The sequence below is a fragment of the Bradyrhizobium embrapense genome, assembly GCF_001189235.2.
Taxonomy (GTDB): Bacteria; Pseudomonadota; Alphaproteobacteria; order Rhizobiales; family Xanthobacteraceae; genus Bradyrhizobium; species Bradyrhizobium embrapense.
Map to the genome: position 1 here is coordinate 681,333 of NZ_LFIP02000003.1, position 54,403 is coordinate 735,735.

Here is a 54,403-nt window from a genome sequence, read left to right on the forward strand (position 1 = left end):
GCCAGAGGATGGCGGCGGTTCCGGCCAGCGGCTCGGGAGCGATGTCGACGATGATCACGCGATGGCCCTGATCGGCGAGCAGAGTTGCGGTCGCAGCGCCAATGCCGCGGCTGCCGCCGGTGACGAGGATGGTGCCGTCGACGCTCATGATTTCCTTCCCTTGTCGCTCGTGGTGAACAGGCCGCGCGTGACCAGCTTCTGATAGGCCGTGATGACGTAATCAGGCACGGCGGTGACGCCTTGTTCGGAGTAGGAATAGTGGCGGCTGAGATAGCCGCGCGCGCCCATCAAGACCTGGACGATGGCCTCGAATTCCTCGTCGCTGAAGGTGTTGGTCGCTCCTGCGGCCCGCGCGCGCTGCAGGATGCGGACATAAGCGCTGGAAATGTTGTCGAAATGCTTCTGGTAGCCGATCGGCGCGAAGAATTCGGCCTCGTTGAGGATGCGGAGAAACTCGGGAACCTCGCGGATGAAATCAAAGAACGCGCTGAAGCGCTCGACCTCCTGCCGGGCCTCGTTCGCAGTGCCCGTGCGCGAATGGATGAAGCGAACCATGTCGAGGCCGATCTTCGGCAGCAACTGGTCGAGCAGCTCCTGACGGTTCTCGAAATGATTGTAGAAGGTGCCTTGGGCGACGCCGGCAGCTTCCGTTATCCGCGCAACCGAGGCTTCGGCGTAGCCGTATTTGCCGACGACCTTGGTGGCGGCGTCGAAGATCTTCTGCTTGGTCCAGGCGTTGCGCTCGACCCGGTTCAGTTTTGTCACTTTGGCTGAAGTCGCTTGCGTCATGCGGTGGCCTCGAGTTCGGCGCGCAGCACGCGCTTGAGCATCTTGCCGGATGGATTGCGCGGCAGGTTGTCGCGGTCCGGAGACCGCCGGGCATGAAATGCGATGAAGCTGAAAAGATTGATCATTTGCCGCTCGTCGAGCTGATTCCCGCGTCGTATTCTCCCGCGGTGAATTCTGACTCGTAATTCATCTTTGGCTTGACGTCACCCCCCTTGCTCTGAAAGCATTGTGGTCACGGAGACGAAACGATCTCCGGCAGGGATTTGGGAAAGCCAACCCGACAGGGAGGGGAACATGACGAGGACCCGGAAACCGGGCATCAGCCGGCGCTCGACGCTTGCGCTGATCGGCGTCGGTGCGGCGACCTTTGCCGCGCCGTGGGTGGCGCGCGCACAGGCCAAGACGATCAAGATCGGCATGCCGACCATCCTGTCGGGCCGCGTCGCGCAGCTTGGCACGTCCTCGCGCAACGCGGTGCTGCTGGAAGTGGAGAAGATCAATGCCGCCGGCGGCCTTGCCGGGCGGCAGATCGAGATGGTGATCCGCGACTCAAAGGGACAGCCGCAGGAAGCTGCGCGCATCGCACGCGAGCTCGTCAACACCGACGGCTGCGAGATGCTGCTCGACGGCGAGGCGTCGTCGGGATCGTTTGCGGTTCACGAGGTGGCGCGCGATCTCGGCGTGCTCTGCATCCATACCTGCTCGGAAGCGTCGTCGCTGACGGCCGATCCCAAGCAGCACATCCCGAACGCCTTCCGTTGCGTGCGACAGGGTATCCATGACTCGATCGTGGGGGCGGGCTACGCAGCCGGGATCGCCAAGGCAAAGGGCTTAAAGAAGTGGGCGACCTGCTCGCCCGACTATGCCTATGGCCGCGACACCACCGGCGAGTTCGTGCTGTATCTGAAGAAGTTCGCACCCGATGTCGAGATCATCAGCGAATCATGGCCGAAGCTGTTTCAGCCCGACTACACCGAGGTGGTGACCAAGATCCTGCAGGCCAAGCCGCAGGCGCTCTATTCCTGTCTGTGGGGTGGCGATCTCACCTCCTATATCGACCAGGCCAACATCTACGCGATGTTCGCCCAGATGGAGGTGTTCGCGGTCAACATGGCCGACTACACCGCACTCACGGTGGTGAAGAACCTGCCCAAGGGCATCCACTCCGGCGACCGTTACATCAAGACATTCCCGCCGACGCCGGAGAACGCGGCCTGGGGCGATGCCTACAAGGCGAAGTACAACGAGTATCCGACCAACTGGTCCTGGCAGAACGCGACGGCCGTCATGTTCCTCAGCGAGGCCGTCAAGAAGGCGAACTCGACCGACGGCAAGAAGGTTGCGGAGGTGCTCACCGGACTCACGATCAAGTGTCCGTTCGGCGCCGATGGCACCGTCACCATGCGCGCCGACGACCATACGCTGGTCGGCTACGCGATCGGCTGGGGAACCACGATCCCGCAGGAGCCTTACGTGCCTGACGTGAAGGCTGGGGACTGGAAAGCCATCTTCGAGCTCGAGGCCGAGTGGAAGAAGAGCAAGGGCTACACCTGATCGCATGCAAAGGCGGAGGCAGCAGCCCGCTGTTTCCGCCTGTCGTCTGATGCTTGTCGCGCGCCGGCGTTGCGGCCCGCCGTAATGGATGATTTCTCGTGGACCTCGACGCGCTCGCCAGTTGCCTTACCAGTCCTGCATGCCTGGTGACGCAGACCACCAGCGGCCTAATCATCGGCATGCTACTGTTTCTCGTCGCCGTCGGGCTGACGCTGATCTTCGGCGTGCTCAAGGTGGTGAACTTCAGCCACGGCGCTTTTTACATGTTTGGCGCCTATTTCGCGATGACGGCCTATCAACTCACCGGCAGCTTTGCGCTGGCGATCCTGAGCGGTGCCGTCGGCACTGCGCTGCTCGGCCTGGTCTTCGAGCGCGCGTTCATGAGCCGGGTCTATGGCCGCGACGTGCTGATGCAGCTTCTGGTGTGCTACGCCTTCGTGCTGATCTTCGATGACGTCGTCCGCATGATCTGGGGTCCTGAGTTCAAGTCGATGGGTATGCCGGCCGCATTCCAGGTGCCACCGCTGTTCATCGCTGGCGGCGTGGTGCCGCCATACTATCTGCTGCTGATCGGCGTAGCGCTCGCTGCTGCCGCTGTTCTCGGGCTAGGGCTGGCGCGCTCCCGGATCGGCAAAGTGATCCGTGCGGCCGCGCATAATCCCGGGATGGTGTCGGCGCTCGGCATCAACACCGGGCTGATCTACGGCGGCGTGTTCGCGCTGGGTGGCATGCTGGCGGGACTGGCGGGCGCGCTCGCCGCGCCGGTGCGCTCGCTGACGCCTGGCATGGGTTTCTCGGTGCTGATCGAATCCTTCATCGTCACCGTGATCGGCGGCATGGGTTCGATCCTGGGAGCGCTGATCGGCGCGCTGCTGATCGGTTTGATCCGCTCGTTCGGTTCGCTCGGCTTCCCGCTGTTCACCGAAGGGCTGATGTATCTCTTCATGGTGATCGTGTTGGTGTCGCGTCCGACTGGCCTGTTCGGCAAGGAGGTCGCATGACCGAGTTGCAGGCAGGTCAGGGCGCGCAGCCGCTGGAAGTGCCCCGGATCGACGCTAGGCCGCAGCGCTATCGTGATCTTTTGGTCGCGCTCGCGGCGTTTGCCGTGCTCGCGCTGCTCCCGATGGTGTTCGGCAGCAAGCAGCTGCTCGACTTCGTGATCCGTTGTGCAGCTTACGGTCTGTTCGCGACGTCGCTCAACCTTCTGGTCGGTTACACCGGCCTGATCTCGTTCGGGCACGGCATGTTCTTCGGCCTCGGCGCCTATGGCTTCGGCCTCATGATGCAGAAGACCGGTGTGCCGATTCCGGTTGCCTTTGTCGCCACGCTGGCGATGACCTGCGTCGTCGCCGTCGTCATCGGCGCGATCTGCGTGCGGCTGAAGGAGATCTATTTCGCCTTCGTCACGCTGGCGTTCCAGATGCTGATTCACTCGACCATCCTGTCGTGGCAATCGCTGACCGGCGGCGACCAGGGCCTGCGCGGCGGCATTCCGCGGCCGCCGTTTCTCGGCATCGACCTGTCAAACCATCTGCATCTCTACATCACGAGCTGCGCGTTGCTGGTGGTCGGGCTGCTGCTGATGCGCCAGATCGCGCAGTCGCCGTTCGGCTACACGCTGCGCATGATCCGCGACAACGCGACGCGGGCGAGCTTCATCGGCATCGATGTCTGGCGCGCCAAGCTCGTGATCTTCGTGCTGGCGGCGCTGTTCGCCGCCACAGGCGGCATCATCATGGCGCTGTTCGTCTCCGGGGCCTATCCCGAATTCGCCTACTGGACGATCTCAGGCGAGGGCATCTTCATCAACATGCTTGGCGGCGTGACCACCTTCCTCGGTCCGATGGTCGGCACCGTGCTGCTGCTGATCCTCAATGACACCGTCACGCGCATCACCGAGTACCACGGCATCGTGCTCGGCATCGTGATCCTGTTCTTTGCCGTCGGCCTGCGGAAGGGCCTGATGGACTTTGTCGTCGAATGGTTCGCGCAGCGTCGCGGCGAGGGGCGCGGTTAGCCATGCTGGAGATACGCGCCCTCTCGAAATCGTTTGGCGGCGTCAAGGCGACCGATAACGTCTCGCTCGACTTCGCCGATGGCTCGCTCACCGCGGTGATCGGCCCCAACGGCGCCGGCAAGAGCACCTTCTTCAACCTGATCACCGGCGCGCTGCGGCCGGACGCCGGGCAGGTCCTGCTCAATGGCATCGACATGGCGGGCAAGACGCCGCCCGAGATCGTGCGCCACGGTATCGGCCGCGCCTTCCAGGTCGCGAGCATCTTCCCGTCGCTGACGGTCGAGGAGACGATGCTGGCGGCAGTCTGTGCCGATCAGCACCGCGCCGGTGTGATGCATCGCCGCTTTCCACTGGCCGAAACGCGCGACCGCGCGGAGCATGCGATGGAGCTGCTCGGCCTTGCCGGCAAACGCAACAGGACCGCGGCGACGCTGTCGCATGGCGACCAGAAACTGCTCGACATCGCGCTCGCGCTGGTGCTCGATCCCAAGGTGCTGCTGCTCGACGAGCCGACCGCCGGCATGGGAACTGAAGAGCGCTGGAGGATGATCGACAAGGTGCGCGAACTCTGGGAGAAGCAGAAGATCACGGTCGTGTTCATCGAGCACGACATGGATATCGTGTTCAAGATCGCGCCTGAGATCGTCGTGCTGTGCTACGGCCGGATTCTGGCGACCGGGACGCCGGACGCGATCCGCAGGAATGAAGCCGTCATCGAGGCCTATCTCGGCAGCGACCATCACGCGGGAGCGGTGGCATGAGCGCGCAGCCGGTGGTGCTGGTCGAGGGCCTCGACGTCTACTATGGCACCAGCCAGATACTGTTCGGCGTCGACCTCTCGGTGCGGAAGGGCGAGACCATGGCGCTGCTCGGCCGCAACGGGGCCGGCAAGTCGACCACGATGAAGGCGATCATGGGGCTGGCGCCGGCACGCCGCGGCAAGGTGACCTTGCGCGGTCAGATCGTGTCAGGCATGAGGCCCCACCACATCGCGCGGGCCGGGCTCGGCTTCGTGCCGGAGGACCGCCAGATCTTCCCCGAGCATACGGTCGAGGACAATCTCGTCATCGGCCAGAAGAAGGGGCCGGACGGTGAGGACGAGTGGTCAATCCGCCGCGTCTACGACGTGTTTCCGCTGCTGGAGCCGCTGCGGCAGCGGATCGCGGGTAGGCTGTCCGGCGGCGAGCAGCAGATGCTGGCGATCGCCCGCACGCTGATGGGCAATCCGGTGCTGCTGCTGCTCGACGAGCCGAGCGAGGGACTGGCGCCGATCATCGTCCAGCGCATCGGCGAGCTGTTGCGGCAGCTCCGCGGCACCGGTGCCACAGTGTTGATCGCCGAGCAGAACATGCATTTTTGCCTTGGCCTTGCGAGCCACGCGACGGTTATCGACAAGGGACAGATCGTCTACACATCCTCCATCGAAGAGCTGAAGGCCAACGACAACATCCGGCAGCGTTACCTGGCGCTGTAGGGCCCTTCGAGTGTCATGGGAGGACAAATGGCGGGCAAGTTGACGCCGACGCACGAAGCGCCGTATCGCGGATTGAAAGTGCTGGATTTCGGGCAGGGGATCGCCTCGCCTTATTGCGCGATGCTGCTCGGGGTCTATGGCGCCGACGTCATCAAGGTCGAGCCGCCCGAGGGCGACTGGTCGCGCTACCTCGGCACGACCTATGGCAATCACACGACTCTGTCGGCGGTCTACAACCGCGGCAAGCGCAGCCTGTGCCTCGATATGAAGCACAAGGATGGGATCGCGATCGCGCAGCTTCTGGCGCGCGATGCCGACGTGCTGATCGAGGGGTTTCGCCCCGGCGTCGCAGAGCGGCTCGGGCTCGGCTATGAGAGCCTGTCGCGCGACAATCCGGGTCTGATCTATCTGTCGGTCAGCGGATTCGGGCAGAGCGGGCCGTACTCGAAGCGGCCGGGTTCGGATTCGGTGGCGCAGGCGTTCTCGGGATTGGTCTCGGTCAATGTCGGCGCTGACGGTGTGCCGCACCGGGTCGGCACCACGATCTCCGACGTCGTCACCGGCGTCTATGCGTTCCAGGCGATTGCGACCACCCTGTTCGCGCGTGCGACGGTCGGCACCGGCCGCTGGATCGACGTCAATCTCTGCCAGTCGACGTCGGCGCTGCTTGGGCACAAGGTCGCGGAGTTCATCCTCGAGGGCGGTGCGCCGCGCGCGCTCAATGTGCCGGCCGGCACCTACCAGACGCAGGACGGCTGGATGATGGTCACGCTGGTGAACGAGCCGCAATACAAGCGGCTGTGCGGTGCGATCGGCCGCGAGGATCTCGCCACCGATCCGCGCTTCGCCGACTTCGCCCGGCGCGCGGACGCTGCCGATGCGCTGATCCCGCAGCTGCGCGAGGTGTTCCTGGCGCAGCCGACGGATACCTGGCTGACGCGGCTGCACGGCGCCGATATCATCGCGGAGCGGATACTCAATCCCGGCGAATGGCTGCGCAACCCTCACGTCGAGGCTGTCAGGGCGTCGGTCCGCCAGGATACGCCCGGCGTCGGCGCGGTGTATTCGCCGCGTACCCCGGGGACCGCGAGCCTGTCCGAGGACCACCTCTGTCCGGCGCCGGACGTCGGGCAGGACAGCCGCGCGGTGCTGACGGAGGCTGGATTTGGTTCCGCCGAGATCGACGGCTTGCTCCTGTCGGGTGCGGTGCGGCAGGCCAAAGCGATGACAGGAGGCAAGACATCATGAGCACGGAACTTATTCGTTATTCGGTCAGCGGCCAGATCGCGGAGATCGTGCTGGATCGCGGGCCGGTCAATGCGCTCAGCATCCCCCTGATCGACGCGCTGCTGGCCGCGCTCGCGAAAGCGCGCGATGATGACGCGGTACGCGCCGTCATCATCAGCAGCGCGCACAAGGTGTTTTGTGCCGGCCTCGACCTCGACATCGTCAGGGGCAAGCCCGCGATCGAGACCAAGGCATTCCTCGAGCGGTTGTATTTCGCGCTGAACGATACGCAGTACCGCATGGGCAAGCCGACGATTGCGGCGGTCGATGGCGCGGTGCGGGCCGGCGGCATGACGATCGCGATCTCCTGCGACATGATCGTCGCGGGCGACGGCTCGACCTTCGGCTATCCCGAGATCGATGTCGGCCTGATCCCGGCGATCCACTTCGTACAGCTGCCGCGGCTGGTGGGAAAGCACCAGGCGTTCGGCCCGCTGTTCCTCGGCGAGCCGTTCGACGCCGCAACCGCCTATCGCATGGGGCTGCTCAGCGAAGTGGTGCCGAAGGGTACCGCGCTGGAGCGGGCCCGCGAGATCGCGCGGAAGCTCGCGGCGAAATCACCCATCGTGATGAAGATCGGCCGCGACGCCTTCATGCGCGCCGTCGATGCCGATTTCCGTCGTTCAGTGGAGAACACGGCGGAAAGCTTCGTGGTGGTCGCGTCGACGGAAGACTGCCAGGAAGGGCTGAATGCGTTCGTTGAAAAGCGAACGCCCAACTACAAGGGACGGTAAATGGCTGGATTGTATTTCGAAGAGTTCGAAGTCGGGCAGGAATTCCATCACGAGTTCAGCCGAACCGTGACGGAGATGGACAACACCATGTTCAGCCTCCTGACCATGAATCCGCAGCCGTTGCACATCGACGCGCATTTCTCGGAGAAGACCGAATTCGGCCAGCGGCTGTTCAACAGCCTCTATACGCTCGGTATCATGATCGGCATGAGCGTGTACGACACGACGCTGGGCACCACGGTCGGCAATCTCGGCATGACCGACGTCAAGTTTCCGAAGCCGGTGTTCCACGGCGACACGCTGAAGGCGCACACCAAAATTATCGGCAAGCGCGCCAGCAAGTCGCGGCCGACCCAGGGCATCGTCGAGTTCGAGCACACTATGACCAACCAGCGCGGCGAGGTGGTGGCAAGCTGCCGCCGCACTGGCCTGATGCACTGCAAGCCGAAGGCGTAAACGATGCGATCGTTCCTGTTCGTTCCCGGCGACAGCACCCGGAAGTATGAGAGCGCGAAGAAGACCGCGGCCGACGCCCTGATCCTCGATCTCGAGGATTCCATCGCGCCGGAGCAGAAGGTCGTCGCGCGCGACATCACGCGCGAAATGCTCGATGCGCGCAATCCGAGCCAGAAGATGTACATCCGCGTCAATGCGTTCGACACCGACCTGACATTGGGTGATCTGGCTGCCGTGATGCCCGGGAGGCCCGATGGCATCGTGCTGCCGAAATGCGCGGGTGCCGCCGATGTCAACAAGCTCGCGCTCTATCTCGATGCATTCGAGGCCGCCTCAGGTATCGCGCAGGGCACCACACGGATCGTTACGGTGGCGACCGAGACGGCGCGGGCGGTGCTGAAAATCCTCGACTTCGAGAATATGAGCCCGCGGCTGTGGGGCATGATGTGGGGCGCGGAGGACCTTGCGGCCTCGCTCGGCGCAACCCGCAACCGCACCGACGGCCGCTATCACTCGCCGTTCATTCTTGCCCGCGATCTGTGCCTGATCGGCGCGGCCGCCGCCGGCGTGGTTGCGATCGACACCATCGCCACCGACATCAACGATCTCGATGCGCTGAAGGCCGAGGCGATTGCCGCGCGACAGGACGGCTTCCTTGCCAAGGCCGTGATCCATCCCAAGCATGTCGATGTCGTCAACGCGGCCTTCATGCCGACCGACGAGGAGATCGCATGGTCGGAGCGGGTGATTGCTGCGTTCGCCAACAATCCGTCAGGGGTCGCCAGAATGGACGGCAAGATGCTGGACAAGCCGCATCTGCGCGCCGCCGAGAAGATCCTGGCGTCGCGCAGAAAATAGTCAGCCGGGTTCGATCAGCGCGCCCTCCTCGAGGAGGGCCGCAATCTCCGCCTCCGCAAGCCCTGCCTCGCGCAGGATCTCCCGGCCATGCTCGCCGAGGTTCGGCGGATAGGTTCGGATCGATGGCGGCGTCCGGCTCCAGGTCGCCGCTGGGCCGGCCACCCGCAGCGTGCCTTCGGTCGGATGCTCCACTGGCTGGATCAGCCCGACGGCTGCCAGATGCGGATCGTCGATCAGGCTGTCGAGATCGTGCAGCGGCGCATGCGGGATGTCGGCCTCCTCGAAGAAGCGCATCCATTCGGCGGTGCTGCGGGTCTTCATCATCTGCGAGAACCAGTCGTAGACGAAGTCGTAGTTTTGGGTTCGCGCAGAGATGCTGTTCAGCCGCGGGTCGCGGTCGGCTTTATCAGCAAGGCCGATTTTGGCGAAGAACGCGTTCCACTGCTTATCGGAATAGACCAGCGCGCAGATGTAGCCGTCGCTGGTCCGGTACGGGCGGCGGTCGGGCGAGAGCAGCCGGGAATAGCCCGGCGGCCCGATCGGCGGCTCGAAGCTGCGGCCGGCCATGTGATCGCAGAGCACGAACTGCGCCATGGTCTCGAACATCGGGACTTCGATCGCCTGGCCTTCGCCGGTCCGCTCGCGATGGAACAGCGCGGCCAGGATGGCGTGCACGGCATTGAGACCGACGATGCGGTCGGCCATGGTCGCCGGAGAATAGCGCGGCTCGCCGGTGATCCCTCCGGTCAGCGCGGGCAGGGCGGTCAGCCCCTGGATCAAATCGTCATAGGCGGGTCGGCCTGCATAGGGTCCGGTCTCGCCGAAGCCGTGCAGGCTGGCATAGACGAGCCGCGGATTCTTGGCGAGGAGATCGTCGGCGCCGAGCTTCAGCCGCGCCATCGCCGCAGGACGAACGTTGTGAACGAACACGTCGGCGTCCGCGGCAAGTTGCAGCAGCGCGGCGCGGCCGCCGGCCTTCTTCAGGTCGAGTACGATCGAGCGCTTGTTGCGATTGCCCTGCAGGTACATTGCGCCCATCGCGGGATGGCGCATCGGGGCAGCGTGGCGCATCACGTCGCCATCGGGGCTCTCGACCTTGATCACGTCGGCGCCGTAGTCGCCAAGGATCATGGTCGCGTAGGGTCCCATCATCACACTGGTGACGTCGATGATCTTGACGCCGGCGAGCGGGCCCGCCGGCGCGGATGGTTTTTCTCTCGTCGGTGCCTGGCTCAATGGGTGACGGCCAGTGCTTCGATGAAGGCCTTGAAGACGTCGCTGCCCGGCTTGCCGCGCTTGTCGACGTCCTTCACCCAATCCTGCGCCACCGACTTGAAGGCGGTGTCGAACACCTTCTTGTCGTCGGCGCTGAAGTTGATGACCTTCATGCCCTGCGACTTGATCTTTTCGGCTGCGGCCTTCTCGCCGTCCTCGAACCGCTTGCAGGCCTCGCGCGTGGTCTGTTCGCCGGCCTCGACCAGCGCCTTGCGCACGTTCTCGGGCAGCGACTTGAACTTCAACTCGCCTATCGAATAGGTGAAGATCGCGGTGCCGAAGTTCAGCCCCTCGGTGCCGGACTTCAGGATCTTGCCGAAGTCGTAGGACGCCGAGCTCTGGTAGGAGAAGATCAGGCCATCCAGCGTGCCGCGGGTCAGCGATTCATAGATCTCGGGCGCGGCCATCCGAACCGGCACGCCGCCGATCGAACGCATCATCAGATCCATTGCACCGCCGGTGGTGCGTATCTTCAGGCCTTCGAGGTCCTTTGCCGTCTTCACATCACGGCTGGTGGCAAGCTGGACCTGGTAGGCCGGCAGTGCGAGCGTCACCAGCGGGCGAAGCTGGTTCGGCGTGAACTCCCTGGTCTCCAGGATGCCGCCATTGTGCGAGATCTTGTAGAAGGCGAGCGATCCCTGGCATTCGTTGTCGAAGATGCCGGGCAGTTCGGCGACAGCCGTCAGCGGAAACTTGTCCGACGAATAGGACGGCACGATGTAGGAGACGTCCGCAACGCCGAGCGCGGTGAGCTGGGCCATGTCCTTGGCCTTGCCGAGCTGCTCCGCCGGGAAGTGCTGGAACGTGACCTGGCCGTTGGTCAGCTTGGTGACGAGCTCCGAAAACGGCTTGCCGACGAGCTCGTGGATCACGTGGCCCGACGGCAGGCTGTCGGCAAGGCGCAGAGTGATCTTCTCCTGGGCAAAGGCCGAGGATGCGGAAGCCGCCAGCAGGACTGTGGCGACGCCGGCGCCGGCGAGGAAGCGGGAATGCAAATTCATCATGATCTCCCAGAGATGGCCGTCTCGACCGGCGGCTTCTTCAATGTTGCATATGGTTCGGCAGCCAGAGGATGATCTCCGGAAATGCCACGAAAATGGCGATTGCGATCAGATGCGCGATGAAATGCGGGAACGTGCCGTGGAACACCTCGCCGACGGGGCGGTGAGCATAACGCGCGACGATGAAGCAATTCAGCCCAATTGGCGGTGTGATCATGCCGACCTCGGCGGTGACGATCTTGATGACGCCGAACCAGATCGGGTCGAAGCCGAGCGACTTGATCAGCGGCAGCACGATCGGAACTGTCAGCACCAGGATCGCGATCTGGTCCATGAATGAGCCGAGCACGATATAGCCGCACAGGATCAGCGTGATGATGATCCAGCGCGAGACGTCGAGCCCGCCGACCCAGCTGACGATGTTCTGCGTAACCTGGGTGAGGGTGAAGAAGTAGCCGAAGATGTGTGCGCACATGATGATCAGCACGATCATGCAGGTGCCCTGGGCGGCATGCCGTAACGTCGTGTAGAGCGAGGTCAGGTTGATCTTGCGCTTCCAGCAGGCGAGGCAGAAGGCCCCGAACGCACCGAAGGCCGAGGCTTCCGTCGGCGTCGCGATGCCGAGATAGATCGTGCCCGTGACGATCGAGAACAGGACCACCATCGGGCTGACCTGCCAGAGCAGGCTGAACCGCTCCGACCATGTCACCGCCGAAATCGTCGGAGCGCGCGTGGGATCGAGCAGCACCAGGATATAGATCGTCGACATGATGATGATAGTGACGAAGATCGCCGGGATGATGCCGCTGATCAGGAGCTTTCCAATGTTCACCTCGGCAAGCAGGCCGAAGATGACGAGCGCCACCGAAGTCGGCAGCAGCATTGCAAGCGTGCCCGAGATCGCGACGACGCCGGCCGCCATTTTTGGCTCATAGCCCTGTCGGATCATCGCGGGCAGGCTGGTCGACGACAGCGTCGCGGCGGAGGCCGTGCTGGTGCCGCAGATCGAGCCGAAGCCGGCGCCGGCCAACGCAGTTGCCATGCCGAGACCGCCGGGGATGCGTCCGACCCAAGCTGCTGCGGTCTTGAACAGGTCGTCGGCGACGCCCGACAGCAGCACCAGGTCTGCCATCAACAGGAACATCGGGATCGTGATCAGCTCGTAGGAGGTGACCGCCGACAGCGGCGTCGTTTGCAGCACGCCGAGCAGGATCGGCAGGCCGCCGGTCAGATAGAGGCCGAGCCCGCCGGAGAATGCCATGGCGAATGCGACCGGCGTTCCAATCGCCAGCAGGAAGAACAGCAGCGCAAGGATGAAGGTCGGAATCATTCGAAACCTCCGGTAGCCTTCTCCGAATGGCCGGAGATGGCCGGCAGCGGCAGCAGGTTTTCGCCGGTCAGGAGGCTTGCGGTATTGGCAATGAGATGAACGGCAAGGCGCAGCGCGAGAATTCCCGCCCCGACTGGCACGAAGATCGAGGACGCCCAGGTCGGCCATGGGATCGCGCCGGCCATCACGTCGCCCGAGACATAATTGTCGAGCGCGCGCTGATAACCGAGCCAGGCGATCGGAACGAAGATCGCAAGGCCGACGAGATTGGAGATGATGACGCAGAGGCGCTGGACGATAGCCGAGAAGCGCGGCAGCAGAATATCGACGCTGATATGGCCGTTGACCGCATAGGTGCCGGAGAGCGAGAGAAAGAACACGCCGGCCATCACGTAGAGCGAGATCAGGTCATAAGCCCAGGAGAATGGCTGGTTGAACACGTAGCGCATCACGACATCGGAGAAAACGATGATCATGATCGCAAACATCATCGCCGCGGCGATGGCCGAGGTCACCTTTTCGATGGCGGTCAGGGTCTTCAGGCTGGTCTTGATCAATTTGGGCTCCGTCCGTGTCACTGGGCCGGCACGGCCGCAACGGCGGCGCTGAATTCCTTCAGGGCGTCGCTGCCGTGCTTGCCGCGCGCATCGAGCCCGTCGGCCCATGCCTTACCCACGCCCTTCGTCAGGTCCTTGAGCTTTGCGACGACGTCGGGCTGCAGGGTGTCGAAGTGGACGCCTGCGGCTTCCATCGACTTCATGGTCTCGCTATCCTGTTTCTGCACCTCCTTGCAGGCGGACGGCAGGATCTCCTCGGCAGTGTCGATCATCGCCTTCTGGATCTCGGGAGACAGTTTCTTCCAGGCAGTCTCGCTGATCGAGTAGGCGACCACGAAGCTCGCGAAGCCAAAGCCGTCGGTAGAATGTTTCACGAGCTTGTCGGCGCCATAGGCGACGACGCTCTCGAGCGGAAACAGCAGACCATCCATCGTGCCGCGTGACAGCGACTCATACGCATCGGGGGCGGCCATGCGCGCCGGTACCGCGCCGATCGCACGCAAGGTGAGATCCTGCGCGCCGCCGGTCGAGCGCAGCTTCAGTCCGTTGATATCCGCGACGTCCTTCACCGGCTGTTTAACGGTCAGGATGCGATAGGGCGGCAGGCTCACCGCGAGGAGCAGGCGGATGCCGTTCGAGGTATAATCCTGCTGCGCGATCACGCCGCTTCGTGCGGTCTTCCAATAAGCGAGCGTGCCCTGGCAGGAATGCTCGAACGCGCCGGGAAGCATCGCGACTTCGGACACCGGCATCTTGTCGGACACATAGGCGGGTGCGACATAGCCGATGTCGGCGACGCCGGTTTGCGTCAGCTTGAGCATATCGGCGGCCTTGCCGAGCTGCTGGGCCGGATAATGCTCGAACGTCACGGCGTTGTTGGTGCGCTTCTGCACCTCGGTCATCCAGGGCTCGAGCACGAGACGGACGAGGTAGTGCCCCTTCGGAAAGGAGTCGGCGACCCGCAGCTTGATCGGCTCCGCTGCGGCTAGATTGATCGATGCGATGAGGAAGCCGTAACCGGCCAGCGCCTGCCGAAGCCCGCCCATTTTTCCTGCCCTGAGTAGCTTTGTTGTTTTGAGCAGCTGCGCACAAACGAATTTGCGCGTCAAGCAGGGCTCGGCTGAGCATGCCTGATCAGACAACCGGAGAGCGCGTGCTACCATGTACCGAAGCGATTGCGAGGGTAGATGGGATCGCGCGAGAGGATTCGAGCCGTCGACGCCGACGGCCTGTTGCAAGCCAACGCTGAGAAGCACCCGGATCTCGATGTCAATTTGTCCACCGCGCGGGAAATTCCTCCGGCGCTGTCGACGACCTGACGGCGACACCGTCGGCATGGTCGCCGCGATCACCATCGAGCGGAACCGATCCCGCTCAGACCGCGGGAAACTCCAGCGCGAAAGCCGCGCCCTGGCTGGACGGCAGGAGACGGATCGTACCGCCATGGCTGACCATCACGGCTTGTGCGATAGCGAGCCCCATGCCGGTGCCGCCGCTGTCGCGGCGGGTGGTGAAGAAGGCATCGAAGATCCTGTCGCTGTTGGCGTCGGAGATCGGGTCGCCGTTGTTGCTCACCGTCACCCTGACGGTCGATGCTTTTGCGGTCGTTTCGAGCTGCACCGACCTGGCTTTGTGACGAAACGCGTTGTCGACGAGATGTGCGAGTACGATCAGCGCCTTCTCGCCGGACATCGCGACGGAGCGGTCGAGGTCGCCTCTGGCCACGATGGTCCGCTCGGCAAAGCGGTTCTTCAGGTTCGCGATGACGCCGGAGAGTGGGGTCTGCTCGTTCCGCGGAGCGCTTTCCGCTCGCGCCAGCTCACGCAACCGCTGGCTCATCGCATCGAGCCGCTCGACATCGCCAAGGATGTTCGAGATGAAGCTCTGTTGCTCGGATCGAGTCAGCGCATCCGACTTGCTTTGGAGCGAGTCCTGCAGCAACTCGGCGGCACCCCTGATCGATGTCAGCGGCGATTTCAATTCGTGCGTCAGGTGGGCCGAGAAGGTGGCGATATAATCGGTGCGGCGCGACAGCTGCTCGGCCATGTCGAGGAAGCTGTCGGAGAGCTGGGCGAGCTCGCGGGTGCCATAGTGTTGCAGCGGCTGAAATGCATCGCGGTCGCCGCGGCCGATCCGCGCGGCACGATCGACGAGCTCCCGCATCGGACGTGTGACCGTGCGCGAGAACATCAGCCCGATCGCAATCGTCGCCAGCAGCACGGCCAACGTTGCGAGCAAGAACTTGCCGCGCTCCTGATAGAGATGATCGAAGATGTTGCTCGGCGTCCGCGATGTGTAGATTACGCCGGCGACGTGATCGTTGACGATCACGGGCATGGCGGAGAAGACATGGACGCCGACGCCGCGGCTGATCGAGTAGATCGGAGGCGGAGGCTTGTCGGGCATGCGGATGCGCAGCGCGGCACTGTACTGCCCGCCCAGCGCGGCAGCCACCTCCTCGATATGGGCAAGCGATTGCCCGACCTCCTGGCGCCCGGCGATCACCACGCCTTGCGGATCGAGAATCCGAAAACCCGCCAGCGTGACCTTCTGAGTCTCCAGGATGATCGGCATGAGCGCGGTCCCTATCTCGACATAGGCCGGATCCGCCGGCTTTGCCGCCGGCAGCGCATCGGGGCGCCGCCGCAACAGGTCATTGCCGGCAAGATCGAGCGCGGGACGGATCGGTGTCACTTGATCGTTGGGGTCGGGCAGGGCCTCTTGAGGGACCGCAGCGCCGAGCGGGATGCCATCGCCGAGCCGTGCATGCACGTTCCGCGCATAGATGGCGGCCAGCACGCGGCTCTGCGCGATCAGCTCGGCCTGGGTCTGGTGAATCAGCTGGTTGTCGTAGAGCCGGAAGAAGAACAACCCCATCAACGGCAGCACCGCGACGAGGGCGAGCACGGTAAAGATCACGAAGCTGAGCGACGGTCGCCACTTCTGGTCGGCGCGGAACGACGTCATGCCTGCTTCTCGCAGCGCCCGAGCTTGAAGCCGACGCCGTGCACGGTCTCGATGACATTGTCGCAGTTCGCGGCGGCAAGCTTGGCGCGGATATTGCGGATATGGCTGTCGATCGTGCGGTCGGAAACTTGGATGTTGAGCTGGTAGGCCGCGCTCATGATCTGCTCGCGCTTGAACACCGCGACCGGCCGCGTCAGGAAGGTACGCAGAATACCGAATTCGATCGCGGTGAGATGAAGCGCTGTGCCTGCGAATGACGCAACGTGCTGCTCGGGATCGATCGAGAGCTGTCCCCGCGAGAGCACCTTCGGTATCGTGCCGGCCGCGCGCGGCGCGAGCCGCCGCAAGATGACGTTGATCCGCGCGACCAGTTCGCGCGGACTGAACGGCTTGGTCACGTAGTCGTCGCCGCCAATCTCGAGGCCGAGGATGCGGTCGATCTCCTCGTCACGGGCGGAGAGGAACAGGATCGGCACGTCGGACGATTTGCGGATCTCGCGGCAGACGTCGAGGCCGTCGAATTCCGGCATACCGATGTCGAGCACGATCAGGTCCGGCCGTTCGCCGGCAAACCGGGCTAGTGCGTCCTTGCCGTCGCGTGCCTCGGTCACGCTCATGCCGGCTTTCCTGAGAGCGACGCGGATGACCTCGCGGATATGCGGGTCATCGTCGACGACGAGAATACGGTGGGTCAACGGGATCTCCGAATGCAGCGTTCTAGCCACGCCTTTGCTCTCGTTTGATGCAAATGTTCTACAGGGCAACCGCGGCGGGAGACAAGGACGGATCGGCTTCAAGACGGTCGGGAAAGGCCGGAGCGAGGCGGTCCGTCTCGAGCGGATGATATCCGACCCGCAGCTCGGCCATCTTGAGTCGCGCATGTGCATTCTGCGGGAACGCGATCAGCAGGACTTCAGGATTCCCATGCAGATTGCGTGCAGACGCGACGTATCCGCTCGCGCCGGTGAATCTCGTCTGATACGGACGACGCCGATCGGCCCATTCAGTCACGCGTGGTCTCATGCAAGTCAGCAAATGCATCGGCATTATCCTGCTCTGGATCGCCGGATTCGTATTCGTCCTGGTGGGCGTCAACAGCAACGATCCGTATCTCGTCCCATTGCGCGGGACGGGCAACCTTCTCCTCGTGGTCGCAAGCATCGCCGTCGTATTCGTGCTGGTCCATGGCGCGGCCTGGCACGGGCGGACGCGGGCAGGAAAGCTCCTGGTTACCCTGTGGTGCCTGCCGCCGCTGGCGATGCTCGCCGCGCATGGTGCGTTCGAGGTGCGGAAGCACCGCGTTCTGCAGACAGATCCGGTTCTCGCGCGGTCGCTCGGGCAGCACTTTGTTGTCGGCTATCGATCGTTCGACGAGGTCGTGCCGCTTGTGGAGAATGGGTTCGTTGCGGGCATCTATGTCACCCGGCGGAACATCGCCGGCAGGACGGCCGACGTGTTGAGGGCGGAAATCGCCACACTGCAGGCCAGGCGGTGGAGCGCGAGGTTGCCGCCGCTGATGGTCGCGACAGATCAGGAGGGAGGCATTGTTTCGCATCTGGCTCCGCCGCTCACGAGACTGCCCGCACTGGCCTCCCTGGCCGAGCTCGCGCCGGACGAGCAAAGGGCAAAGGCCGAAGAGTTCGGGCGCATCCATGGACGCGAACTGGCGTCATTTGGCATCAATATGAATTTCGCGCCGGTGCTCGACTTGCGTCCCGTGGCCAAGCACAACCGGCTCGATTTCAATACGCTGATCAATCAGCGGGCGATCTCCGATGATCCGGCCAAGGTGAGCGCGATTGCGGGCGCCTACATCCACGGCCTCGAGTCCGCAGGCGTCTCTGCCACCGTGAAGCACTTTCCGGGATTGGGCCGCGTGCGTGCCGACACGCATCATTTCAACGCCGATCTCAATGCGCCGGTTGGCGAGCTCGAGGCGACCGACTGGCGTCCGTTCCGCGATATGCTGTCCTCGACCGGCACGCGCCTGATGGTCGGGCACGTGGCGGTGAATGCGCTCGATCCAAGACGACCTGCGTCCCATTCAAAAGCCGTCGTGGACGGGCTGATCCGGAAGAGATGGAACTACCAGGGCATCGTCATGACGGATGATCTGGTGATGGGCGCGATCTACCAGCATGATGTCTGCACCGCGGTCGTGGAGGCGCTGAACGCGGGTGTCGATCTGTTGCTGGTCGCCTATGATGGGTTGCAGTTCTACCGCCTGTTCGCTTGCGCTGCGGATGCAGCTGCGCGAGGGGGCCTCGACGCCGCCATGCTGCACGACAGCGAGACGCGGCTGAGGCGCGCGGCGCTGGTCGACTAGACCGCCGAATTCAGGAATGAGCTCCGACGGCCGATTTGTTGTCCTGCTGCTTCGACCACGAGACGTAGTAGGCAACGGCAATCATCGCCGCGATGCCGAGGATGCTGACCGCGACCTGCCTGACCACCGAGTTCGGGCCTGTGATCAGGACCAGGTGCGCGGCAAAGGAGAGGAACACGCCTGCACAGAATACGGCGAGCCATTCCTCGCCGCACTTGATGATCGGTTGCAGAGCGTAGGATCGCAGATGCTCCCAATTGCATGGCACGAGCAACGTGAACAGAAATGTCAGGGCCAGGAAATGCAGGATGCGGTGCGGCGCGATGTCCTCCCGGTCGGCTGGCAAGAGCATGTCGCTTAATCCGCTCGGCATCATCTGGGCAAGTGCCGGAATGTCGCTGCCGGAGACGATCACAAGAGCGAACACCAGATACAACAGGGCGGCAGCACGCAGCGCCGGAACGGCCTGCAGCGCGCGAATCTCAGGCGCGAACTGCTTGCCGACGAGCGCAAGCCAGCCACCCATCACGAACAGCAATTGCCAGCAGAGCGGGTTCAGGTACCAGCGTCCATCCGGGTATGACGTCAGGTTCCAATCGAGCATGCGAGCGGTCGCATAAAGGGCGGTGGAGCCCGCGAGCGTCGCGTTCGGTGCATAGAACAGCCCGCACACGACAACGGGCTGGAACGCCATCAGAACGATAATGAGTTGCAGGACATCGAGATTGAGCGGCTTCGCCTGTAGGAACAGACCGTAGATCAGCGTTCGGATCCCGTGATCGATGAATCCGGTAATGTTGAACTCGCTGATGATCTCGGGTGCCGCAGTCCGGGCCGCAACATAGCTGATCAACTCGACATAGATGACGAAAAGAACGATGTAGGCGGCGTAAAGCTGCCACACGCGCCTGAAGATGCGGGTGGCCGCCACCAGCATCCCGCGCTCCACGGCCATCCTTGTGTAGATCAGCGTCGTCGCATAGCCGCCGACGAACACGAACAGATCAGTCGCGCCGCTAAAGCCGAAATTGCGCATGGTCAGTGCGCTGACGACGTTATGCGGAACGTGATCCAGAAACAGAAACCAGTTAGCGATGCCAAGCAGCAGCGCGATCCTGAGATCGCCATCGGCTCTCGCGATCTCGGCATTTGTTGTCGAAGTCATCTGAAACTGAAATCTGCCGGCCCGAGAAAACGATTCGCAATCTAGAGGGAACCCACGCCCGGTCCGAATAGACTCTGCGTGAACCCTATCTAGTCCGTTTCGGGTTCCGGCCAAGTGGTCGGCTCAAGAAAGATCACGTTTTCGCAATCACCACGTGAGCGCCATCAGACCGGCTCGTGTTTGCGCAGGTCGCGGGCGTGATCCAGCGTATTGGCTTGCAGGTCTGCGCCGGCCAGGGGGACTTCCGGCAGGGCGGCCTCGGCAAGGATCTCGTTCGTGACATCCTCGACCGAGCACGCAGCAATCTCGTGGATGAAACTGATATTGGTGTACTCCCCTGACGCCACCCGCGAGACGACCTCGCGCCGTGTCATTTCGGGGTCGACGATCGCCTCGCGGCCACGGCGGCCATAGTCGATCATCACGACAAAATACTGCATTGCCTGGTGGCTCGATGCGTTGACTTTCGTTGACCATTGTTTCCGATAATCGGAATTATGTCAAGCGAAATTGCCGAAAATCGGAACCCGGGCATGGGCCTCCAACCGATTCGGGCCCCAATGCACCCGAATCGGTCAGGCAGGGCTCTGAAGCCGCGCTGCTATTTCTCGGACGACCGTCCGCCTTGTGACCGGGCGGATTTGCGGCCCTTCGCGGCCGTCTTGCCGCGCAACCTTTCGATCTGGCCGCGGGGTAAGGTGACGCAAATCTCGCCGATCCATTCCAGCTTGACGCCGTTGATTGGCTTGGCATTGAAGCTCTTGAGATTGACCGTGCCGGACGAGGTGCCCCGCTCGATCGTCTTCAGATAGCGCTCGCCGCTCTTCAGCCGGACCGCAGCTTCCTCTCCGTAGAAGCTCGAGAGCGGGTAGCGCTGCTCGCGATACACCACGATGACATCGCCGTTCTCGTATTTCGGCAGCATCGAATCGCCAGAGACCTCGAAAGCGACGGTTTCCTCCGTCATCGGGAAGGGGAGCTCGATCTCGCCGAGCCCCTCCGGCGGGACCTGCTCAAGCTCGGGCTGGATCGATGCACCAGCGCCGACCCGGCCCACGATCGGCACCGAATTCAGCTCCAAGTATTCCATGATCGGGGCGATCTCCGATGCCTTGATCAAGCGGATTCCCGACAGGATTTCGGACACCGCCCCGGCGCGAACGCCCATTGCACGGGCAAGCCCGCCTTTGCTCTTTCCCGTCTTTTCCAGTGCCCGTTCGATAAGTGCCGCGTCCAGCATGTTGCATCCTCTCCAAAGCTGGATGCACTTTACCGTTACGATTATCAGAATTCAAGCTTGACTTTTTCTTCGGAATATCGGAAGCTATGCGAGGCGCCGGCGGAATGACAAAAATGGGAATTTGGAATGGATATGATGAACTGGCTGCCGGAGCATTCGGCGGCCTTGCAGGACCTGCGCGCCCGCGGCTTGTCCTACTCGGAAATCGCCGACACCATCAACGCAACCTTCAGCACGGCTTATACGCGCAACGCAGCCCTCAGCCGAGCACAGCGCATGGGGTTGGCTGGCCTCGATCGGCCAGAGCCATCCCTGTCAGGGCGCCTCGACCCACCCAAGCCGGCCTTGCCGGAGCCAGCGAGGATCGAAAGCCCGTGTGAACGGCGGGCCGAGCCGAAGTGCGATCTGCTTCGCTGGCCGAAAAGCTTCACCGAAACGGTGGAGATGCCTCAACTTCGTTGCGCGGCGGTCGCGCCGCGGCACCTTTCACTGTTCGACCTCAAGCGCGGAGACTGCCGCTATCCCTATGGCGGGGATGTCGATGGCGAAGCCATGACGTTCTGTGGTCACCCGCGCCAGCCGGGCTCGAGCTATTGCACCCCGCATTTTCACCTGAGCCGCGATTCCGAGGCATCGGCCCGGCCGGTCCTGAACGATGCCTGGCTTCAAACCGTCGGGGCCATCTGAGGCCGCTCACTTCCCGACCGATCGATGTCGGTCCGCACACAACCGCGATCGCGCGGAAGACGCCGCGCGCTTTCATGACACATTTCGGAGGTGACCAATGCCGCGCGCAAAACGCCGGAAGCCGTACGATCCCGCTGGAACACATGATCGGCGCTCCCAGGATCTGCCCTTTAACGCCGAAGTGGCGACCGTTGAGGTCGACAATCCTCTCGCGCTTGAGCTGGGCGAGAAGATCGTCGCGTTTCGCTCGATCCGCAACGACCCGCTCGGCCGGTTGCATGCACACCGGCAGATCGACGACACACAGTACCGGAGCGGTCGAGCCTTCCAGAACGATTGGGAGAAGGCCGAGCGCGGCCCTCGAGCGGTGGATACGACGCGTGAATATGTTGACGGAGGCCAGCAACGTGAGCCGATCACGGAGGGGCAGCGCCAGGCGACTTTGCGCCTGAGTCGCGCCGAGCATGAGCTCGGTGCCGACGGTTCGGCGCTGGTGCACGACGTCCTGATCCTCGGCATGACCATGGAGCAGGTTGGACAGCGGCGCGGTTTGTGTACGCAGCGTTGGCAGGACTATTTTGCGCGGCGTCTCAAGGAGTGCCTGGATCGGCTGGCGCTGATGTACGGGTTCGCAACGCCGAACAAGGTTCCGGCGAAGGACTGGCAACGCTGAAGTGATGTGCTCGCGTGCCGGTTGCCGCAGAGGCATCCGGCACGACAGTGCTGCATCACATTGCAGCCCTGTGCTTTGCCCCACACTCGGCTCGTCCGTGTGTCGTCAAAGACCGTCGACAGCAACGCGGAATCTCATGTAACTTCGCCCGCGTCGATGACCTGCCTGCATTCGAGTGCAATGTGATGGTGTGGGGAATGGTCTGGTACACCTATAAGGGAGCTGGCAGCGGCGACGCCCGCCTACGTCTTATTCCAGCATCGCGATCATCACGAATAACGTGGGTCGATGCCGGCGCGGGGTCCTATCAATTCACCCAAGGAGAACCGAGCGATGAGTCACACTGGAAACTGCTTTTGCGGCGCCGTCGAGCTCAAGGTCACTGGAGAGCCTGAGGCGATGGGTTACTGCCATTGCCGTTCATGCCGCTCCTGGTCCGGCGGCCCGGTGAATGCGTTCAGCCTATGGAAGCCCGAGGCGGTCGAGGTCACCAAGGGCGCCGATCATGTCGGGACGTACGAGAAGACCGCGATGAGCCAGCGGAAATACTGCACCAAGTGCGGCGGTCATCTGATGACGAACCACCCGACGCTTGGGCTCGTCGACGTTTTCACTGCAACGATCCCAACGCTGAAGTTCAGCCCCGGCGTTCACGTCAACTACTCCGAAGCGGTGCTGCCGATACGTGATGGCCTGCCGAAGCTAAAGGACTTTCCGGCCGAGTTCGGTGGCTCCGGCGAAGTGATCGCCGAATAGCGCGACGATTCTCGCGCGGGTGGCGACGGAGCGTCGCTACCCGCCGATGTTTATCCTTCCGCTGGCCGAACGCACCGACAGATCCGGTATCGGCGGGTATCCGTGATGTTCGAATCGTTGGCCCGGGTCGGCGCTGCTCCTTGCTGGTGACAGCCATGTCAGGCGAAGGTCCCGCCCTGCAAAATCCGGGTTTGGTTTTGGTGACGCCCTTCCGCTAAAAGGCAGGCAACGCCGGTCCTGGCTAGGGTCGTCGTATTTCACCTGACAAAAATAACAGAGGAAGCGTCAGATCATGACCAAACCAGAATTGCCGGGGCGCACGCCGCGCGGGGAGGGAGTTCCGACTGCGCTCGATGGCCTGCTGGTGGTCGACTTCACCCGCGTCGTCGCCGGCCCGGCCTGCACGCAAACGCTGGCCGACTTCGGGGCCGAGGTCATCAAGATCGAGAATCCGGACGGTGGGGACGACACGCGCGCCTACGAGCACGCTGAAATCGGCGGGGAGAGCGCCGCATATCTGAGCCTCAATCGTAACAAGCGTGGCATTGCGCTCGATTTCAACAATCCTGCGGCGCTCGAGGTCGCGCGCGCGTTGATCGCCAAGGCAGATGTCGTGGTGGAGAATTTCTCCGGCGGCGTGATGAAGAAATTTGGCCTCGACTATGCGTCGGTGGCGCCGACTAATCCGCGGCTGATCTATTGCTCGATCTCGGCCTATGGCCGCAAAGGCGATTTCGCGCTGCGCCCGGGCTTCGACCCGATTACGCAGGCCGAAAGCGGCTTCATGTCGCTGAACGGCTTTCCGGACGGCGAACCGGTGCGCACCGGGCCGCCGATCGTGGATATGGCGACCGGCATGTCGGCCTGCAACGCCATCCTGCTCGCCTTGATTGCGCGCGATCGGCTTGGTCGCGGGCAGCAGGTCGAGGTCGCGTTGATCGACACCGCGGTGTCGATGACGGGCTTCTACGGCATGGCCTATCTCATCAACGGCAATAACCCCGGCCGTTTCGGCAACTCACCGAACGGTTCGCCGACCGTCGGCGTCTACCGGGCGTCCGATGGGCCGCTCTATATGGCCTGCGCCAACGACCGTCTCTATCGCCGGCTCGTCACCGACGTACTCGAGCGCCCGGATCTCGTCACGGACCCCGAGTTTGCTCACCGCAAGGCGCGGACCGCCAACAAGGAGAAGCTGCGCGGCATCATCGCCAGCGTGTTTGCAAGCGACACACTCGAGCACTGGATGGCAAAGATGAAGAAGGCCAATATTCCGGTTGGCTATCTGCGTACCGTCGAGGAGGGCTTTAACGCACCCGAGGTGCGCGATCGTCATCGTCTGAGCAAGATCGCACATCCGACCGCCGGCTCGGTTCCGAACATCGAGTCGCCGGTCAATATGAGCCTGACACCGGCGGTCGATCCGGTTGCGGCTCCACTGCTCGGTCAGCACACCCGGGATGTACTGAGCAAGACGCTTGGCTACGACGACCGGCGCATCGCCACGCTGGCCGAGGCAGGCGCGTTCGGCAAGCCAGGCAACACCGGCTGGCCGTTCAGCCTGAACCAAGGATCAGATGCGCGCTAGCCGCCCCTGAGGCGAGAAGGAAGCCTCTCGCCCCACTCGTGCCGATGGCCCTAGACCCGGAACTGGCCTGTTCGGACCTCAGTTCGGCTTGCTGCGCAAGTTGTTCCTTGGCATAGTTTCAACTTCCTCGGGCTCCGCCCGATCAATCTCGAGACGGGCCATTCGGAGTATCAAGGTTGCCGTGGTCAGGCCAAGGCGTTCGGCCTCTTGCGCTGCGGTGTCGACCTTCTGGGCCAAGCCTTCACGTTTACCTGGGTATGCCATTCGTAATCCTCACTTAAGGTGCGAGATGAAAAATCCCACATACGTTGCAGAGCTGCAGAACAAGCTCGGAGCTCCATCGAGCGAAACACTGGAAAGCCTGCGACTGTTGAAGGCCTTCCTTCGACTTGCGCCCGACCAGCGTTTCGAGGTCCTCGAGCTGGTCGAACGTTTGGCGGTTGAGCCGCCGCGCGATCCCTCACTGTCCTGAGGTGCTCGCAATCTCTCCTGTGCGTCAGTGGTTCAATGGTTTCGCAGGCGGCTGGATCGCAATCACATAGATTGCACCGCCTTCCAGCGCCTCGGATTGATGCCGGGTGCCGGCAGGCAGCAGGATGGTGTCGCCGGCGCCGACCACCTGCTCGCCGCCATCCCAAATGAAGTTCAACCGGCCACTGATGATCATCAGGATTTCATCGACCGGATGAGTATGGAAGTGATGCACCTTGCCGGCTGCATCATGCTGCAGCTCGACGGATCCCTGGGCCGGGAGCAGGTTCAGGATCTCCGGATCGATGGCAAATGCGGTCTTCGTGCCCGCGATGATCTGGGTCATGCTGCCTGCTCCTTGTTCGTGATAGGTGGCGTCTTGTTCTGCGCGAGCTTGGCGAAGGGGCAGCCTCCGCTCGCATTGTTGTCGTCGTGCAGGAAGTACTGCAGATACTCGCGGCCATCGGTCGCGCCGTAGCGGCCAAGAAGCGGAGAGGGGCTGGCGCTGTCGTAGGGGATCAGGCGCTTGCGTACCTCGGCGAACGCCGCGGTCGCGGCCTTTTCCGTCCCGAGGATCTTGTCGAACACCCAGCGCGGCTGGAACGTGAGCATGAAGGCACTGGATCGACGGCTCTGGCGCATCACATGGGCCGGTGTCGTGCACACGACGAAGATCGGCTCGCCCGCAAACGAGAACTCCCACATCGGATGGTCGATCTGTTCCGGAATCTCTGATGGCCACGGGTACTTGTCCAGGCGCGCGAGCTGATCGAGCGTCAGCCACATCTTGCGGTAATAGGCGTCGAGGGTCTGCACGGGGCGGGGCCGTGTGAACACGATCAAGGAGGTGTTAGGACCGAACGAGCGCGCCTCCGAAACATATCGTGCGAGCTGCTCGCCGAGCACCGCGACGTCATACGGATCGAGGAACAGATAGCGGAGCTGATCCTGTCGATGTCCGGTCACCCCGAACACGCAAGGGAATGGCCTCGCCTCGCTGCTCATCTGCGCTTCAAACTCGGAGAACATCACGCTTTGCCAGCTGCTGACCGGAAAGTTTGATGCAACTTCGCCTTTTCTCAAGAACAAGCGCTCCATAACACCCCCTACACTCATAACGACACTAACGAGCTATCAACTTGCTTCTCATCAGCAGCGGCCCGGCGATGCCGGGCAGCGACATGAGAAGCAGAATGACGATCAAGGCGCTGTAGCCGCCGTCACCGATCGCGGCCGCATTGTGCACGGCGTCGGTCCCGGAGGCGTTGCTGGCGGCAAGCATCGCGACGCCGATGATCGGCTGCGAGACGCCGGCGAAGATCCCGGCAGCGGTGGTGTTCACGGAAGCGCCGACACCGATCAGGTCGGAGGTATAGAGCTTCTTGACGCATTTCAGCACCAGCGGGACGGTGCCGCCGGCGACGAGCCCCAGGGCCGTGAACACGACGGTGACGTAGGCAAGACCAAATGTCCGGGCGATCGGCGGTAGCAGCATCGCGATCAGCAGCATGCGCAATACGCAAATGCCGATCAATGCGCGGTCGAGCGCCGCCGCGGCACGATCGGCAGCGTGACCGAGGAAGATCGAGCCGAGTGCATTGCCGATCATGAAGGCGAGCAGCGGCGTTCCGGCAGCGGTAGGAGAAATGTGGAAGAAGTGGGCGACCATCGGAATGCCCCAGACGCCCGACAAGGTCGTCACGACCGCGAAGTGCGACGCGAACGTCATTGCGCAGCCCCAGTTCGCGAGATGGGCCAGCGATTGCCGCGCAGCGATCACGACGCCCTTCAGCGTCTTGTTGCTATGTGATGCCGGATCAGGCTTGAGCGCGAGCTTGGCGAAGGCGAGGTTGGCAAGACCAATGCAGGCGATGACCAGGAAGCAGGCCCGCCAGCCGAATCCCGAGACGGCGGCTGCGAGCGGCGTGGTTGCAATCACGCCTCCGACATAGCCGGAGACCTGCGAAATGCCCGACATCATGCCGAACCGCTCGTCGGCAAAGCTTTGTGCCACGAGCTTCAGCAGTGCCGTGAAGACCAGCGCATCGCCGCAGGCAATGATCAGGCGCGCGGCAAATACGTCGAGGAGGTTCGGCGCCAGCGCGAACGCTGCGCTGCCGAGCGACGAGGCAATCATGCTGACGAGGACGACGCGTTTGACGCCGTACCGATCGACCAAAAGGCCGGCCGGGATCTGCATCAAGGTGTAGCCCCAGAAATAGCTCGAGGCGAGCATCGCAACACCGGCCGCATCGGTGTTGAAGTCGTGCATGAAACTGAGGCTTACCGATTGCGGCGACACGCGCTGCAGGAAGGCAATGGCATAGGCGACGGCCACCGCCATCCAGGCGAGATAGGCGCGGTCGGTGAGGCGCGACGCAGGGGCGTAAACGGCTTGTTGTCCGAGCATCGACATCACACCCTCGCGTAACCGACCGAGAAAAGGGCATCAGCGGAATTCGGAATTTTCCGCAACATCGCGGCATCGACCAGCGATGCGGTGCCACGATAGGCCTGCCGATGGTGCTTAATGTGGCCGTAGGCGCCACGCATGATCATGTCGGGCAGTTCGAGCGGCTTGCCCGGATAGAGCGAGGTGCACATCTCGACACAGGCCTCTTGCAGCGCCGGATCCTGCGCGCCATCGAGCAAAGATGGAGTCACTTTTTCGCAAATCTTAGCGTTCGCCGCCCATACGATCGGATTGCGGGTCCGCCAGCCGTAGAGCAGTTTGCCGTCGGCTCTCTCCGCGGCGCCCGAACACTTCAGGACTTCCGATGTGAAGAAGCCGTAGAATCCGCGCCCTTGATGTGCCGGAAGCACTTCCGTGCCGCTCCGATAGATTCCAAGTCCGGCCGACATCTGCAGGATGCGATAGACCGAGAAGGCGACGAGCCCGGAGCCGTCGTAGACGAGGATCAGGCTGTATTTTTTGTCGAAGGGCGAAGAGGTTGCCGTCCAGTGCGGCTCCGTGGCCTGCCAGTTGACGGCGATGATGTCGTTCATGGCGTCCATCAGTTGCTGACGGTCGCAGGCTTCGATCCGGGAGGCGTCGGGTAGACTGTAGATCGCATAGTCCGTCCAAGGCGATTTGACCGCCTCGTATTTGCTGCCCAGATTTCCCGACATGGCAGAACTCCAGAATTCCACCGCGAGCTATACAGGGCGGCCTCGAATGGCTTAAAGGACAATATGCCCTCGAAAACTGCCAAAGCGTCCCGGCCCGAGCCACGTGACAAGAAAGCGACCCGGTCGATCGCGATCGTCGCCTTTCCGGGCGTGACCTTGCTGGACATTTCCGGACCGGCGCAGGTGTTCGCTGAACTGGAAGCGATCGAACTGCCGGGGCCCGGATACTCGATATTCTATTTGTCGACCTCAGGCGGATTGGTGCCGACCGATGTCGGCATGATGATCGACACGGCGCCGGTCGCCAGTGTTGCGCCCGCCGAGGTCGATACGCTGGTAATCCCCGGCGGGCCCGGTATCTGGAAGATCCGCAACGACGCCGGGTTGATGGACTGGATTGCGGAGGCGCTGCCGAAGGCGCGCCGTATCGCATCAGTCTGCCTCGGCGCGTTTGCGCTGGCCTGGACCGGGATTCTGGACGGCAAGCGTGCTGCAACGCACTGGCGCTATTGTCCGCGTTTGCAGGACAGCTTTCCCAACATTCGCGTCGAGCCCAACGCGATTTTCGTCAAGGACGGACGTGTCTGGTCGTCGGCGGGCGTCAGCGCCGGCATCGATCTGGCACTCGCGATGATCGAGGAGGATTTCGGCCACACCATCGCGCTCGATGTCGCGCGCAGGCTGGTGGTGTTTTTGAAGCGGCCGGGCGGTCAGAGCCAGTTCTCGACCGTCCTTGCAGCCCAGGCGTCGGACGTCGAGGGACGGTTCAGTGCGCTGCATGCCTGGATCATCGAGAACATCACTGAAGACCTCAAGGTCGAGACCCTCGCGGAAAAGGCCGGGATGACGCCGCGCACCTTTGCCCGAACCTATGTCAGCCGCACCGGCATGACACCCGCTAGCGGCGTCGAGGCGCTGCGCGTAGAGACGGCGCGCTTGCTGCTCGAAAGCCGCCAGATCGGCGGCGTGGTCGAGGTCGCAAAGCGCGCAGGATTTGGCGACGACGAACGAATGCGGCGGGCCTTCCTGCGCCACCTCGGCGTGTCGCCGACCGAGTACCGAAACCGGTTTTCGGGCAGCTAGCGCGTGTCGGACGGCTCAGTGCGGAGGCGTCGAAACCCGATCTATCTCACAAGCGAATAGCTGGCCTTCGCTGGCCGGTTGGGTGGGTCAAGGTGGTAGCTTTTCCGGTTTGTCTGCGGCTAATGTGCCGGCCAAATCGGGAGAAGAAACGACCATGAATGACGGGACCCCCATTCGGCAGGCGCGTAATGTTGAACTCGGCGCCAGCGGCGAGGAATTCCAGAACCTGCACGAGTTCGCGCAAAAGGCCCGCGCCAGGTTGAACCAGAATGCCTGGGACTACATCGTCGGCGCCTCGGAAACCGAGACCACGATGCGCCGTAACAGAATGGCGCTCGACGAAATCGCGTTCCGGCCGCGGGTTCTGCGCAACGTCATCAATGTCGATCCTTCCACCGAGGTATTTGGGCGCAAGCTTCGGCTTCCCGTGATGATCGCGCCGGTCGGCGCGCTGGAGATATTCGATCCGGATGGGGGCGCAGCCGTCGCGCGCGGAGCGGGGACGTTCGGCGCGGCGCATATGCTGAGCTCGGTGTCGGAGCCTGGGCTGGAAAATACCGCCAAGGCGGCACCCGACGCCTTGCGCATCTTCCAGCTCTATGTGCGCGGCGACGATGCGTTCGTCGAGGATACGGTCGGCCGGACCATCGACAATGGTTACGCTGCGTTCTGCCTCACCGTGGACACCGCCCATTACAGCCGGCGTGAGCGCGACATCGCCAAGCGCTATGTCCGCGAAAGCCGCGTCCGCGCCACCGGCGGCGATTTCCAGAAGGGGCTGGAATGGCGGACGGTGAAGTTGATCAAGGACAAGTTCAAGATTCCGCTCATTCTCAAGGGAATTGCTACCGCGGAAGACGCCAGGATCGCCCTCGACCACGGGGTCGACTGGATCTACGTCTCAAATCACGGCGGACGGCAGCTCGACCACGGGCGCGGATCCATGCACGTCCTGCCCGAGATCGTTCAGGCCGTCGCCGGCCGCGCCAAGATCATGGTCGATGGCTCGATCTGCCGCGGCACTGATATCGTGAAAGCCATCGTCTCGGGGGCCGACCTTGTCGGGATCGGCCGTTTGCAATGCTGGGCGCTCGCTGCGGCCGGCGAGGCAGGCATCGTCCGCATGCTCGAATTGCTGGAGGACGAGGTGATCCGCTGCCTCGGTCTGCTCGGCGTCACCAGCTTCGCCGAACTGGACAAGTCCTATCTGCATCCAGCGACGCCGACCAACCTGCCGAGCGTGTTCAGCGCATTCCCGCTGCTCGATATCGACCCTTACCGCTACTGAACCGCACCGCAGCGAGAGACACAAGGAGCGATGACGCGATCGGGGCTCCGGGCACCTCGATCGCGCCGTCAATCTGTGGTGTCCATGAAGCCGCCGCGGCAAAGACAAAGTCTGATCGAAATGCGGAGCTAGTGAGGTGAATGGCAGATAATCCATTCGCTGAATTTTCACTTGAACGCGCGATCGCCTTGCGATGGATCCTTCGCGATATCCAGGCCGGCAGGCTCAAATTGTCTCCGGTCAGTGACGAGAATTTGCGCGTTCTCACGGAGCTCGGTCTGGTCGAGCTGTATGACGACGAGCCCGAGCTGACGGAGGCGGCGGCCGCGGTGCTGAACGACTGAACGGACCAATCGCCTAGCGCGCGTTCAGGAAGCTCTCGCCGGAATTGCATGGCGCGCACTGATAGGTCAGCACGTCGTAGACTTGGTCGCGCGGCTCGATCAAGGCAAGCCGCATTTGCGTGCCGCACTTCATGCAAGGCATCTCTATGCTGGTCTTGAAGCGGGTGCAGGTCGGTGTTGGACGGACGGCGCGTAGCATCGGGACGCGAACGCGACCACGACGAGGTCGAATCACTATGCCACAGTGCTGACATGATTGGAATCGGTAGGTGGCGCGGTCTGCCCTGCTAGGTAATTTTTCCTCGGTTGGAGGAACGAGTGGGCGCTGTCATGGTTCGCGATACGGCGCTGACGTCGTCATAATCTATGCTAACTTGCCAGACACTTATTTCAGGGGCGCGATCATGATTGAGCCGAAGCTTGAAGTTCCCGCCGAGTTGCGCGATCTCGCGGAAAAGACCATCGACCAGGCCGAGAAAGCCTTCAGCCTGTTCTTTGATGCCGCGAGCAAGTCGATGACGGCGATGCCGGGCACCGGTACCGAGATCTCCAAACAGGCGCTGTCATTCACCGAGCAGAACATGAAGGCGGCGTTTGAGCACGCGCGCAAGCTCGTGCATGCCACGGATCTGCAGGAGGCGATGCGGATCCAGTCGGAATTCTTGCGCAGCCAGTTCACCAATGCCGGCGAACATATGCGTCAGATCAGCGGAAGCGTGATGTCCGCAACCAAGGACGCCACGAAGGGCAAGTTCTAGGGCGAGCGGCCCTTGCGGCGCGGTGACGTCTAGCGCCGGCGCGCGATGGCGATACCGAGCAGGAACGCGACAAACAGACTGGCGAGGGGCGCTTCACGCGTGACCGCGCTCACCGTGGCGAGGACGCCGCCCGGCCGGCGCGAGGTTGCGATCGCATCGCTGAGGCGGTCGGCCGCCGCTCGAAGTCCGTCCGACACCTCGGTGATGGTGCGCGAAACGTCCGTCGCGGTGTCGATCGCCCGCTCACCGAGCGTGGGCTGAAGCGGAGACTCGGGTGTTTCAGAGTTCATGTGTCGGCCGCGATTTCACTCAAGAGATGAGGTGGCCGTCCTGCTTATCCGGGCGTGCGCATTCTCGACGGTCACATATCATGAAAATTCAGCCGCCGGGAATTGGTTCCACCAACGTACGTCGCTTCCGCATTGGGGAACCGGAAACTTAGCTGCCGCTCGCGGTTTATCTCCGTGAAGGAAACGGCGATGACAATGCAGGCGCATGGCATATCGGATGGCCGTTCGGTCAAGCATCGCAATCGGCACGGCGGAACGCCGCTGTGGATCGCTGCGCTGGTAGCGATCCTTGGCGTGCTGGGCATGCTGATGGTCGACCACGGTCCGTGGAGCAAGCCGAAGGTGCAGCCGGCCGCTTCCGCCAACTACTCAACGACCGGCGAGGCAGCACGTGCGGCCGGCGCAAAGGTGATGCCGACCGAGCCCAAGACACCGATTGAGCCAGATCCACCCGGTCCAAAGCCCGCCCAGCCGGCAAATCCGAGTACACCGCAATAGATGCGGGGCGTCCTTGAGATTGCATCCGACGCAAGGTGCAGGAAATGGCTGGTCGGGCAAATTAGCGGGACAAGGCTATAGTCGAAATACTGCAGGACGATCAGCGCACGCTGACGAGCATGCCCCACGCTGCGGCGAACCCGGCACCGACGAGAACCAGCACCGGACTGTCGCAGAAGAGACCGCCATACTGGCACATGGTGGCACCGATCGAACCTATCTCATGATGGCCCGCTGCATAGAACAGGCCGGACAGGACCGCGAGCACGGCAGCAACGAAATACATCGACGCTTCCTCCTTGCAATCTAATTGCGGCGCGGGTCAACCGACGCGAGCCAAAACTGTCCTGATGTCGATCTAAAAGATGTGGGCTGGTTGTCCCCTTGACGCGTCGGGCAACTCAGCGGCACACTGACATCATCGCAGCCAGGATACGGCGATCGGCGCCGGCTCGTGTCGCGATTCCGGATCATGCATCAACTTTCGATTAGGGCGGTTTCTCACCGTCGAAGGCGACGCGTCGTATTTTATCGATCGCATTCAGCTCTTAAAAACATTTGACACGTCGGGCAACTCAGGGGCATAATCCGAAAATCAGAAATTATTGAGCCCGCGCGGAGCAATCCGAAGCGGGCTTTTTGTTTGCCGTTTCACCAATCGGACGGCGGCCGCAACGTCACGACGCCACATCCTCCCAGCCCGTCGCCTGAGCGTCGCAAGCGAGCCGCCGTCCGAACCCGTTGAAACGAGCACGAAATTGACCGGCGCGCGCGAACGCGCCGGTCCAGCGGCGCGGCGCAAGCCGGCGCCGCCAGCGGCCCCACTCGTCAGGGATAAGGTTCGCGCCCCAAAGATCGCCATCCGTTGCGCGATCTGCCGCACATTCATCCACCACAGGCGCCGCGCGAGCGCCGGCTCTTCTGCACAAAAGCTCCTGAAACCATGCGCAACAAATGCCCGGGTTTGTGGGCGCTGCTGCGCGGCATTTGCTCGTATACTCTAGAGAGCAGATGCGCCGCTGATTGCTGGCGATGAACCGCGGGTGTTGTAAGCTCGCCTGGTTCAATCATGAGCGGTTGGGGTGATGTCTCATCTAAATCGCCTTCCGCGGGGACAATTCATGGACGCCGAGCAGATTATCCGCGCGACACCGATGATCAATCATCTCTCCACGATTGCCGCTATCGGGTGCGTCCATCTCCGTCCGGCGACTTACAGATTGATCCTGTCTGTGGGGATTATCTTCGGCCTTTCGACGTTGGCGATCGGGATTACGGCGCTGCTCGTTGGCCCGTTCGACGATTTCGTTCGTGATACTGCAATCGGTACACTTGTGTCGTTCTCATCGCTCATTGTTGTCCTGACCGCAATTCTTGTGGGGATCAAGTGGATCTCACGCGTCGTCTTGTGGAACACGATTGTCTTGACTTCCCTCATTTTGGATTGGGCGGGAGTCTGGGCCTACTTCTGGGCTCTTTCGTAAGTACTCGTAAACCGACCTGAAACGCATACCCCAAAGAGATTGATCATGGCCTCTGCTCCGTCATACGGCAAGAAAACCCTGGCCTTGGTTCAATCGATGGCACCCCAGATCACCGCTGCGGCAGCGAGGTATGGAGTACCTGCAGAGGCCATTGCCGGAGCTTTGGCTCAAGCGCAGTTCGATCAGACCGCAAGCTACGAAAGATGAAGGCCTACCTCTCGTCTCTCTACGCAGACACGTCTCTTGGCATCGATTACGCGCGAGGGCTGGCAAGGAACCTATTTAATGCGGAGCGGGGAGCCTCGGACTACATCTCGGAAGATATCGTGCCAATCCCAACGCGATAACGGTTGGATCGGATGTCTGGACGAAATTCTTCAACCCGCTGTGGTCGATTGCGGTCTCGCCGGCATGAATTTCACAACGCTATTCAGGCAATTCTGAAAAATCCAAATGATCCCGCCTTCGCGCCCTATGCGAAGAATCTATACTCGGCGGGCGTCGCCTTGCAGAATGGCAGCGACAAAGCGCTGACAGCATCAGCGATCGCTGCATATTTGCAGCACGGTCTTGGCGTTTATCAATCCAACATGAGCATCAATGGAGACCCGACGACGGGGATCAACGCTTGGAACGGCTTAAGCCCGGAACTGCAACGCGCACTGCTTGTTCAGTTCTACAAGCAAGGTCCGACTCCAGAGCGGGTGCTGAGAAACAAGTGGAATGCTGTGCAGCGCGGTGTTGCTGCGTTCCGCAGATCGGTGCTGACGGAGCTGGCGCGACATATCTGGCAAACCAATCCGCGGTGGCGCAGGCGTTGGCTGACGGACCTGCCGACTTTGCGGACCGCTGGAGCGCGGTGCCGGCATCCGCTGCGAGCGGCGGCCCAGCTCGATCATTCGCTGCGCTACCCGGCGATGTTTCGCAGGTGGAGGCCGGTAAGAAAGCGGCTATTCGGCACTTGGTCCGTGTACCGGTTGCGGGCGAGGGGCAAACTGCATTCGATGTAGGAGCGCCGGCCGTGCCGTTGGTTCCGTCCGCGTCGATTCCCTCTACTGGCCGGCCCGCTGCGTTCGATGAACGGTTTCCTGCGTCCTCTCCTCCGGCAGCTGCGCCCTCGGCAGCGGCGAGACCGCTGAGTCCGTTCAGCGGACAGCCCATGCGATACCTGCCGCCGTCGGTGTTGCGTGTTCCGGACAATTCCGATGTTCCGGAGACGGATTTCAATGATTGGCTGGCCGGCCGGCCTGATCAGGCCACGTCCTCGTCAGTGACGGTCCGTGGGCGACCACCGCAGCGAGGTGGTAGCTCGGTGCCAATGCAGTCCTGGCTCATCGGCGGCAGGTTTGTCGATCTTGAAAATTCGCACCGCAAAAATGTACAAGCCGCTGTAGCAGGTGGCGCATCGAACGCTTCCGCTTCATCTCGCAAAAACGTTTGACACGTCGGGCAACTCAGGGGCATAATCCGAAAATCAGAAATTGTTGGGCCCGCACGGAGCAATCCGCGGCGGGCTTTTTGTTTGCCGTTTCGCCAATCGGACGGCGGCCGCAACGTCACGACGCCACATCCTCCCAGCCCGTCGCCTGAGCGTCGCGAGCGAGCCGCCGTCCGAACCGATTGAAACGGGCACGAAATTGGCCGGCGCGCGCGAACGCGACGGTCCTGCGGCGCGGCGTAAGCCGGCGCCGCCAGCGGCCCCACACGTCAGGGATAAGGTTCGCGCCCCAAAGATCGCCGCCCGCTGCGCGATCTGCCGCACATTCTATTCGATGGCCGCATCGCGCGTTGACGGCCGATCAACGAGGTTCGCATGACTGCCTATCTGATATCGCTCGCGCTTGCGGGCCTGATCGCCATTGCATTGTCGGAGTTCGCATGAGCGCAGAGATCATACAGTTCATCCCCCGTCCGCGTCACGAAGGCGAGCGAACGGATTTTCCGACGATCGCATTTCGCTCGGTGGTGCCCGATCCTGACACGAATGATGCCGATACGGCTCCGAGTGAATATCTCCCGTCCGATTGGGAGGAGAAGTGAGTGGCGAGGACGACTACGCAGATCCGTTCGCTTGCGCGGAGCCATACGAGAAGCGCACTCAACGCACTGGTCGGCGTGATGCGATCGACCAGCGCCACTCCGGCTGCCCGCGTCTCGGCGGCCAATGCCATCCTCGATCGCGGCTGGGGCAAAGCGCCGCAGGCGATCGAAAACGCTGACGGGGCGCTCGAACTTGTGCACCGCATCGAGCGCATCATCGTTGAACCCGAGGAGATTGACGGCGAAGATGCCTGAGAGCAGCGGCCCGTCCGATTTGGGCTGACTTTGTCGACGACCCCGCCAAAACGTTCAATCACGTCGATGCGAAGCCGAACCACTGTCGCGGCCGGCTCTTGCATCGTGGGCCTCGTTCTACGGGACCGCTCTACCAACGCGTTGCCCGGCATGATATCTACCATGGCGTGTCCGAGCGGAGCGGTGCCATTGTGCGATGATGCGGCCTAGTCGGTCGGTAGCGGCCAGTGCGGCCGCGTGCTCGATGATCTGGAAATGCGATCCAACGAACCGGGCATGAGTTGGTAAATCACTGCAAAGCGGGGGCAGCCATGCGAAATTTCGTTCTCTTGTTTGCAAGTCTCGTCGTTCTTGTCGATGCGACCTTGCCGATGAGTGCCGAGCAATCTTCTGAACAAGCGGGTGCGCCGGCGTCGAGAGTCAAGACCTGCAGCGAGTCGTTTTCACGCGACGCTACTGCGGAATTCAATGCACGGTGCGTGGCGTTGGCGGGGCCGTTGGCCGCAATGCGAGGCAACACTCTCGTTCTTCGCATGGATAGCGGCAGCCGGAAAATATTCGATAACAAGAACGGATTCGGAAGGAGTGAAGGAGGATTTGGTTACGGCCTTGCCGACTTCTATCCATCGACACGTATTTTTGTCGTTTGTGACCACGGAGCGGACGGTGGTCAATGCGCGGCTATCGAGGGAAGAACAGGTCGCGAGCTCGATTTCGGAAATGCGTTTCCTCAATTTTCTCCAGACGGGAATCTAGTGCTCACCGAGGAAGGCGGCGAGGACGAAACAAGCTTTGCGATTCTCGACGTTCGAGGCAAAAAGCAGCGTCCAGTTTGGACATCGAAAGAAAGCAAGACTCCCTTGCCCGCAAAAGCGACCTTTGTCGCGTGGATCGATGACAAAACGATCAAGCTTGAGAGCCCCGACAAGAAGCCCGTGGTTTTGACCCAAGGTTCAGACGGAACGTGGAGCGTCAACGCTGCGCCTTAGCCGCTGCAGGGGCGGCTCATTGGCGATGAGCGGGCGCCGACCCGATCTGAGAGCCATTTTCTGGCCGATGTAGATCTAAGAACCTGTCAAATGGCTGCGATTGACGAGTCGTTCGCCAATTGCCTGTCCGCGGTCCGTGCCGCTAACCTCACTGCAATGAGCGATCGGCCGCGCAATCCCGGGATTGTGACGCAGATCGTCTGCGCGAGGGCGCTGCCGCCGAAGACGGGCTTACAGTCATCGTCAACGGTCCGCCGCGACCGTTGCGCCAATGACGATCAGGAGTACTTTGCAAAGGAGACCTGAATTGAATTTACGAGACATCATAAACATGATGCTGCCTCCGATTGATGGCCGCAATGGACATGTCACGGGACGATCGGGCGACTTTGGCGCCGGACGAGCGGAAGGTCGAGTGAAGCCACCGTCGTCGGACCCCCATATCGGCGTTGACATGAATTATCTTGGAGGGCAGACGGGAATAAACCTTCAACATCCGCTGGTGCATTCGCCCGTGTCAGGTGTCGTGACTAGGGCGGGGGGCGGGAAGACAAATACCATTGCGATTAGAGATTACAACGGCAATTCCCACGAGATTCTTCATACTCAGAGTCAAATTGTGAAGGAAGGCCAGAAGGTGTTCGCAGGTGACCTCATCGGCAAGATGGGCAATGTGGGTACGAAAGATCAACATGCCCATTATCCGATTTACGGTCCCGACGATCCACGCCGTCAGAATCCCATTAATCCGCACGTCTTCTGGAATCATCCGTTCTTCCGGACCAGGAGCGTTTTGTTCCAAGATCGCCTAGTCTCGTACCGCTCGAGTCCCCAATACCTGATCCTACCTATAATTACCTAAATCCCGCGCCTAGCGAGTCTGATGCCGTTCGCGGGTTCGGTACTGGCGGACGATTCATGCAGGGATCGGCTACATCGTCGCGACCACTTTACGAGACGCAGTCGTTCGGTGCGCCACCCGATGACCCCTCGCAAGAACAGGCCAACGAGCAAGCACCTGTCCGGAGCCTCGTGCGCGTGTCGCCGACGGGTGAGAGCCAAGCTGCTTTCGACGGGGAGCGTCTGCTGTGCCGTTCGTTCCGTCGGATTCGATTCGGCAGGTGGGTCGGCCCGCGACATTCGACGAACGCTTCGGGGCTGTCGCGGGCGCGCCGCCGGCTTCGATCAGGCCGCTGAGCCCGTTCAGCGGACAGCCAATGCGATATCTGCCACCGTCAGTGTTTGGCATTCCGGACGCTTCCGGCGCGCCGGAAATGAGTTTGAATGACTGGCTCGCCGGTCTCGCCAGAGCGCGCCTGCGCCAATGATGCTTCAAGCCGGACGATCGCCGTGAGGCGGGCGAGCAAGCCGTCGTGCATTACCGAGAGCAGCCTTGTCGATCCTGAAAATTCCAACCGCAAAAGTGTTCGAGCCGCTGCTTCGGCCGGCGCGATACAAGGGGGCATTCGGCGGCCGAGGATCGGGAAAATGCGTGATCTGGGACAAGGTTCTCGGCCTTGGCACGACGCCGCAACTTGCGGGAGATGTGAGCACCTGGGCTGGCATGATCATGGGCTTCTACTTTGGAAAGCGTACGTTTGAGAATGTCGCCCGCATTATACGACGGTGATCCGATGCATGAAGCTGATGTCAGGGCAATCGTGATGGAAACGTTGATCGAACAGGATCGGGTGCGCCGAAGCGACATCGACGCGGTCGTGGTCAAGACCATCGCGACAGTCTTGACTTCATTCGGGTTCGAAGAAGGTGATCGACGGGAGCTGCGTGCGGATTTCCAGCACCTTCGGCGGTGGCGACGGAGCGTGGAGCAGGCGCAAAGTTATACATTCAAGGCGGTTATCACCGTGATCGCTACCGGCTTTCTCGGCGCCGTTTGGCTGGGGATCAAAGCCACGCTCGGGAAATAATTCGTGTTGCAGCTGGAGTGGGCGCCTCTCTCCCGATTAGAGAACGAAGTACCTTGGCGGACAATAGAATCTTGAGGTGCGAAGAATGTACAGGATACGTGAGATTGATCCGCAGGACGAAGAGGTCGCGGATGCGCTCGCCGAGCTTCATCAGCTGACCTTCTGCGATGGGACTCGCGTGCCCGACTTCGAGCAGGGGTATTGGTGGATTGCTTTTTGTGGGCTGAAGCCAATTGCATTCGCAGGCGTCGTCCCGTCGACCCATGTTGCCAACGCCGGATATCTATGCCGCGTTGGCGTCATGATGCCGCACTGCGGTCACGGCCTGCAAGTGCGGCTTACTCGCGCGCTGGAAGCGCGAGCGAGGCGGGCGGGTTGGAAGGCGATCGTGTCGGATACGACCGACAATCATTTTTCGGCCAACAACTTCATCCGGCAGGGGTATCGGCTCTTCGAGCCTGCCTCGCGCTGGGCCTGGCAGCACTCGCTGTATTGGCGGAAGGAACTCTGCTAGGCCCTGCGAAGTGGATCTGGCCTTTGCCGAGACGTGGAGCGCCCGGTGGTCGAATGGCCCCGGGCTTCTCGGCGTTGCTGGTTCGCTGGCAGCACCCGTCGGCAAGCCGCGGTCGTTAGCTGGTCGCGCGCAGCGGAGCGCCGCGTCGGCAGCTGACGGCTCCGTGGTCATGAATTCACCCGGGGTGCAGGTTTGTGCATATTGATCTCCGGTGATCGCTCGATAAACTGAGCGGGCCGCGCGAAATGTTTGGAGCTGAAGCGAAGGAAGAGACCATGGTTGAGGTTGGCCGCGGGCTCGACGTGACGGTGCTGTCAGGCCCCGACACGGATCGTTATTCAGTCATGGTCGCACGAGCTAGGGCGCTTGCTCCACACTTGCGTGAGCGGGCGCAGCGGACCGAGGAACTGCGCCGTTTGCCGCCCGAGACCGAGCGGGATCTACACGATAGTGGGCTGTTTCGAATCCTGCAGCCCAGGCGCGTCGGGGGCAGCGAGCTCGACTACGTTGCGCTGGTCGATTGCGCCGACGCGCTGGGGCAGGGCGATGCGTCGGTCTCCTGGAACTTTGCCAATCTTGCGAGCCACCACTGGATGCTGGGTATGTTCGCGCCCGAGGCTCAGAGCGCCGTGTGGGGCGATAATCCCGATACGTTGATCGCGTCTTCCTTTGTTTTCCCGGCAGGACGGGCCAGGAAGACAGGTGGCGGTTATCTGCTGAGCGGTCATTGGCCGTTCTCGTCCGGGGTGGAAGCGTGCGGGTGGAACATGCTCGCGAGCGTGGTTGCCTCGGACGATGAGGCCGACGGCGTCGAGTATCGGCTCTTCCTGTTGAACAGGCGGGATTACAGCATCGACGACACCTGGAACGCGGCGGGTCTGCGCGGAACAGGATCGAACGATGTGCGAGTAACCGACGCATTCGTTGCCGAGCACATGACGGTAGCCGTCAGCGATCTTGCGGGTGGCGCAACGCCGGGCAGTGCCGTCAATCCGAACGCGCTCTACAAGCTTCCGGTTTTCTCGTTGTTCCCCTATGTGCTGTCCGGGGTCGGTCTGGGGAATGCCCAGGCTTGCCTCGATGATTACGTCGAGATCGCGCGACACCGTGCCTCGACATACAACCGGGCCAAGCTCGGCGACCTGCAGAGCACGCAGATCAAGATCGCAGAGGCTTCTGCGAAGATAGATGCCGCACGTCTGATCATGCGCACGAACTGCGTTGACGTACTTGCAGAGGTCAGGCGTGGTGATATTCCCGGCATCGCGGCGAAGACGCGGCTGCGGCGCGATGGCGCGTTCGCCGTCAATCTGTGCACTGAAGCCGCGTCTCTTCTGTTTGCAGCGAGCGGGGCGCGCAGCCTGTTCACCTCGGGAGCGTTGCAGCGCCAGTTTCGTGACGCGCATGCAGTTAATTCGCATTTCGCCTTCAATTTCGACGCTGCGGGCACCAATTATGGGCGGGTAGCTCTTGGGTTGCCGTCTGAAAACTTGACGCTTTGAGGCGAGCCGGATGTCTGACACATCGAAGCATCCGCCGGACCCGGCCAGTGAGCTCGCAAGCGACAGCTCGACGATCGATCCCCGCGACTTCCGCAATGCCCTCGGCATGTTTGCGACCGGTGTGACGATCGTCACCGCGATGTCGACCGAAGGACGCCCCTACGGCATCACTTGCAATTCCTTTGCATCGGTGTCGCTCAACCCTCCACTCGTGTTGTGGAGCTTGGGGATGTTTTCGCAGGGACTGCCGATCTTCCAGAATGCGAGCCATTTCACAGTCAATGTTCTTGACGTGTCGCAGCAGACGCTGGCCACGCAGTTTGCCAGATCGTCGGGTGACAAATTCGCCGGTGTGAGCTGGACACCGGGTCTGGGAAGCGCTCCCGTCCTGGCCGACGTGGTCGCAAACTTCCAATGCCGGGCCGCCAACCGTTACTACGGCGGCGACCACGTCATTTTCCTTGGGGCGGTGGAAGCCTACGCCTATAACCGGAACAATCCGCTGCTGTTCGCGCAAGGAGGTTTTGGGCGGTTCCTGGCCGACGACGACGGCAACGGGTCATGAATCGAAAGACACTCGTCAAACGTACTCGTGCCAAGCAGAGGCGGCTGTCGGCAGACGATCGTCGCAGTGAGTTCGTCACCAAGGCGACAGAGCTTTTTGCGGAGGAAGGATTTGGCTGCGGCACGCGCGCCCTCGCTCGCAGGCTAGGTGTGACGCAGCCGTTGCTCTACCGGTATTTTCCGAGCAAGGACGATCTCATCAAGGAGGTCTACCGCAAGGTCTATCTCGAGCCCCTTGAGATCGGCTGGGAGAAATTGCTCTCGGATCGGTCGCGTCCTCTCCGCGTGCGGCTTCAAGAGTTTTACGAAGTCTACACGGACGCAATCTTCAACCGGAAATGGCTGCGGATCTATCTCTACTCTGGACTGAAGGGCCTCGATATCAATCGTTGGTATGTTGGCATGGTCAAGGACAAGATCCTGACGCGTATCCTCAGGGAATGTCGCCACGAGGCCGGCCTCGCGACGCAGAGCAGGCCAAGCGCGGCCGAATTGGAACTGGCCTGGGTGTTTCACGGCGGCATCTTTTACTATGGCGTACGCAAGTACATCTATGAGGCGCCCGTCCTGGAGGACAAGGCGCAGATGATCAGTGATGCGCTGGATCTCTTTCTGGCCGGATTTGAGAGGATGGCGGAGAGCGCGACCGATCGTCGGAGGGCGCCGATCAAGATCGTCGGCTAAGCTGAATTACTTTGCCGCCATCTGGTCCCGATACCAATCTCCAATCTCGCTCGCCGTCATGAGCGCGACGCCGTTATGGCCAATCACGTAGTCGAGCAGGGCTTCCAGGTATTTGATTCGATGCGGGACCCCCGTGATGTAGGGATGCACCGAGATCGCCATGATCCGCGCGTTCTCAGCGCCTTCGAGATACAGCCGATCGAACTGGTCGGTACAGCGCGTCAAGAACTGTTCCGAGGGCAGGTGCTGCAGCGCGTGAATGACAATGTCGTTCGTCTCGACGGAATAGGGGATCGTCGTCACAGTTCCGTGCGGTGTGGCGATGTCCTGGGGAAGATCGTCGATCACCCAATCGGCCACGTATTCGATCCCGTTGAGGCGCAGGAGATCGAGTGTTTCTTCGGTCTCGGTCAGGCCGGGACTTTCCCACGATCGCGGCGGCTTGCCGGCAAAGGTGGCGATCGTGTCGACAGCACGCTTGATCGCTTCCGCCTGGTTCTCGACCTTGTGCATTGGGCCCTGCACGAACCCATGCCCCATGAATTCGAAGCCTGCCTCGCGCGCCGCTGATGCCACGCGCGGGTAGCTGTTGCAGACATTGGCATTCGTCGCCAGCGTCACCGGTATCCTCCGGTCGGTGAGGGCCTTGAATTGCCGCCAGAAGCCGGCGCGCATGCCGTATTCATGCCACGACCAGTTCGGTACGTCAGGCAGCAGCGGCTGGCCCATCGGCGGACTCAGGACGGTACGCGGCATCGGATTCTCGATACGCCATTCCTCGACGTTGAGGATGACCCAGACAGCAAGCTTCTTGCCATCAGGCAATGTCAGTTTCGGTCGGTCGATCTGAGCCTGGTACGGAATGCGATCAGTGAAAGCCACGTCGAAACTCCCTTCGTCACGCGGGTGATCCGGCAGCGGCGTTGATCCGCGGCAAGACCTTCTCGGCCATCAGGATCATCGATTGACGGCCGAGTTCGCGATCCTTCCAGTCCTTGCCGGCATAGAGCAAGGTTCCGAAAGTGCCGATCTCTTCCTGGAACGCCAGCAATTGATCGGCCACGCTTTCGGGCGTGCCGTGGATGATCAGCTTGTCACAGATCGCCTCGAGGGCGATCTCCGTGTCTGGTTGATCCCGCCTCGTCTTGAACAGCTCGAGCCGGCCGCTGCGCTTCAGCTTCGTGAATAGCTGGTGATAATAGTACACGTAGGGACTGTCGGGCGACGTGGCATAGGCCTTCGCCGTTGCTGCGTCCTTTGCCACGAATACGCTCTTGGCGACGCGCCAGTTGGCGGGGTCCGCTGCCCGGTTCACACGCGCGCAACCCTCGACATATTTGGACCAGTGGCTCTTCACCCAAGCAGGCATCAGGAAGTTCGCCGAGATCGGATCCCAGCCTCGCGCAGCGGCTTCCGTGACGCCTTTTGAGAACGGCGCGACCGCGGTCACCACGATCGGCGGGTGAGGGGCTTGCAAAGGGCGGGCTATCAATCCCTGGCCAATCTCCTCGATCAAGGTTCGCCGGACCGAGACATTCCAATATCTGCCCTGCAAATCATACGGCGGCTTGCCAGCCCAGATATCGAGCACCTGATTGATCGCCTCCAGGAACATGGCATTGCGGTCAGCATCGAGATTGCAGAAAACCTCCGCATCGGACAGCAATCCGCCGGGGCTTATTCCGAAGATGAAGCGGCCATCAAGCATGTGATCGAGCATGGCGACGGATGCGGCGACCGCCGCCGGATGCGTGTTCGGCATGTTGATGGTGCCGGTTCCAAGCTTGATCTGCTTGGTTGCGTCCGCAAGCCAAGCAATGAATGCGATGCTCGAGGTGATGTTCTCGGCTTTGTCGGTGACATGCTCGCCGACATACGCCTCGGTGAACCCGAGCTCATCCGCGAGCAGGAAGGCCTCTCGGTCCTCCCGGAGCGATTGCCGCCAATCCTTGTCGAGAGGATGGATCGGCATCGTAAAGAAACCGAGCTTCATGATCCGCCTCCCTCCGCGGTTGACTTTAGTTGGCGAGGAACCTGCGGCCTTCCCAAGGCGAAGACAAGCCCTGCCGCACAAATAATCAGTCGATAAACAAACTTGACGTTTGAAAGGGCGGGCTCTCTAATCGGGCGACCTAAATTGGGCCGGGAGGCCACGCCCACATGAAAGCTGCGGCTTTCGCCTACGCCCGCGCGACCAGCGTCGTGAATGCGCTGGAGTTGCTTGCTGCGCATGGCGACAAGGCGAAGATTCTGTCGGGTGGCCAGAGCCTGATGCCGGCTATGAACCTGCGGCTCATCTCCCCGGACATTCTGGTCGATATCGGTGGCCTGGCAGAGTTGCGTGGGATCACCGTGAGCGCGGGCGTCCTGATCGTTGGCGCGCTGACGCGGCATGTCGACCTGCTCAAATCGCCAGAGATTGCGCTGCACGCGCCGCTGTTGCGGAATGCCGTTACCCACGTTGCTCATCCTGCAATTCGCAATCGCGGAACGATAGGCGGTAGCCTTGCGCACGCCGATCCGGCATCGGAACTGCCGGCCTGTGTTGTGGCACTTGACGCCATGATTGTCGTTCGCGGTTCCTCCGGCGAACGCCGGATTGGCGCCACTGAATTTTTCAAGGGCATCTACGAAACGGCGCTGTCGCCAGACGAATTGCTCGTCGCGATCGAGATGCCAGTCGCGGGCAAGAGCTCGACATTCTTCTTTCAGGAGTATGCTCGTCGACATGGTGACTACGCCGTCGTTGGTCTTGCCGCACGTGCCGTTGTTGCAGCTGGCAGGTTCACGGATCTTCGGCTCGGCTTCTTTGCGGTTGGCGACCGGCCTCTGCTGGCGGCGGCCGCAGGCAGGTTGATCAATGCATCCGTGACGTCGGCCTTGCTTTCAGAAGCCGCGACAGCGCTGGCCGATGAGCTCGATCCACAGGAGGATCAACAGGCTACCGCGGCGATGCGCCGACATCTTGCTACGGTCTTGCTCCGGCGCTGCGTGGCCGCATTGCTGGCGCGGCCCGAACTGGAAGCAGGAGTGACCAAGTGAGCGCTCCAGTGCCGGTTTCGCTTCTGGTCAACGGCGAGCCCATTGAAGCGCTTGTATTGCCGCGTCTCAATCTCGCTGACTTTCTCAGAGAAAGTCTGAAGCTGACCGGAACTCATGTCGGTTGCGAGCACGGCGTGTGCGGTGCCTGTACGGTCCGGATCGATGGCGAGATCGTCCGCTCTTGTCTGATGCTGGCGGTCCAGGCGGAGGGCGCGTCGGTCGAGACAATCGAGGGGTTGTCCGACAGCGGTGAAATCGCCGACCTCCAGGCGGCATTTCGTGAACGCAATGCATTGCAGTGCGGCTATTGCACGCCTGGGATGCTGATCACAGCGCAGGATCTGCTGAAACATCTGCCCGTGCCTGATCGCCAGGCGATCCGCGAACATCTTTCCGGTAATTATTGCCGCTGCACCGGCTATCAAGCCATTGTGGACGCCGTCGAGGCGACTGCCAAGATGCGCGGGGAGCGGCCGGCGTGACCGTGACCCGTGCTCCGGCAGAGACGCTTTCGGTGCTCGATCGCCCGAATTCCTATATCGGCAAGACGGTGCCACGGCCCAACCTCGACAGGTTGCTGCAAGGGCGCGGACAATACGTCAGCGACCTGGAATTGCCGCGGATGGCGCACGTGGTCTTCCTGCGGTCGCCTTATGCCCACGCAAGAATTGTTGCGATCGATGCCGACGCGGCCCGGCGTATGTCCGGGGTCATTGCCATCGTCACGGGTTGCGAGCTTGAGGGCGTCATCGCGCCGTGGGTCGGCGTGCTTTCGCACCTGAAGGGATTGAAGTCGGCGCCGCAGCACGCGATCGCGGTCGATCGGGCCTGTTGGCAGGGCGAGGCGGTCGCGGCGATCGTGGCAACCAGCCGTGCGGCAGCCGAAGATGCGATGGAGCATGTTGCCGTCGAATACGAAGAACTCGAGGCGGTCACCGACATGCGCACCGCGCTCGATCCGGCAACGCCCGTCATTCACGCCGCGCTCGGTGACAACCTCGCCTTTGAACGGATTCTTGATGCCGGCGATGTCGACCATGCATTGTCGGATTCCGAGGTGGTCGAGGCCGAATTCGTGTTCGGACGCCACACCGGCGTGACGCTTGAACCGCGGGCAGTGGTTGCCGACTGGAATGCGGCCGAAGCGCGGCTCACGATCTATCAGGGCACGCAAGCGCCCCACATGGTGCAGAACATCGCAGCCCTGCATCTCGGATTAAGGGAAGCGCAGGTCCGGGTGGTTTGCAAGGATGTCGGCGGCTCTTTCGGCATCAAGGTCCACATCTACGCTGACGAGATGGCGACCTATGCGCTGTCCAAGCTGCTGCGCCGCCCGATCAAATTCGTGGCCGACCGGGTCGAGAGCTTCAACACGGACATTCACGCCCGCGATCATCGATGCAGGGGGCGGATCGGCGTCAGGCCGGACGGCACCATCACGGCCTTCGAGATCGACGACCTGACCGGGATCGGTCCCTATTCGATGTATCCGCGCACCAGTGCCATCGAGGCCAATCAGGTGGTCAATCTGGTCGGCGGGCCGTATGCCACGGCGAACTATCGGGCGCGAGCGCGCGTCGTCTTCCAGAACAAGAACGTGATGTGTCAGTACCGGGCGGTCGGGCACCCGATTGCCTGTTCCGTCACCGAGGGGCTGGTCGACCTTGCCGCAGCGAAGATCGGCATGGATCCCGTCGAGATCCGCCGGCGCAATCTGATCGGCGACGATGCCTATCCCTGTGCATCACCCTCCGGCATGAAATTCGAGCAGCTTTCGCATCACGCCTCGCTGGCCAAGCTGCTGCAGATGATGGACTACGACGCATTGCGTGCCCAGCAAGCGGGATTGCGCGCCAGGAACATTCACCGGGGTATTGGAATCGCAAGCTTCATCGAGGTGACCAATCCCAGTGCCGCCTTTTACGGCGTCGGCGGCGCGAAAATCTCGTCGCAGGATGGCGTTGCGGTTCGGCTCGACGCGCAAGGGTCGGTGATCTGCCAGACCAGCATCACCGAGCAGGGGCAAGGGTCGGAATCACTGACTGCTCAGATCGTGGGCAGTGTGCTGGGCGTTTCGATGGACCGGGTTCGCGTGATCCTGGGCGACACCGACAACACGCCCTATGGCGGCGGCACCTGGGCCTCGCGCGGTGCCGGCATCGGCGGCGAAGCCGCGTTGCAGGCCGCCAAGGCTCTGCGCCAGAATATCCTCGATGTCGCCGCGGCCATCCTGCAATCGACACCGGCCGGGCTCGATATCGTCAACGACAGCATCGTCAATGTCGACGACGGCGGCACGCCGCGGATCGAGCTGAGCGAACTGGCGCGGATCGTCTATTTTCGGCCGGACACCCTCCCGCCGGGTGTCCAGCCCGAACTGATGGCGACCCGGCATTTCGTCCCGCGTCAATTTCCCTTTGCATTCACCAACGGGGTTCAGGCCTCGTGGCTCGAGGTCGATATCGAGACTGGGTTCGTGACGCTGCTTAAGCATTGGGTTGTCGAAGACTGCGGCACCATCATCAACCCCCAACTGGTCGACGAGCAGATACGGGGCGGGGTCGTGCAGGGGCTCGGCGCGGCGCTGTTCGAGAAATGCATCTATGACGAGCGCGGTCAGCTGACCAACGCCAATATGGCGGACTACTTGGTCCCGATGTCCGGCGAGATGCCCGATATCGAGGTTGGCCACGTCGTGTCTCCAGCGCAGGAATCTGAGCTGGGGGCCAAGGGGGCGGGTGAGGCCGGCACGGCCGGCGCGGCAGCCGCGGTGGCCAACGCGGTCAATGACGCGCTGCGGCCGTTGGGCGCAACAATTACCGAGATTCCGTTAACGCCTCAGGTTATTCTGACGGCCTTGGGACGAATCTGAGTGGAGACGTTCCGGGCAAAGACAATACGATAAGCAAAACACAGGCGGTTCTTGGGGAGGAATGGTCATGACGAACAAGATCACCAAAGCTGGATCGATATCGCGTCGTCGCTTGCTGACGACGGCAAGTGCCACCGCCGCTCTCGCCGTCTCGCCTTTTCGCATCAATCTGCTCCAGGCCGAGGAGGCGCCCATCAAGATCGGCTTCCCTGTGCCTCTGACCGGCCCATATGGCGCCGAGGCCCAGGACCAGGTGCGGGCGGGGCAGCTCGCTGTTGCCCAATTCAATGATGCTGGCGGTCTTAATGGCCGCAAGGCCGAGCTCGTCGTGCGCGACGACAAGCTCAATCCCGGTGAGGCGGCAACGCGGACATTGGAGCTGGTCGAGAAGGAGAAGGTGAATTTCGTCGTCGGCAGCCTGTCGGCGGCGGTTCAGCTTGCGATCAACAACGTTACCAAAGAGCGCGGCGTCATTTTCAATTCGATCAGCCAATCCGACGCCATCAACGAGGCGGCCGACTTCAGCAAGTTCACATTTCACGAAGCGCTGAACCCGCACATGACGTCAGGCGCGGTCGGCCGCTATGCCTTCGCCAAATTCGGCAAGAAGGTTGCGTTTCTCACGGCCGATTATGCCTACGGTCACGAAATGGTTCGCGGTTTTCTCGAGGTCGGCAAGGAATTCAACATCGAGAACCTCGGTGACATCCGTCATCCGCTGGGAACGACCGACTTCTCCACTTTGCTGCCCCGTCTCCAGGCGCTGAAGCCGGATATTCTCTGCATCAGCAATTTCGGCCGCGACCAACAGATCGCGCTGAAACAGGCGACCGACTTTGGCGTCAAGAAATCGATCCAGATCATCGCGCCGCTGCTCTCGCATGCCAGCCGCGTCGCGGCCGGTCCCCAGGCATTCGAAGGTGTCATCGGCGGTTGCTCTTTCTACTGGGGTATCGAGGACAAGTTCGCCTCGACCAAGGCGTTCAACGATGCGTTCCGCAAGATGTACGACGGCAAGCTGCCCACCGACTACGGTGCGCTCGGTTACGGCGGTGTTCGGACCGTGCTCGAGGCGGTCAAGGGCGCCGGCAGCGTCGAGACCAACAGGGTCGTCGCTGCATTGGAAGCCCTCAAATACGACTACTACAAGGGGCCGCAATATTATCGCAAATGCGATCACCAGTCGGTGCAATCGGTGCTCGTGATCAAGTCGAAGTCCAAGGACCTGAGGAACGTATCCGACGTGTTCGAGGTCCTGTCGACCGAAGAACCCAACGAGAAGTACCTGCGCAGCTGCGAGGCGCTCGGTCACAAGAGCTGAGCTCGTGCGACGGCGTGCGTCGCGGGTCGGTGCGCGCCGTGCTGGGGGGGGACAAATGGCGGGCCTGAGCTTTGAGCTGATTGCGTTGCAACTGTTTGCCGGATTGGCGCTCGGCGCCATCTACGTGCTGTTTGCGATCGGTCTCTCGCTGATCTTCGGGATGTTGACGGTCGTCAACTTCGCCCATGGCGCGTTCTACATGGTCGGCGCCTATGTCGGGCTCTATCTGATCTCGATCGGGGGCAATTTCTGGATCTGCCTCGTGGCCGTGCCGATCGCAATCGGACTGTTCGGCCTCGCCGTCGAGCGCGTGCTGATCCGGCCGCTTTACGGCCGGGGCATTGACTATCCGCTGCTGCTGACCTTCGGGCTGAGCTACGTGATGGTCGAATGCGTCCGCATTGCCTTTGGCAAGACTGGCTACCCTTTCGACACGCCCGAAGTTCTGCAGGGCGCCGTCGATATCGGCGTCGGCTATTTCCCGCTCTACCGCCTGTTCGTGATAGGTGCGACGGCCGTCGTGCTGCTGGCGCTCTGGCTGTTCCTGGAGAAGACCAGCTTCGGGCTGATTATCCGCGCCGGCGCACGTGATCCACAGATCGTCCGCGTCCTCGGCGTCGATGTAGCCAGGGTATGGCTGATCGTGTTCGGTATAGGCACCGCGATTGCGGGCTTTGCCGGCCTGTTGGCCGCGCCGCTCCAAGGCGTCATTCCGGAGATGGGCGGCACGATTCTCGCGGAAGCCTTCGTTGTGACCGTCGTCGGAGGGATGGGGTCGATCGGCGGCGCGGTCCTGGCGGGCCTGCTGGTTGGTGTGGTGGTCAGCATGACCTCGCTGTTCGCACCGGAGATGGCCAAGGTTTCGATCTTTGCCTTGATGGCGCTTGTCCTGATCGTTCGTCCCCAGGGCTTCTTCGGCCGCGCCGGATTGATGAGCTGAGCCCGGCATGACCGAAACCGCTCGATCGATCAAACAGTCCGGTGTTGCGACGGGCGGCTGGTACCAGTTCGTGACGCGGCATCGTGCCAGTATTGTCGCGGCGGTTATCCTGGTTTTCCCACTGGTGATGCCGTTCACGGCTCTGGCTGTGAACATCCTGATCTATGGGCTGTACGCCCTCGGCTTCAACCTTGTGTTCGGTTATCTCGGCCTGCTGTCGTTCGGTCACGCGGCGCTGTTCGGGACCGGTGCCTATCTCTGTGGCATCTCCATCGTGCACTTCGGCTGGCCGTGGTATGCGGCGATTGCCGCCGGGGTCGCCGGCGGATTGTTGATGGCGCTGTTGATCGGCGTGCTCGCGATCAGGACCCGAGGCATCTACTTCGCCATGGTCACGATGGCGCTGTCGCAGTGTGTCTACTACCTTTTCTATCAGGCAGTTGACTTGACCGGCGGCGAGAACGGCCTTCGCGGCATCAATGTCCGCACCATCGATCTGTTCGGCCTGCAAATCGATTTCATCAATCCAATGATCCGCTACTATGTCATCGCGGCTTTCGTGATTGCAGCTTTCTTCGTGATGTCGCGCATTCTGGCGTCGCCGTTTGGTGCCGTCATCGAAGCGGTGCGCGAGAACGAGATGCGTGCGCGCGCGTCCGGCTACGACGTGACTCTGACGCGATTGCTGACCTTCGTCCTGTCGGGCGCTTTCTGCGGCCTTGCCGGTGCGTTGCAGGCCCTGCATTTGTCGATCGTTCCGATCGAAATCCTGCACTACGAGACCTCGGGCTTGGTGGTGATGATCGCGCTCCTGGGCGGCATGGGGACGTTTTTCGGACCGATGATCGGTGCTGCGGTCTTCCTGGTCCTGGAGAATGTGGTCTCGGTGTGGACCGTTCACTGGCAATTGATCGTTGGAGGCATCTTCATTGCATGCGTGCTGTTCTTCCCGGCCGGCATCTGGGGCACGCTGATCGCGCGGAGCAGGCGATGACTGCCACGGCCGGCCAGGCGAATGAGATCATTCTGCGCACCAGGGGCGTCGGCAAGACGTTCGGGAAGTTCGTCGCCCTCAACAATATCTCGGCCGAGTTCTCCAGAGGAGCGGTCACCTCCATCATTGGTCCGAACGGGGCTGGAAAGAGCACCTACTTCAACCTGCTGTGCGGCGCGTTTCCGCCGACGAAGGGCAGCATCGAGTTCGACGGCAGGGATGTCACCGGTCTGCCGCAACACCGCTTCGCGCATATGGGGATCGCGAAATCGTTTCAGATCACCAGCGTGTTTCCGCAGCTTACGACACGAGAGAACATTCGCGTCGGTCTGCAGGCGCTGGTGTCGCGATACGATATCTGGCGTCCCCGCGCGCGGCTGACCGAACTGATCGAGCGGGCGGACGAACTGCTGGCTCTCGTCGGGTTGTGGGAATCCCGGGAACGTGCGGCCAAGACGCTGGCCCATGGTGAGCAGCGGGCGCTGGAGATCGGCATGGCGCTCGCCAGCCAACCTCGTTTGCTGCTGCTGGACGAGCCGACGGCCGGCATGAGCCCGGAAGAAACCCGGACCATGATGGATCTGATCGTGAAACTCGCCAGGGAGCGGACGGTCATCCTCGTCGAGCACAAGATGAAGCTGGTGCTGGGGATCAGTGACCGCATCCTCGTGCTGCACCACGGAGAATTGCTTGCCGAGGGGACTCCGCAGGAGGTCCGGCAGAACGAGGCGGTAAAGCGGGTCTATCTCGGTCAGCGGGAGCATTGACGAATGCTGCAGATCAGCAAGCTCAATGCCTGGTATGGTGCAAGCCACGCGCTGCAGGACATCAGTCTCGAGGTGACCAGGGGCGAGATCGTCTGCCTGATCGGGCGCAATGGCGCCGGCAAGACGACGACGCTCAAATCGATCATGGGATTGATGCGGCGGACGCGCGGCTCGGTCACCTTCAAGGGTGAAGAGCTGTTGCGCCAGCCGGCGCATGTGCGCTTCGCGTTGGGACTGGCCTACGTTCCGGAGGAGCGACGGATCGTACAGGGGCTGACCGTGCGCGAGAATTTGCGCCTAGGGCTGGTCGCATCGAAGCAGAAGAAGCGGGAAACCCAGCTGATCGACGAGATCGCAGCGATCTTCCCACGTCTGGCCGAGCGTATGGATCAAGAGGCGGTCACGATGTCCGGCGGCGAGCAGCAGATGCTGGCGATCGCGCGGGCGATGATCGCAAAGCCCGACCTGATCATGCTGGATGAGCCGTCGGAGGGCATCATGCCTGTTCTGGTCGACGAGATGTTCGAGCTGTTCCGCAGCATGAAGGCGCAGCGAACGACGGTTCTGCTCGTCGAGCAGAACGTCGAGCTTGCGCTCGGCATTGCCGATCGCGCTTATGTGTTGGATCAGGGCTGCGTGGTGCACCACGCGTCTGCGCAGGCACTGCTCGCCGACGACGAGATCAAGGAGCGCTACTGCTCGGTCTGAGCTGCGCCCGCTCTGGCGCGGTGACAACCGGCCCGGCGACCCGGACTTACTCCGCGGCGCTCGCGATGGCGTCTGCCTTGCGATTGGTCACGACGACCTTGATCGCATCATCGACGCGGTCGCGCGCATATCTCAGCGCCGTCGGCAGGTCGGCGAGCGGAAATGTATGCGTATGGATCCTGGTCGCGTCGAACCGCTTCGCGGCCATCAATTCCATCGCGCGGTGAGTGGCGCTGCGGCCTTCGCCGCGGATGCCGTAAGCATAGATGTTGTTCCGTACGAGGTGCGCAACGTCCAGCGTCGCCGCCTCGTGCGGGAAGGCGGCCAGACAGATCTTGCCGCCGCGATTGGTCATGTGAATGGCCTGATTGAGTGTCGCTTCGGTGCCGGCACATTCGACGACATAGTCCGCGCCGATCCCCCCTGTTAGTTGCTTCACGACGTCGACGGCGTCTTCGTCGTTGATGTTGATGACGCGGTCGGCCCCCAATTCCCTGCCGATCGCCAGCCGCTTGCTGCGTGTTCCGGTCAGGATGACCGGGCTTGCACCAAGCGCCTTGGCCACAGCAACTGCGAGAAGTCCGATCGGCCCAGGGCCGATCACCACGACGCACTCGCCGGCCACCAATCCCCCCAATTCCGTCAACCCATACATCGATATCCCGGCAGTCACCACGAGCGTCGCCTCCGCGTCGCTCATGGTATCCGGGACGCGCGCCAGCGTATTGATGTGATTGACCGCGTATTCGGCGAATCCGCCGTCGGTCGTAAAGCCGTTGGCGCGGTGACCCTTCTCCGGCTTTCCATAGTTGAGGCACGATGTGTACATGCCCTGGCGGCAGCGCTTGCATTGGCCGCAGCCCGCGTGGATCTCGACGCTGACCCGCTCACCGATCCCGAACTCGTCGACACCGGGGCCAAGCGCGGCAACCGTGCCCATGTATTCGTGACCCGGCGTGAAGTTCTTGTTGAAGGGTGTGCCGCCCTGAATGCTTGCCGGCGACCCGGCATGGATGATTTCGAGGTCGGTGGCGCAGATCGCCACCGCGTCGATCCGCACCAGCACTTCGGCGCGCGAGGGGATCGGCGTCGGCTTCTCGCGCAGCAGGAGCTGGTCGGGATCACCAAGGACCCAGGCTGCCATCAGGTCGGGGATGGGAAGGTCGGGCGATGTCTTGACGCCGGGCGGCTGGTACATGGGCGT

At 62.1% G+C, this 54,403-nt stretch carries 64 protein-coding genes (1 of these 64 running past the window's edge); 41 read left to right on the forward strand and 23 right to left on the reverse strand.

Annotated elements, in window-relative coordinates; all coding sequences use genetic code 11:
- The 3 genes in view from AKN83_RS17225 to AKN83_RS41735 are tightly spaced (each overlapping or abutting the next) and all read right to left on the reverse strand, a layout consistent with a single transcriptional unit that may run on beyond the window.
- Positions 1-148, reverse strand: partial view of an SDR family NAD(P)-dependent oxidoreductase gene (locus AKN83_RS17225; protein WP_050405262.1) — the 5' portion only. 626 nt of this gene lie to the left of the window's left edge; only the first 148 of its 774 coding nucleotides appear in the window; its start codon is at positions 146-148; its stop codon lies off the left edge, out of view.
- Entirely contained in the window at positions 145-789 is a 645-nt protein-coding gene (locus tag AKN83_RS17230) for a TetR/AcrR family transcriptional regulator (RefSeq protein WP_050405263.1), read from the reverse strand. Before AKN83_RS17230 ends, AKN83_RS17225 begins: the two co-directional genes overlap by 4 nt.
- The gene (locus AKN83_RS41735) at positions 786-914 is read right to left on the reverse strand and encodes a hypothetical protein (RefSeq protein ID WP_283807383.1); all 129 of its coding nucleotides are present in this window, start codon (positions 912-914) and stop codon (positions 786-788) included. Before AKN83_RS41735 ends, AKN83_RS17230 begins: the two co-directional genes overlap by 4 nt.
- A 169-nt stretch (positions 915-1,083) precedes the next feature.
- Between AKN83_RS41735 and AKN83_RS17235 the strand changes: the two genes are divergently transcribed.
- From AKN83_RS17235 to AKN83_RS17275, 9 genes are all read left to right on the forward strand, one after another.
- Positions 1,084-2,343 carry an ABC transporter substrate-binding protein gene (locus tag AKN83_RS17235; RefSeq protein ID WP_050405264.1) on the forward strand — a complete coding sequence of 420 codons (1,260 nt, stop codon included), beginning with the start codon at positions 1,084-1,086 and terminating at the stop codon, positions 2,341-2,343.
- 98 nt (positions 2,344-2,441) lie between these two features.
- On the forward strand, positions 2,442-3,344 hold the full coding sequence (locus tag AKN83_RS17240) for a branched-chain amino acid ABC transporter permease (protein ID WP_050405265.1): 903 nt from the start codon (positions 2,442-2,444) through the stop codon (positions 3,342-3,344).
- Positions 3,341-4,360, forward strand: coding sequence for a branched-chain amino acid ABC transporter permease (locus tag AKN83_RS17245; protein ID WP_050405266.1), 1,020 nt, complete (start codon positions 3,341-3,343; stop codon positions 4,358-4,360). Before AKN83_RS17240 ends, AKN83_RS17245 begins: the two co-directional genes overlap by 4 nt.
- 2 nt (positions 4,361-4,362) lie before the next feature.
- Positions 4,363-5,121, forward strand: a complete 759-nt coding sequence (locus tag AKN83_RS17250; RefSeq protein ID WP_050405267.1) for an ABC transporter ATP-binding protein — start codon at positions 4,363-4,365, stop codon at positions 5,119-5,121.
- Positions 5,118-5,834: an ABC transporter ATP-binding protein gene (locus tag AKN83_RS17255; RefSeq protein WP_063695383.1), complete on the forward strand. Its 717-nt coding sequence runs from the start codon at positions 5,118-5,120 to the stop codon at positions 5,832-5,834. The genes AKN83_RS17250 and AKN83_RS17255 overlap by 4 nt, the downstream gene beginning before the upstream one ends.
- 27 nt (positions 5,835-5,861) lie before the next feature.
- Positions 5,862-7,082, forward strand: a complete 1,221-nt coding sequence (locus AKN83_RS17260; protein ID WP_050405268.1) for a CaiB/BaiF CoA transferase family protein — start codon at positions 5,862-5,864, stop codon at positions 7,080-7,082.
- A complete protein-coding gene (locus AKN83_RS17265) occupies positions 7,079-7,855 on the forward strand; it encodes an enoyl-CoA hydratase/isomerase family protein (protein ID WP_050405269.1) in 777 nt (258 codons plus the stop codon). Before AKN83_RS17260 ends, AKN83_RS17265 begins: the two co-directional genes overlap by 4 nt.
- Positions 7,856-8,311, forward strand: coding sequence for a MaoC family dehydratase (locus tag AKN83_RS17270; protein ID WP_050405270.1), 456 nt, complete (start codon positions 7,856-7,858; stop codon positions 8,309-8,311).
- 3 nt (positions 8,312-8,314) lie between these two features.
- Positions 8,315-9,169, forward strand: coding sequence for an HpcH/HpaI aldolase/citrate lyase family protein (locus AKN83_RS17275; RefSeq protein WP_050405271.1), 855 nt, complete (start codon positions 8,315-8,317; stop codon positions 9,167-9,169).
- On the opposite strand, the gene AKN83_RS17280 is transcribed toward AKN83_RS17275, so the two are convergent.
- From AKN83_RS17280 to AKN83_RS17300, 5 genes are read right to left on the reverse strand one after another with little or no spacing between them, the layout of a single operon-like run.
- Positions 9,170-10,405 (reverse strand): CaiB/BaiF CoA transferase family protein, encoded by a 1,236-nt coding sequence (locus AKN83_RS17280; protein WP_083992097.1) that lies wholly within the window; start codon positions 10,403-10,405, stop codon positions 9,170-9,172.
- Positions 10,402-11,445, reverse strand: coding sequence for a TRAP transporter substrate-binding protein (locus AKN83_RS17285; protein WP_050405272.1), 1,044 nt, complete (start codon positions 11,443-11,445; stop codon positions 10,402-10,404). Before AKN83_RS17285 ends, AKN83_RS17280 begins: the two co-directional genes overlap by 4 nt.
- Positions 11,446-11,485: 40 nt before the next feature.
- The gene (locus tag AKN83_RS17290; protein ID WP_050405273.1) at positions 11,486-12,775 is read right to left on the reverse strand and encodes a TRAP transporter large permease; all 1,290 of its coding nucleotides are present in this window, start codon (positions 12,773-12,775) and stop codon (positions 11,486-11,488) included.
- Positions 12,772-13,332, reverse strand: coding sequence for a TRAP transporter small permease (locus tag AKN83_RS17295; protein ID WP_157113426.1), 561 nt, complete (start codon positions 13,330-13,332; stop codon positions 12,772-12,774). The genes AKN83_RS17290 and AKN83_RS17295 overlap by 4 nt, the downstream gene beginning before the upstream one ends.
- A 17-nt stretch (positions 13,333-13,349) precedes the next feature.
- Positions 13,350-14,378 (reverse strand): TRAP transporter substrate-binding protein, encoded by a 1,029-nt coding sequence (locus tag AKN83_RS17300; RefSeq protein WP_050405274.1) that lies wholly within the window; start codon positions 14,376-14,378, stop codon positions 13,350-13,352.
- A 141-nt stretch (positions 14,379-14,519) separates the two neighbouring features.
- Here AKN83_RS17300 and AKN83_RS41740 point away from each other — a divergent pair, with 141 nt between their 5' ends.
- Complete coding sequence (locus tag AKN83_RS41740; RefSeq protein WP_283807384.1) at positions 14,520-14,651, forward strand: hypothetical protein; 132 nt, start codon at positions 14,520-14,522, stop codon at positions 14,649-14,651.
- Between the two features lie 55 nt (positions 14,652-14,706).
- On the opposite strand, the gene AKN83_RS17305 is transcribed toward AKN83_RS41740, so the two are convergent.
- The 3 genes from AKN83_RS17305 to AKN83_RS17315 are packed head-to-tail and all read right to left on the reverse strand — an operon-like array spanning position 14,707 to position 17,310.
- Positions 14,707-16,299: an ATP-binding protein gene (locus AKN83_RS17305; RefSeq protein ID WP_050405275.1), complete on the reverse strand. Its 1,593-nt coding sequence runs from the start codon at positions 16,297-16,299 to the stop codon at positions 14,707-14,709.
- Positions 16,296-16,994 carry a response regulator transcription factor gene (locus AKN83_RS17310; protein WP_050405276.1) on the reverse strand — a complete coding sequence of 233 codons (699 nt, stop codon included), beginning with the start codon at positions 16,992-16,994 and terminating at the stop codon, positions 16,296-16,298. Before AKN83_RS17310 ends, AKN83_RS17305 begins: the two co-directional genes overlap by 4 nt.
- Before the next feature lie 58 nt (positions 16,995-17,052).
- Positions 17,053-17,310: a hypothetical protein gene (locus tag AKN83_RS17315; protein WP_050405277.1), complete on the reverse strand. Its 258-nt coding sequence runs from the start codon at positions 17,308-17,310 to the stop codon at positions 17,053-17,055.
- Positions 17,311-17,320: 10 nt separating this feature from the next.
- Here AKN83_RS17315 and AKN83_RS17320 point away from each other — a divergent pair, with 10 nt between their 5' ends.
- A complete protein-coding gene (locus AKN83_RS17320) occupies positions 17,321-18,625 on the forward strand; it encodes a glycoside hydrolase family 3 N-terminal domain-containing protein (RefSeq protein WP_050405278.1) in 1,305 nt (434 codons plus the stop codon).
- A gap of 10 nt (positions 18,626-18,635) precedes the next feature.
- Here AKN83_RS17320 and AKN83_RS17325 read toward each other — a convergent pair whose 3' ends face one another.
- The 3 genes from AKN83_RS17325 to AKN83_RS17335 all read right to left on the reverse strand — a co-directional run bounded on the left by AKN83_RS17325 (position 18,636) and on the right by AKN83_RS17335 (position 21,030).
- Entirely contained in the window at positions 18,636-19,904 is a 1,269-nt protein-coding gene (locus AKN83_RS17325) for an OpgC domain-containing protein (RefSeq protein ID WP_347336832.1), read from the reverse strand.
- A gap of 50 nt (positions 19,905-19,954) precedes the next feature.
- Positions 19,955-20,230 carry a hypothetical protein gene (locus AKN83_RS17330; protein ID WP_050405280.1) on the reverse strand — a complete coding sequence of 92 codons (276 nt, stop codon included), beginning with the start codon at positions 20,228-20,230 and terminating at the stop codon, positions 19,955-19,957.
- A 161-nt stretch (positions 20,231-20,391) separates the two neighbouring features.
- The gene (locus tag AKN83_RS17335) at positions 20,392-21,030 is read right to left on the reverse strand and encodes a LexA family transcriptional regulator (protein WP_050405281.1); all 639 of its coding nucleotides are present in this window, start codon (positions 21,028-21,030) and stop codon (positions 20,392-20,394) included.
- A gap of 126 nt (positions 21,031-21,156) precedes the next feature.
- On the opposite strand from AKN83_RS17335, the gene AKN83_RS17340 reads away from it, so the two are divergent.
- The 5 genes from AKN83_RS17340 to AKN83_RS41230 all read left to right on the forward strand — a co-directional run bounded on the left by AKN83_RS17340 (position 21,157) and on the right by AKN83_RS41230 (position 25,206).
- Positions 21,157-21,717 carry a GcrA family cell cycle regulator gene (locus AKN83_RS17340; RefSeq protein WP_050405282.1) on the forward strand — a complete coding sequence of 187 codons (561 nt, stop codon included), beginning with the start codon at positions 21,157-21,159 and terminating at the stop codon, positions 21,715-21,717.
- 97 nt (positions 21,718-21,814) lie between these two features.
- Positions 21,815-22,390, forward strand: a complete 576-nt coding sequence (locus tag AKN83_RS17345) for a DUF6456 domain-containing protein (RefSeq protein WP_050405283.1) — start codon at positions 21,815-21,817, stop codon at positions 22,388-22,390.
- 333 nt (positions 22,391-22,723) lie between these two features.
- Positions 22,724-23,146: a GFA family protein gene (locus AKN83_RS17350; protein WP_050405284.1), complete on the forward strand. Its 423-nt coding sequence runs from the start codon at positions 22,724-22,726 to the stop codon at positions 23,144-23,146.
- A gap of 292 nt (positions 23,147-23,438) precedes the next feature.
- Positions 23,439-24,734: a CaiB/BaiF CoA transferase family protein gene (locus AKN83_RS17355; protein ID WP_430641561.1), complete on the forward strand. Its 1,296-nt coding sequence runs from the start codon at positions 23,439-23,441 to the stop codon at positions 24,732-24,734.
- A gap of 289 nt (positions 24,735-25,023) precedes the next feature.
- On the forward strand, positions 25,024-25,206 hold the full coding sequence (locus AKN83_RS41230; RefSeq protein WP_050405287.1) for a hypothetical protein: 183 nt from the start codon (positions 25,024-25,026) through the stop codon (positions 25,204-25,206).
- A gap of 24 nt (positions 25,207-25,230) precedes the next feature.
- On the opposite strand, the gene AKN83_RS17370 is transcribed toward AKN83_RS41230, so the two are convergent.
- The 4 genes from AKN83_RS17370 to AKN83_RS17385 all read right to left on the reverse strand — a co-directional run bounded on the left by AKN83_RS17370 (position 25,231) and on the right by AKN83_RS17385 (position 28,334).
- The gene (locus tag AKN83_RS17370) at positions 25,231-25,551 is read right to left on the reverse strand and encodes a cupin domain-containing protein (RefSeq protein ID WP_050405288.1); all 321 of its coding nucleotides are present in this window, start codon (positions 25,549-25,551) and stop codon (positions 25,231-25,233) included.
- Positions 25,548-26,234, reverse strand: a complete 687-nt coding sequence (locus tag AKN83_RS17375; RefSeq protein WP_244522006.1) for a YqcI/YcgG family protein — start codon at positions 26,232-26,234, stop codon at positions 25,548-25,550. Before AKN83_RS17375 ends, AKN83_RS17370 begins: the two co-directional genes overlap by 4 nt.
- Positions 26,235-26,328: 94 nt before the next feature.
- Positions 26,329-27,621, reverse strand: coding sequence for an MFS transporter (locus AKN83_RS17380; RefSeq protein WP_050405290.1), 1,293 nt, complete (start codon positions 27,619-27,621; stop codon positions 26,329-26,331).
- Positions 27,621-28,334: a hypothetical protein gene (locus AKN83_RS17385; RefSeq protein ID WP_050405291.1), complete on the reverse strand. Its 714-nt coding sequence runs from the start codon at positions 28,332-28,334 to the stop codon at positions 27,621-27,623. The genes AKN83_RS17380 and AKN83_RS17385 overlap by 1 nt, the downstream gene beginning before the upstream one ends.
- Before the next feature lie 63 nt (positions 28,335-28,397).
- Here AKN83_RS17385 and AKN83_RS17390 point away from each other — a divergent pair, with 63 nt between their 5' ends.
- From AKN83_RS17390 to AKN83_RS17405, 4 genes are all read left to right on the forward strand, one after another.
- The gene (locus AKN83_RS17390) at positions 28,398-29,417 is read left to right on the forward strand and encodes a GlxA family transcriptional regulator (protein WP_050405292.1); all 1,020 of its coding nucleotides are present in this window, start codon (positions 28,398-28,400) and stop codon (positions 29,415-29,417) included.
- Between the two features lie 154 nt (positions 29,418-29,571).
- Positions 29,572-30,705 (forward strand): alpha-hydroxy acid oxidase, encoded by a 1,134-nt coding sequence (locus tag AKN83_RS17395; protein ID WP_050405293.1) that lies wholly within the window; start codon positions 29,572-29,574, stop codon positions 30,703-30,705.
- A gap of 188 nt (positions 30,706-30,893) precedes the next feature.
- Positions 30,894-31,049, forward strand: coding sequence for a hypothetical protein (locus AKN83_RS17400; protein WP_347336833.1), 156 nt, complete (start codon positions 30,894-30,896; stop codon positions 31,047-31,049).
- A 404-nt stretch (positions 31,050-31,453) separates the two neighbouring features.
- A complete protein-coding gene (locus tag AKN83_RS17405) occupies positions 31,454-31,807 on the forward strand; it encodes a phasin (RefSeq protein ID WP_029079996.1) in 354 nt (117 codons plus the stop codon).
- A gap of 29 nt (positions 31,808-31,836) precedes the next feature.
- Here the strand turns inward: AKN83_RS17405 and AKN83_RS17410 are convergent, their stop codons facing one another.
- Entirely contained in the window at positions 31,837-32,097 is a 261-nt protein-coding gene (locus tag AKN83_RS17410; RefSeq protein ID WP_050405295.1) for a hypothetical protein, read from the reverse strand.
- A 195-nt stretch (positions 32,098-32,292) separates the two neighbouring features.
- Here AKN83_RS17410 and AKN83_RS17415 point away from each other — a divergent pair, with 195 nt between their 5' ends.
- The gene (locus tag AKN83_RS17415) at positions 32,293-32,595 is read left to right on the forward strand and encodes a hypothetical protein (protein WP_050405346.1); all 303 of its coding nucleotides are present in this window, start codon (positions 32,293-32,295) and stop codon (positions 32,593-32,595) included.
- 100 nt (positions 32,596-32,695) lie between these two features.
- Here the strand turns inward: AKN83_RS17415 and AKN83_RS17420 are convergent, their stop codons facing one another.
- Positions 32,696-32,881, reverse strand: coding sequence for a hypothetical protein (locus AKN83_RS17420; RefSeq protein WP_050405296.1), 186 nt, complete (start codon positions 32,879-32,881; stop codon positions 32,696-32,698).
- Between the two features lie 835 nt (positions 32,882-33,716).
- Here AKN83_RS17420 and AKN83_RS17425 point away from each other — a divergent pair.
- The 12 genes from AKN83_RS17425 (at position 33,717) to AKN83_RS17470 (ending at position 42,555) form a co-directional block, all read left to right on the forward strand.
- Positions 33,717-34,079, forward strand: a complete 363-nt coding sequence (locus tag AKN83_RS17425) for a hypothetical protein (RefSeq protein ID WP_050402801.1) — start codon at positions 33,717-33,719, stop codon at positions 34,077-34,079.
- A gap of 359 nt (positions 34,080-34,438) precedes the next feature.
- A complete protein-coding gene (locus AKN83_RS39715) occupies positions 34,439-35,089 on the forward strand; it encodes a hypothetical protein (RefSeq protein ID WP_157113428.1) in 651 nt (216 codons plus the stop codon).
- A gap of 868 nt (positions 35,090-35,957) precedes the next feature.
- The gene (locus AKN83_RS39720) at positions 35,958-36,119 is read left to right on the forward strand and encodes a hypothetical protein (RefSeq protein WP_157113429.1); all 162 of its coding nucleotides are present in this window, start codon (positions 35,958-35,960) and stop codon (positions 36,117-36,119) included.
- Positions 36,120-36,374: a hypothetical protein gene (locus tag AKN83_RS17430; protein ID WP_050405297.1), complete on the forward strand. Its 255-nt coding sequence runs from the start codon at positions 36,120-36,122 to the stop codon at positions 36,372-36,374. It begins immediately after the preceding gene.
- Positions 36,375-36,685: 311 nt separating this feature from the next.
- A complete protein-coding gene (locus AKN83_RS39725) occupies positions 36,686-37,363 on the forward strand; it encodes a hypothetical protein (protein WP_157113430.1) in 678 nt (225 codons plus the stop codon).
- A 307-nt stretch (positions 37,364-37,670) separates the two neighbouring features.
- On the forward strand, positions 37,671-38,225 hold the full coding sequence (locus AKN83_RS38355) for a M23 family metallopeptidase (RefSeq protein ID WP_206600788.1): 555 nt from the start codon (positions 37,671-37,673) through the stop codon (positions 38,223-38,225).
- Between the two features lie 531 nt (positions 38,226-38,756).
- Positions 38,757-38,993 (forward strand): hypothetical protein, encoded by a 237-nt coding sequence (locus AKN83_RS38360; RefSeq protein ID WP_050405301.1) that lies wholly within the window; start codon positions 38,757-38,759, stop codon positions 38,991-38,993.
- A 4-nt stretch (positions 38,994-38,997) separates the two neighbouring features.
- Entirely contained in the window at positions 38,998-39,291 is a 294-nt protein-coding gene (locus tag AKN83_RS17450) for a hypothetical protein (protein WP_172803564.1), read from the forward strand.
- Positions 39,292-39,376: 85 nt separating this feature from the next.
- Positions 39,377-39,805: a GNAT family N-acetyltransferase gene (locus tag AKN83_RS17455; RefSeq protein ID WP_050405302.1), complete on the forward strand. Its 429-nt coding sequence runs from the start codon at positions 39,377-39,379 to the stop codon at positions 39,803-39,805.
- A gap of 275 nt (positions 39,806-40,080) precedes the next feature.
- Positions 40,081-41,307 (forward strand): acyl-CoA dehydrogenase family protein, encoded by a 1,227-nt coding sequence (locus tag AKN83_RS17460; protein ID WP_050405348.1) that lies wholly within the window; start codon positions 40,081-40,083, stop codon positions 41,305-41,307.
- A gap of 10 nt (positions 41,308-41,317) precedes the next feature.
- The gene (locus AKN83_RS17465; protein ID WP_050405303.1) at positions 41,318-41,872 is read left to right on the forward strand and encodes a flavin reductase family protein; all 555 of its coding nucleotides are present in this window, start codon (positions 41,318-41,320) and stop codon (positions 41,870-41,872) included.
- Positions 41,869-42,555 (forward strand): TetR/AcrR family transcriptional regulator, encoded by a 687-nt coding sequence (locus AKN83_RS17470; RefSeq protein ID WP_050405304.1) that lies wholly within the window; start codon positions 41,869-41,871, stop codon positions 42,553-42,555. The genes AKN83_RS17465 and AKN83_RS17470 overlap by 4 nt, the downstream gene beginning before the upstream one ends.
- A 6-nt stretch (positions 42,556-42,561) precedes the next feature.
- Here AKN83_RS17470 and AKN83_RS17475 read toward each other — a convergent pair whose 3' ends face one another.
- Together AKN83_RS17475 and AKN83_RS17480 are read right to left on the reverse strand one after the other, a co-directional pair.
- The gene (locus AKN83_RS17475) at positions 42,562-43,437 is read right to left on the reverse strand and encodes a polysaccharide deacetylase family protein (RefSeq protein WP_050405305.1); all 876 of its coding nucleotides are present in this window, start codon (positions 43,435-43,437) and stop codon (positions 42,562-42,564) included.
- 16 nt (positions 43,438-43,453) lie between these two features.
- On the reverse strand, positions 43,454-44,548 hold the full coding sequence (locus AKN83_RS17480) for an LLM class flavin-dependent oxidoreductase (protein ID WP_050405306.1): 1,095 nt from the start codon (positions 44,546-44,548) through the stop codon (positions 43,454-43,456).
- 167 nt (positions 44,549-44,715) lie between these two features.
- Here AKN83_RS17480 and AKN83_RS17485 point away from each other — a divergent pair, with 167 nt between their 5' ends.
- The 8 genes from AKN83_RS17485 to AKN83_RS17520 all read left to right on the forward strand — a co-directional run bounded on the left by AKN83_RS17485 (position 44,716) and on the right by AKN83_RS17520 (position 53,199).
- Positions 44,716-45,597 carry an FAD binding domain-containing protein gene (locus AKN83_RS17485; protein WP_050405307.1) on the forward strand — a complete coding sequence of 294 codons (882 nt, stop codon included), beginning with the start codon at positions 44,716-44,718 and terminating at the stop codon, positions 45,595-45,597.
- Positions 45,594-46,079, forward strand: a complete 486-nt coding sequence (locus AKN83_RS17490) for a (2Fe-2S)-binding protein (protein WP_050405308.1) — start codon at positions 45,594-45,596, stop codon at positions 46,077-46,079. The genes AKN83_RS17485 and AKN83_RS17490 overlap by 4 nt, the downstream gene beginning before the upstream one ends.
- Positions 46,076-48,469 (forward strand): xanthine dehydrogenase family protein molybdopterin-binding subunit, encoded by a 2,394-nt coding sequence (locus tag AKN83_RS17495; RefSeq protein ID WP_050405309.1) that lies wholly within the window; start codon positions 46,076-46,078, stop codon positions 48,467-48,469. Before AKN83_RS17490 ends, AKN83_RS17495 begins: the two co-directional genes overlap by 4 nt.
- Positions 48,470-48,536: 67 nt before the next feature.
- Positions 48,537-49,790: an ABC transporter substrate-binding protein gene (locus AKN83_RS17500; protein WP_050405349.1), complete on the forward strand. Its 1,254-nt coding sequence runs from the start codon at positions 48,537-48,539 to the stop codon at positions 49,788-49,790.
- Positions 49,791-49,845: 55 nt separating this feature from the next.
- Positions 49,846-50,730, forward strand: coding sequence for a branched-chain amino acid ABC transporter permease (locus tag AKN83_RS17505; RefSeq protein WP_050405310.1), 885 nt, complete (start codon positions 49,846-49,848; stop codon positions 50,728-50,730).
- A gap of 7 nt (positions 50,731-50,737) precedes the next feature.
- The gene (locus AKN83_RS17510) at positions 50,738-51,724 is read left to right on the forward strand and encodes a branched-chain amino acid ABC transporter permease (protein ID WP_050405311.1); all 987 of its coding nucleotides are present in this window, start codon (positions 50,738-50,740) and stop codon (positions 51,722-51,724) included.
- Positions 51,721-52,491 (forward strand): ABC transporter ATP-binding protein, encoded by a 771-nt coding sequence (locus AKN83_RS17515; protein ID WP_050405312.1) that lies wholly within the window; start codon positions 51,721-51,723, stop codon positions 52,489-52,491. Before AKN83_RS17510 ends, AKN83_RS17515 begins: the two co-directional genes overlap by 4 nt.
- A gap of 3 nt (positions 52,492-52,494) precedes the next feature.
- Positions 52,495-53,199, forward strand: coding sequence for an ABC transporter ATP-binding protein (locus AKN83_RS17520; protein WP_063695384.1), 705 nt, complete (start codon positions 52,495-52,497; stop codon positions 53,197-53,199).
- Positions 53,200-53,245: 46 nt separating this feature from the next.
- Here the strand turns inward: AKN83_RS17520 and AKN83_RS17525 are convergent, their stop codons facing one another.
- Entirely contained in the window at positions 53,246-54,397 is a 1,152-nt protein-coding gene (locus AKN83_RS17525) for a zinc-dependent alcohol dehydrogenase (RefSeq protein WP_050405313.1), read from the reverse strand.
- Between the last annotated feature and the right edge of the window lie 6 nt (positions 54,398-54,403).

Excerpts from the sequence above, each read along its gene's own strand:
- AKN83_RS17230 (WP_050405263.1), bottom strand. The coding sequence starts at position 789 with ATGACGCAAGCGACTTCAGCCAAAGTGACAAAACTGAACCGGGTCGAG.
- AKN83_RS41735 (WP_283807383.1), bottom strand. The coding sequence starts at position 914 with ATGATCAATCTTTTCAGCTTCATCGCATTTCATGCCCGGCGGTCTCCG.
- AKN83_RS17235 (WP_050405264.1), top strand. The coding sequence starts at position 1,084 with ATGACGAGGACCCGGAAACCGGGCATCAGCCGGCGCTCGACGCTTGCG.
- AKN83_RS17245 (WP_050405266.1), top strand. The coding sequence starts at position 3,341 with ATGACCGAGTTGCAGGCAGGTCAGGGCGCGCAGCCGCTGGAAGTGCCC.
- AKN83_RS17250 (WP_050405267.1), top strand. The coding sequence starts at position 4,363 with ATGCTGGAGATACGCGCCCTCTCGAAATCGTTTGGCGGCGTCAAGGCG.
- AKN83_RS17255 (WP_063695383.1), top strand. The coding sequence starts at position 5,118 with ATGAGCGCGCAGCCGGTGGTGCTGGTCGAGGGCCTCGACGTCTACTAT.
- AKN83_RS17260 (WP_050405268.1), top strand. The coding sequence starts at position 5,862 with ATGGCGGGCAAGTTGACGCCGACGCACGAAGCGCCGTATCGCGGATTG.
- AKN83_RS17265 (WP_050405269.1), top strand. The coding sequence starts at position 7,079 with ATGAGCACGGAACTTATTCGTTATTCGGTCAGCGGCCAGATCGCGGAG.
- AKN83_RS17270 (WP_050405270.1), top strand. The coding sequence starts at position 7,856 with ATGGCTGGATTGTATTTCGAAGAGTTCGAAGTCGGGCAGGAATTCCAT.
- AKN83_RS17275 (WP_050405271.1), top strand. The coding sequence starts at position 8,315 with ATGCGATCGTTCCTGTTCGTTCCCGGCGACAGCACCCGGAAGTATGAG.
- AKN83_RS17285 (WP_050405272.1), bottom strand. The coding sequence starts at position 11,445 with ATGAATTTGCATTCCCGCTTCCTCGCCGGCGCCGGCGTCGCCACAGTC.
- AKN83_RS17290 (WP_050405273.1), bottom strand. The coding sequence starts at position 12,775 with ATGATTCCGACCTTCATCCTTGCGCTGCTGTTCTTCCTGCTGGCGATT.
- AKN83_RS17300 (WP_050405274.1), bottom strand. The coding sequence starts at position 14,378 with ATGGGCGGGCTTCGGCAGGCGCTGGCCGGTTACGGCTTCCTCATCGCA.
- AKN83_RS41740 (WP_283807384.1), top strand. The coding sequence starts at position 14,520 with ATGGGATCGCGCGAGAGGATTCGAGCCGTCGACGCCGACGGCCTGTTG.
- AKN83_RS17305 (WP_050405275.1), bottom strand. The coding sequence starts at position 16,299 with ATGACGTCGTTCCGCGCCGACCAGAAGTGGCGACCGTCGCTCAGCTTC.
- AKN83_RS17320 (WP_050405278.1), top strand. The coding sequence starts at position 17,321 with ATGCAAGTCAGCAAATGCATCGGCATTATCCTGCTCTGGATCGCCGGA.
- AKN83_RS17330 (WP_050405280.1), bottom strand. The coding sequence starts at position 20,230 with ATGCAGTATTTTGTCGTGATGATCGACTATGGCCGCCGTGGCCGCGAG.
- AKN83_RS17335 (WP_050405281.1), bottom strand. The coding sequence starts at position 21,030 with ATGCTGGACGCGGCACTTATCGAACGGGCACTGGAAAAGACGGGAAAG.
- AKN83_RS17340 (WP_050405282.1), top strand. The coding sequence starts at position 21,157 with ATGGATATGATGAACTGGCTGCCGGAGCATTCGGCGGCCTTGCAGGAC.
- AKN83_RS17345 (WP_050405283.1), top strand. The coding sequence starts at position 21,815 with ATGCCGCGCGCAAAACGCCGGAAGCCGTACGATCCCGCTGGAACACAT.
- AKN83_RS17350 (WP_050405284.1), top strand. The coding sequence starts at position 22,724 with ATGAGTCACACTGGAAACTGCTTTTGCGGCGCCGTCGAGCTCAAGGTC.
- AKN83_RS17355 (WP_430641561.1), top strand. The coding sequence starts at position 23,439 with ATGACCAAACCAGAATTGCCGGGGCGCACGCCGCGCGGGGAGGGAGTT.
- AKN83_RS41230 (WP_050405287.1), top strand. The coding sequence starts at position 25,024 with ATGAAAAATCCCACATACGTTGCAGAGCTGCAGAACAAGCTCGGAGCT.
- AKN83_RS17370 (WP_050405288.1), bottom strand. The coding sequence starts at position 25,551 with ATGACCCAGATCATCGCGGGCACGAAGACCGCATTTGCCATCGATCCG.
- AKN83_RS17375 (WP_244522006.1), bottom strand. The coding sequence starts at position 26,234 with ATGTTCTCCGAGTTTGAAGCGCAGATGAGCAGCGAGGCGAGGCCATTC.
- AKN83_RS17380 (WP_050405290.1), bottom strand. The coding sequence starts at position 27,621 with ATGTCGATGCTCGGACAACAAGCCGTTTACGCCCCTGCGTCGCGCCTC.
- AKN83_RS17385 (WP_050405291.1), bottom strand. The coding sequence starts at position 28,334 with ATGTCGGGAAATCTGGGCAGCAAATACGAGGCGGTCAAATCGCCTTGG.
- AKN83_RS17390 (WP_050405292.1), top strand. The coding sequence starts at position 28,398 with ATGCCCTCGAAAACTGCCAAAGCGTCCCGGCCCGAGCCACGTGACAAG.
- AKN83_RS17395 (WP_050405293.1), top strand. The coding sequence starts at position 29,572 with ATGAATGACGGGACCCCCATTCGGCAGGCGCGTAATGTTGAACTCGGC.
- AKN83_RS17405 (WP_029079996.1), top strand. The coding sequence starts at position 31,454 with ATGATTGAGCCGAAGCTTGAAGTTCCCGCCGAGTTGCGCGATCTCGCG.
- AKN83_RS17410 (WP_050405295.1), bottom strand. The coding sequence starts at position 32,097 with ATGAACTCTGAAACACCCGAGTCTCCGCTTCAGCCCACGCTCGGTGAG.
- AKN83_RS17415 (WP_050405346.1), top strand. The coding sequence starts at position 32,293 with ATGCAGGCGCATGGCATATCGGATGGCCGTTCGGTCAAGCATCGCAAT.
- AKN83_RS17420 (WP_050405296.1), bottom strand. The coding sequence starts at position 32,881 with ATGTATTTCGTTGCTGCCGTGCTCGCGGTCCTGTCCGGCCTGTTCTAT.
- AKN83_RS17425 (WP_050402801.1), top strand. The coding sequence starts at position 33,717 with ATGGACGCCGAGCAGATTATCCGCGCGACACCGATGATCAATCATCTC.
- AKN83_RS39715 (WP_157113428.1), top strand. The coding sequence starts at position 34,439 with ATGTCTGGACGAAATTCTTCAACCCGCTGTGGTCGATTGCGGTCTCGC.
- AKN83_RS39720 (WP_157113429.1), top strand. The coding sequence starts at position 35,958 with ATGAGCGCAGAGATCATACAGTTCATCCCCCGTCCGCGTCACGAAGGC.
- AKN83_RS39725 (WP_157113430.1), top strand. The coding sequence starts at position 36,686 with ATGCGAAATTTCGTTCTCTTGTTTGCAAGTCTCGTCGTTCTTGTCGAT.
- AKN83_RS17450 (WP_172803564.1), top strand. The coding sequence starts at position 38,998 with ATGCATGAAGCTGATGTCAGGGCAATCGTGATGGAAACGTTGATCGAA.
- AKN83_RS17455 (WP_050405302.1), top strand. The coding sequence starts at position 39,377 with ATGTACAGGATACGTGAGATTGATCCGCAGGACGAAGAGGTCGCGGAT.
- AKN83_RS17460 (WP_050405348.1), top strand. The coding sequence starts at position 40,081 with ATGGTTGAGGTTGGCCGCGGGCTCGACGTGACGGTGCTGTCAGGCCCC.
- AKN83_RS17465 (WP_050405303.1), top strand. The coding sequence starts at position 41,318 with ATGTCTGACACATCGAAGCATCCGCCGGACCCGGCCAGTGAGCTCGCA.
- AKN83_RS17470 (WP_050405304.1), top strand. The coding sequence starts at position 41,869 with ATGAATCGAAAGACACTCGTCAAACGTACTCGTGCCAAGCAGAGGCGG.
- AKN83_RS17480 (WP_050405306.1), bottom strand. The coding sequence starts at position 44,548 with ATGAAGCTCGGTTTCTTTACGATGCCGATCCATCCTCTCGACAAGGAT.
- AKN83_RS17485 (WP_050405307.1), top strand. The coding sequence starts at position 44,716 with ATGAAAGCTGCGGCTTTCGCCTACGCCCGCGCGACCAGCGTCGTGAAT.
- AKN83_RS17500 (WP_050405349.1), top strand. The coding sequence starts at position 48,537 with ATGACGAACAAGATCACCAAAGCTGGATCGATATCGCGTCGTCGCTTG.
- AKN83_RS17505 (WP_050405310.1), top strand. The coding sequence starts at position 49,846 with ATGGCGGGCCTGAGCTTTGAGCTGATTGCGTTGCAACTGTTTGCCGGA.
- AKN83_RS17510 (WP_050405311.1), top strand. The coding sequence starts at position 50,738 with ATGACCGAAACCGCTCGATCGATCAAACAGTCCGGTGTTGCGACGGGC.
- AKN83_RS17515 (WP_050405312.1), top strand. The coding sequence starts at position 51,721 with ATGACTGCCACGGCCGGCCAGGCGAATGAGATCATTCTGCGCACCAGG.
- AKN83_RS17520 (WP_063695384.1), top strand. The coding sequence starts at position 52,495 with ATGCTGCAGATCAGCAAGCTCAATGCCTGGTATGGTGCAAGCCACGCG.
- AKN83_RS17525 (WP_050405313.1), bottom strand. The coding sequence starts at position 54,397 with ATGTACCAGCCGCCCGGCGTCAAGACATCGCCCGACCTTCCCATCCCC.